We start from the raw sequence: 57,671 nt of genomic DNA, 5'->3' as shown, positions 1-57,671 counted from the left end.
TTGAGCGTGAAGGGGCCCGGGGTTCTCCCCGGGCCCCTTTCTTTCTGCGGCCCTACGGCGTGGTCGTCTGCGTCAGGTCCAGCTCGGTCGCGACGACGATCTGCGCCTCGCCGGTCCACTGGAAGGAGGAGTTCCCGTCGTCGTCGACGAACATCGCCACCACCAGCGACGGCGAGATCATGGCCGGGCGGGAGATCACCCGCACCCGCGCCCGCGCCCGCGAGCGCGGGCAGCGACGGAAACTGCAGAAGAAGAACACCCCGTCCGCCAAACGCCGCCTGAAGAAGAGGCGCCGCAAGGAGGCGTGGCAACCCCAACATCCGCGCACGCGCGTGGGCGTTGTGGCGACGCGGGGTCCCGGCAACGGCCTCCGCCCCACCACCGCAGCGCAAGCGCCGGGATGGGGCTGGACGCAAACGCAGCGTCACCGCCAGTGATGTCCGTTGTGCAAGCACGGCACCCGAGGTCGTGCAGTTGCCTCATCTGGGTCGCACAGGCTCATCCGTCACAATGTGACCGCATTGACCTGCAGTGATCCATTGGATCTACTCCGGTGACACTGTCTGCACAGAAGATGCACACGTTAACGTTGCTATCTCATTAGATGCTTGTTCCTTGACGGGTGAACGAAGGCCGCGTTGGCTTCCTTCACCTGGGTTGCGAATCGCACCCTCGTCCGGAAGGCAAGCGCAGTGAACACCCGTACCCGCCGTACCGCCGTTGCAGCGGCTGCAGGCTCCCTTGTCCTCTCGCTCTCCGCCTGTGGAGCCCTCGGTGTGACGGGAGACAGCGCCGACGCGAGTCCGACCAAGGGGGACGACATCACGGTGGGCCTGCTGCTGCCGGAGAAGGCCAACACCCGCTACGACAAGTTCGACCACCCCATCATCCGGGCCAAGGTCGCGGCGCTCACCGACAACAAGGGTGCGGTCGCCTACGCCAACGCCGACGCGAGCGCCGCTACGCAGAGCACCCAGATGCAGAAGATGATCGACGACCAGGTCGACGTCATCCTGCTGGACGCGGTGGACTCCAAGGCCATCGCGGCCGATGTGGAGAAGGCCAAGGAGGCCGGTATCCCGGTCATCGCCTACGACCGGCTGGCCGAGGGGCCGATCGACGCGTACATCTCCTTCGACAACGAGCTCGTCGGCGAGGTGCAGGGCCGCTCGCTGATGTCCGCGCTCGGCGGCAACATCGACACCTCGACGAAGATCGTCATGATGAACGGCTCGCCCACCGACCCGAACGCCAAGCAGTTCAAGGCGGGCGCCCTCTCCGAGCTCAACGGCCAGGTGACGATCGCCAAGTCCTACGACACCAAGGACTGGAAGCCGGAGAACGCCGAGGCCAACATGGCCGAGGCGATCGAGGAGATCGGCGTCAACAACATCAAGGCCGTCTACTCCGCCAACGACGGCATGGCCGGCGGTGTCATCAAGGCCCTGGAGGCGGCGGGCGTCACCGAGCTGCCGCCGATCACCGGCCAGGACGCCGAACTCGACGCCGTGCAGCGGATCGTCACGGGCGAGCAGTACATGAGCGTGTACAAGTCCTACCCGGAGGAGGCCGAGTCCGCCGCGGAGATGGCCGTGGCCCTGATCCAGGGCAAGGAGATCAAGTTCGACTCCCTCACCGCGGACCGCGTCGACAGCCCCACCACCAAGGACATCCCGGCCCAGCTCGTCCCGGTGGTCGCGCTGACGACGGAGAACATCAAGGACACCGTCCTCAACGACGGCATCTACAAGTTCTCCGAGATCTGCGCCGCCAAGTACGAGTCGGCGTGCGAGGAGATCGGGCTCACCAAGTAGCCCTCGCGAAGACGTAGGTCATGGCCCGGTCCACCGCGGACCGGGCCATTCCGTGTGTCCGGAAACCGAGTTCGGACGCCCGGTGCGCATAAGCGGACACACCGGGGCCGGCCGGGCCGCGAGGGCCGCCGAGGCGTGTTGCGGACCACGTCGCGTCCGCGCATAGTTTGCGCTGCGGAAGACGCTGGAACCGGGGGTGGGATGGGCGATGGCCGGGCACGGGACGGACGAGCATCCACACGGTGCTGACCGACTGTGCGAGGCCGGGGATCGGGTGTATTCCCGGGCCGTACGGCGCGGCCGTGTGCCCCGCGAGGACGCGGAGGCGGTGCCCTGTCTGCTGGAGCTGGCTCTCCTGCACCCGGACCCCGACGACATGACCTGGCTGGTGCCGACGTCCCCGCAGGAGGTCATGACCCGGCTGCTGCGCGGGGTGTACGACGAGGTCAGCGCGAGCCAGCGGCGGATGGGCTCGGCGGTCGCGGCCTTCGAGTGGTACGCGGGCCTTGGCCCGCTGGCGCAGAACGCCTCCGCGGAGGGCACCGCGATCCGGGTCCTGGACGGGCTGTCCCGGATCCAGGCCGCCATGGACGAGGCGACCGACGCCTGCACCACGGAGGTGCTCACGGTGCAGCCGGGCGGTATCCGCCCCGAGCACGAGCTGACGGAGGGCCTGCACCGGGCGATGGCGCTGCGCGCCCGCGGGGTACGGATGCGCGACCTGTACACGCACGTGGCCCGCCACGGGCAGGGGCTGCTCAACTACCTGGAGCTGATGGGCGACGCGGTGCAGGCGCGGACCCTGGAGGAGGTCATCGACCGCCTCATCCTCTTCGACCGCACGGTCGCCTTCATCCCCGCCAACGCGGACCGCACCCTGGCCCTGGAACTGCGTCACCCGGCGCTCGTGCAGTACCTGGTGACGGTCTTCGAGCGGCTGTGGCGCCTCGCGATCCCGCTCACCGCGCCGCTGCCCGAGACCGGCATCGAGGGCATCTCCTACCGTGAGCGGTCCATCGCCGCGCTGCTCGCCGAGGGCCACCAGGACGCGGTGATCGCCGAGCGCCTCGGCATCAGCGTCCGCACCTGCCGCGCCCATATCGCCCGGCTCTCGGAGACACTCGGCGCGGCCAGCCGTACCCAGCTCGGGGTCCGGATCGCCCAGGCCGGCCTGGACGGACCGCCCCGCCCGAACGGCCTCGGCCCGATCAGTCTTCCTGACGTTCCTGGCCGAGGATCCCCGACTGTCCGATGAGGTAGCCGAGCTGGGCCCGGCTCTCACTGCCCAGCGTCGCCGCCAGCTTGGCGATGTGGACGCGGGCGGTACGGACGTTCATGCCGAGCCGGTCCGCGATGACGGTGTCGGTGTGACCCTCGACCAGCAGCCGGGCGATGGCGCGCTGGCGCGGGGTGATGCCGTTCAGCGTCGGCTGCTGGACCGCCTCGGGGTACATCGGGGTAGCCAGGTGCCAGAGCCGGTCGAAGGTGGTGGCGAAGTAGGAGATCAGCGCCGGGTGGCGGATCTCCAGGGCGTGGGTGGCGTCGGCGCTGGCCGGGATGAAGGCGACGGTGCGGTCGACGCAGATCAGCCGGTCGGTGACCTCGTCCAGGGTCCGCGCCTCGACATCGCCGACGAGATCCTCGTAACGCGCCGTGACCTGGGGGGAGTGGCGCAGGGTGTGCGGGTACAGGGTGCGGATGCGGCCGCCGCGGTCGAGCAGGCCCTGGTCGCGGGCCATGGCGGTGAGATGGGTGGCGGGGTTGGTGCGGGAGCCGTAGCTGGTGTGCGGCTGGATGCTGAGCACTTCGCGCTCGGCCTCGGCCATGGCCTCGGTGAGGACGTCGTTGATGCGCCGCTTGCCGCTGATCACCTTGATCAGGGGCTGCTCGGTCTCGGCCGTGCGCCTGCCGCCGATCCGCATCCACGCCTCGAAGGTCTCCGCGAGGGCCAGTTCGCGCCGGCGCTCCTCGGCGACGCGTTCCGCGGAGGAGCGCAGCAGCCGGTGCAGGGCGGTGGCCGGGGCGACGGGCTCCAGGAGGCTGATGTCCTCCACGGTGGGCTGGAGCAGCCCTGAGTCGACCAGGCAAGGGGTCTGGGCGGCCTCCTGAGCGCCTATCGGGCCATGCCGCAGGGCGTACTCGTACAGCCGCGCGCCGGGCGCGCACAGCTCGTCCACGCCGTGTTCGATGTGCGGGGTCCCGCTCACTGCTCTCGGTCCAGGATCCCGGACTGCGCGATGAGGTAGCCCAGTTGGGCCCGGCTGCCGCTGCCGAGGGCGTTGGCCAGCTTGGCTATGTGGGCCCGGCACGTGCGGACGTTCATGCCGAGGCGCCGGGCGATGGCCTCGTCGACATGGCCCTCCACGAGCAGCTTGGCGATGGAGTGCTGGATGTCGGTGATGCCGTGCGGGTCGGTCTCGTAGGGGGCGCCGGCGCTCAGCGGGACCGCGCGGCTCCACATGAACTCGAAGACCTTGATGAGGTAGCCGACCAGTCCGGGGTGGCGCAGCTCCAGGGCGACCTGGCGGTCGTCCCGGATGGGGATGAAGGCGACCGCCTCGTCGCAGATGATGAGCCGCTCCACCAGCTCGTCGATGGTGCGGTACTCCGCCTTGCCGTCGGCGAAGTGGTCCACCCACGCGAGCCGTTCCGGGCTGTAGCGGGCGGTGTGCTGGTAGAGGGTGCGGATCCGCACCCCGCGCTCGATCAGCAGCTTGTCCCGGTCCAGCGCCTGGACGAGCTGCCGCTCGGGGTGGCGGTGGCTCGGCTGGACGGTGAGCATCTCGTTCCGGCACTGGGCGATGGCCAGGTCGAGCGCCCCGTTGATGCGGTCGAGGCCCTCCAATACGGTGATCGAGTGCGAGGACGCCTCGCCCTGGGCGGTGAGGGCCATGAACGGCTCGAAAGCGTTGGCCAGCTCGATCGAGAGCCGGCGGTGCTCGGTGATCTCCCGTTCTATGGGGTTGAGCCGCTGTGCCAGGGCGACCGCGGGCGGAACCGGCCGCAGCCAGCTCGCGTCGTCCGGATCGGGGTGGAGCAGGGCGAACTCCATCAGACAAGGGGCGGATTCCACGTCCGAGCGGGCGATACGTCCCGTGCGGAGTGCGTTCGCGTAAAGACGACCGCCTTCCTCGCACAGCTCCGTCACAGCGTGGGGATGCGTCGCTTTAGTCCGATTCATTGCTAAATCTCCACCCCCCAGGGTCCTGAACATGCAGGAACATGATGCACCGATCGTGTGGCCATGACGTGCCCGAATGAGCCATCGTCTTACTCGACGGGGGAAGAGGGGACCTTCAAGTGAGGACGAAGCCGACTATGCGTAAGAGAATGCTTCGCTCGGTGCTTGTCGCCGCCTTCTCCGCCGTTGTGGCCTTCGGATCGCTGAGTGGCCTCTCGGATACGGAAGGCGACGTCGTAGCGGACAGTGCCTGGTCGACGCCGGTCGCTAGCGCGGCTGGGGGCGATACTCCTGTCAGGCCACTCGACAGTGCGTGGAGTTGACGTGACGACCCCACCCGACGACCGCTCCTTCCGTCGCGAAATGGCCACCGCCTACCGCTCCGGCTGGCACTTCATCGATCTGGTCACCGCCATCCCCCACGCCGGTGACTCGCTCATGGTGACTGTCTTCGGGGAGCCGGTCGTCGTCACCCGGGACGAGGACGAGGATGTGCGGGCCTACCGGTGCCTGCGGCGGCCCCGGGGGGCGCCGCAGCCCGTGCGATGTGCCATTCGATACGGAATGATCTTTGTGAACCTGGACCAGCGGGACCACCAGCAGCTGGTGGATCCGGAGGTCCCGGTACCCCGGACCATCTCAGCCACCCCCCGCAGTGCCTGACGCGATTCCCCCGTCGTAACAGATCGCTCAGGTGCTTCCCCCCCGCAGCGGCGTCACCGTGACCTGAACACGGTGACGCCGCTGCAGTTTTACGGGATATTTCCGGGTATCGGCCGCATCAGGCGCTGGCTGAAAACCATCAGTCAGCCGCGCCCCATGGCCCGCTGCAGTTCGATCTCGATCACCACGCGCGCCGGATTCGGTGACGGGGTCCGCTCGTAGCGCTCGGCATACCGCCGCTCGGCCTCCGCGATCCGCTCCGCCTCGGTGCGCACATACGCCCGCCCCTCCAGCGTCGCCCACCGCCGCCCGTCCACCTGGCACACGGCGACCCGTGCCCCGTCGGGCCCGGCGGCCAGCACATTCGAGACCTTGGTGCTCGCCTTGTTCGCGATCACCCGGGCCAGACCCGCCTCGGGGTCGTAGGTCACCCCGACCGGCACGACATGCGGGCTGCCGTCCGGGCGCGGCGTGGTCAGCGTGCACAGGTGCCGCTCCCGCCAGAAGCTGAGATACGAGTCGTCGGGGGCACCCGGGTCCACGGAGTAGCTCATGGACCGGAACTTAACCGCCGGAGTCTCCCCGCACATACTTGAGTGGAATAGACTCAACTTTGTGTACGCTGATTCAGTCAGTACTGGGAGACGCTGACATCAGGAGGAGAAGGGATACGTGGACGCAGAGCTCACCAACAGGAGCCGGGACGCCATCAACGCGGCCGGCAACCGGGCCGTGACCGAGGGACACCCGGATCTGACGCCCGCCCATCTGCTCCTGGCTCTGCTCCAGGGGCAGGACAACGAGAACGTCACCGACCTGCTGGTCGCCGTGGAAGCCGATCTGGCGGCCGTGCGCGCCGGCGCCGAGAAGGCGCTGGCCTCGCTGCCCAGCGTCACCGGGTCCACCGTGGCGCCGCCGCAGCCCAACCGGGAGCTGCTCGCGGCGATCGCCGAGGCGCAGACGCAGGCCCGGGAGCTCGGGGACGAGTACCTCTCCACCGAGCATCTGCTCATCGGGATCGCGGCGAAGGGCGGCCAGGCCGGCGACGTACTCTCCCAGCAGGGCGCCACCGCGAAGAAGCTGCTGGAGGCGTTCCAGAAGGCAAGGGGAGGACGCCGGGTGACCACAGCGGATCCGGAGGGGCAGTACAAGGCCCTGGAGAAGTTCGGCACCGACTTCACGGCCGCCGCGCGGGAGGGCAAGCTCGACCCGGTCATCGGCCGGGACCAGGAGATCCGCCGGGTCGTCCAGGTGCTGTCGCGCCGTACGAAGAACAACCCCGTCCTCATCGGTGAGCCCGGCGTCGGCAAGACCGCCGTCGTCGAAGGGCTCGCCCAGCGGATCGTGAAGGGGGACGTGCCCGAGTCGCTGAAGGACAAGCGGCTCGTCGCGCTGGACCTCGGCGCGATGGTGGCCGGGGCCAAGTACCGGGGTGAGTTCGAGGAGCGGCTGAAGACCGTGCTCGCGGAGATCAAGGACTCCGACGGGCAGATCATCACGTTCATCGACGAGCTGCACACCGTCGTGGGCGCCGGGGCCGGCGGCGATTCCGCCATGGACGCCGGGAACATGCTCAAGCCCATGCTCGCCCGCGGTGAGCTGCGCATGGTCGGCGCCACCACCCTCGACGAGTACCGCGAGCGGATCGAGAAGGACCCCGCCCTGGAGCGGCGCTTCCAGCAGGTGCTGGTCGCCGAGCCGACGGTCGAGGACACGATCGCGATCCTGCGCGGTCTCAAGGGCCGCTACGAGGCCCACCACAAGGTGCAGATCGCCGACAGCGCACTGGTCGCGGCGGCCACCCTCTCCGACCGGTACATCACCTCCCGCTTCCTCCCGGACAAGGCCATCGACCTGGTCGACGAGGCGGCCTCCCGCCTCCGTATGGAGATCGACTCGTCCCCCGTCGAGATCGACGAACTCCAGCGTGCCGTCGACCGGTTGAAGATGGAGGAGCTGGCGCTGAGCAAGGAGACCGACCCCGCCTCCCGGGAGCGCCTGGAGCGGCTGCGCCGTGACCTCGCCGACAAGGAGGAGGAGCTGCGGGGCCTGACCGCCCGCTGGGAGAAGGAGAAGGAGTCCCTCAACCGGGTCGGTGCGCTGAAGGAGAAGCTCGACGAACTGCGCGGCCAGGCCGAACGGGCCCAGCGCGACGGCGACTTCGACACCGCCTCCAAGCTGCTGTACGGCGAGATCCCGGGCGTGGAGCGGGACTTGGAGGAGGCTTCCGCCGCCGAGGAGGAGGCCGCCAAGGACACCATGGTCAAGGAGGAGGTCGGCGCCGACGACATCGCCGACACCGTGGCCGCCTGGACCGGCATCCCGGCCGGGCGCCTGCTGGAGGGCGAGACCCAGAAACTCCTGCGCATGGAGGAGGAGCTGGGCCGCCGGCTGATCGGCCAGGCGGAGGCGGTCCAGGCGGTCTCGGACGCGGTACGGCGGACCAGGGCCGGGATCGCCGACCCCGACCGCCCGACCGGCTCCTTCCTCTTCCTCGGCCCGACCGGCGTCGGCAAGACCGAGCTCGCCAAGGCCCTCGCCGACTTCCTCTTCGACGACGAGCGGGCCATGGTCCGCATCGACATGTCGGAGTACGGCGAGAAGCACAGCGTGGCCCGGCTGGTCGGCGCGCCTCCCGGTTACGTCGGTTACGAGGAGGGCGGCCAGCTGACGGAGGCGGTGCGCAGGCGGCCGTACTCCGTGGTGCTGCTGGACGAGGTGGAGAAGGCGCACCCGGAGGTCTTCGACATCCTGCTCCAGGTGCTGGACGACGGCAGGCTCACGGACGGGCAGGGCCGTACGGTCGACTTCCGCAACACGATCCTGGTGCTGACGTCGAACCTGGGCAGCCAGTTCCTCGTGGACCCGCTGACCAGTGAGCAGGAGAAGAAGGAGCAGGTCCTGGAGGTGGTCCGGACCGCCTTCAAGCCCGAGTTCCTCAACCGTCTGGACGACCTGGTCGTCTTCTCCGCCCTCACCAAGGTTGAGCTGCGCCGGATCGCCCGCCTCCAGATCGACCGCCTCGCCAAGCGGCTCGCGGAGCGCCGGCTCACCCTGGAGATCACCGACGGGGCCCTGGACTGGCTCGCCGACGAGGGCAATGACCCGGCCTACGGTGCCCGGCCGCTGCGCCGTTTGGTCCAGACGGCCATCGGCGACCGGCTCGCCAAGGAAATCCTGTCCGGCGAGGTCAAGGACGGGGACACCGTTCGGGTGGATGCCTTCGGGGACGGGCTGATCGTAGGACCGGCCACCGGAAAATCGCTCTGAGCGGAAATCCGCCAACCGCAGGTGAACCATGCGGGGCGGGGCTTGCCACCCCCCTCCCCGCATGGGGGAGGATGGCGGGATCCGTACGAAGGGAAATTCACGGTGAGCATCGACCCGTCCTCGATTCCGAACTTCGGGGGCCAGCCCGAGCCGCAGCCCCAAGGACCGGCGGGCCCCGTCGTCCCGGATCAGGATCTTGTGAAGCAGCTCCTCGACCAGATGGAGCTCAAGTACGTCGTCGACGACGAGGGTGACCTCGCGGCGCCGTGGGAGCAGTTCCGTACGTACTTCATGTTCCGTGGTGAGGGTGACCAGCAGGTCTTCTCGGTGCGGACGTTCTACGACCGCCCCCACAAGATCGACGAGAAGCCGCAGCTGCTGGAGTCCATCGACGACTGGAACCGGCGGACCCTGTGGCCCAAGCTCTACACCCACACCCATGACGACGGCACCGTCCGCCTGATCGGCGAGGCGCAGATGCTGATCGGCACCGGTGTCAGCCTGGAGCACTTCGTCTCCTCCACGGTCAGCTGGGTGCGGGCCGCCATCGAGTTCGACAAGTGGCTCGTCGAGCAGCTGGGCCTTGAGCAGGAGATCAACGACGCCGAGAAGCCCGAGGGCGACGAGGAGTAGTCAGGTCGTAGTCAGGCCGTAGACCCACGAGAGCCCGGCCAGGGCACCGACCACCACGGTCGTGTGCCCGGGGCGGGCTCTTGCCGTACGCGCCGAAGGCATCCGCTCCCTCAGCGCTCTTCCGCCGCACGACGGGAGACAGCGGTCGCAGAACCTGTCCGGGCCGATCGCAGCCGTACCGCCGGGCTCGGTGACGCGGCACTGTCCGTCGTATCCTGACCACACACGGGAAGGAGCCGTCCATGAGCGTCGACGCGGTCGTGCACACCGAGTTCCCCAAGGGGTACACGGTCCTGTTCGGGGCCGACGGAAAGGTGATCATGACCCCGCAGAGCGAAGAGCACTCCAGCACCATCAGGTCGATGCAGATCGACTCTGCTCTCGCCCTCGGCCGTCATGCGAAGGTCACCTCCGATGTCTACATCGACTTCCCCGCCGACGAGAACTCCGCCCCCGACCTCGCGATCCTGCGCGAGGACGCACGCAAGGAAGGCAAGCTCTACAGCTTCGAAGACGTCCTGCTGATCTCCGAGGTCGTCTCGACCTCCTCCGCACGCAAGGACTACGACGACTGCACCGCGAAGTACGGCCGCTACGGCATCCCCGTCTACCTGGTCGTGGACCCCTACGCCCAGGAAGTCGTCCTCCACACCCAGCCGACCGCCACCGGTTACATCGCCGCTCACACCCACAAGTACGGCACGGGCAAGCTCCCCATCCCCCTGGCCGACGGCCGTACCTTCACCCTCGACCTCGACGAACTCCCGCGTCCGGAGCCCGAGGCGGACCTCCGCTGACGAGGGGCTCCCCGCCGGCCAGGCTCGTGCCGTCGGCACCGCCGCCACGGGACGTGGTCGTTCCTGGTCGGGGCAGCCGACTGGGGTGGCTCGCCTTTCGTCGATCGGGATCGGCCAGGGGGCGTGCCGTTCTGTCCAGTAAGTCCGTGCGACGCGAAGTCCGGTTCGCCGCAAGGCGGCTCGAAGCCGCGTTCGCTGCGGGCGACAACCACCACGTACTGCCCTGAGGTAGCGGGCCCGCTCGTCCTCGGCCGAGTTGCCGGCCCCGGTTCGACGATAGCCTGGCACGGCAACGACTGCTGCTGACAGGCTGGACGAAATTCATGCGGATGCGGTTCGAACCCGAGGCCGATGAGGAGTTCGAGGCGGCGCGGGGGCTGCTGGTCGACCGCCTGGTTCGGTGGGCCGGGGAGCAGGGGCTGCCGGTGGACGGGTACATGGCCGAGATGGTGCTGGACTACCGGCACCTGGCGACTGCCGACGGCCGACTGGGGCTGTGGGAGTCGCGCCATGTGGAGGAGCTACTGCTCTCCTGGCTTCCCCAGCAGGTCACCGAGCTTCCCGGGGAGGAACGCGCCGACGCCCCGGGCACACTGCGCACGCTACTGCGCTATCTGCACGCCGCGCAGTTGGCGGACCCGCGCGGCCCCTCGCTCCAGGATTCCGTTGCCGCTGTCGACGGGGTCGCGGAACAGCATCTGGCGGCGATGATGGACCGCACTCGCTGGGGATTGGCGAAGTTCTGGGCGATGACGGCCGCGGAGCAGGGCGTGGACGTCCAGGACGGGGCGGCCTTGCAGAGCTTCGCGGAGCGGGCGCAGCGCGGGGAGGTCGCCTACGATCAGCAGGCTCTCGCCGCGATCATGGAACGCCGGCTGACCGGCCGCGCGCTGTCCAGTGGGGCCCGGGCAGAGCCGCAACTGCCCGTGACACTCCCACCGGACGACGAACTGCGCCGACAGGCCGAGGCGTCCACAACCGTGGCGCAGTTGCGCGGACTCGCCGAATGGGCGGGGCAGGGCGGCCGCCCGGTGACGGCGACGGGACGGCTGCGGATGGCGGAGGCTCGTGAGCTGGTGAACGTACTCGATACCGGCGACAAGATCGAGGGGGTGCGCTCTTCGGCCGACCTGCCGCGCCTGGGACTGCTGTTGGAGTGGGCGAAGAAGGCGCGGCTGGTCCGGGTGGTCAAGGGGCGTTTGTACGCGGTGGCCAAGGCCCGGCCGGTGCTGGCCGACCCGCTCCAGCTGTGGCTGCGCGCCTTCGACGCGTGCTTCGAGCTGCGGCAGGCCCTGATCGGGGCACGCAGCGGCTGGCATGTCGAGTCGATGCTCTTCGACGTCTACGAGGACGTCCTGGAGGATGTGCTGAACACGCTCTACAGCCTGCCGTACCCGATGCCCTGGCCGCGGCTGCGCGACACGGTACACCTGGCCTAGCGGACCTCTTTCCAGCTCGACGCCGGGTCGGACCTCCAGCACCGGATGTGGTTCGAGCACGCCGACCGGGACCTGCACGCGGTGCTCGACCTGCTGGACGACCTGGGCGCGATCGAGCGTGACCGTGGGATGGCCGATCCGGTGTTCCTCGACATCGACCTCTCCGATGCCGGTCCCGAGCTGCTCGCGGACATGCCGCCGGAGCTCGCGGAGCTGCTGGGCGTCGCGGGGGCGGCAACGGACCCGGCGGCGCGGGAGCGTGCCGATGCCCGGCGTGAGGAGTTGACCACAGGGCCGGTCGAGCTCATCCGTCTCACCGAGCTCGGTACCCGGGCCGTACGGCGGCGGCTGCTGGCGGCCGGCAGGGGCGCACCGTTGGTCGGCGAACTGGCCCAGGCGCCGGCGGTCGGCCTGCTGGGGGTGCTGGCCGAGGACTACGACCCGGACGCCGCCCGGACGGAGCTGGCCGGCTGGATCACGGCCCGCGGCGAGCGGGAGGCCGCACTGCGGCAACTGACCGACGCCGTAAGGACCATGGCTTTCCGCACGCGTGCACAGGCGATGCTCGATGTGCTGCTGGCGGCGTTGCCGGACGGTGAGGGCGAACGACTGCTGCGTAGGCTGCGTCACGACACCCAGCTGGCGCCCCTTGCGCTGAACGCGCTGGCGCAGCGCGAGCTGCTGTCCCCACAGGACATGACCGATGAAGAGACTCTGCTGGTGCTCGCCGAGAGCCTGCTTCAGCTCGTGGAGCTGGCGGGCGGCGGGGACGGCGCCGAGGGGGTGCTGCGCGCCCAGGGCTCCCAGGCCAGGGACGCGGTTGCCGCAGCGTTGGATTCCGCGCACCCGGACCGGGCCGGACTCGACGAGCTCAGGCAGCTGGCGGCCCGGGCGCTGGGGACCCACGGCGCCCGCCTCGGCCGCGCCCGGAAGGCTCGGCGCTCCTCAGGCAAGGGCGGCCGCAAACGGCGCCGCTGACCGGGCAACACCGCCTGACCCCCCGCCGCCCAGGCGCCGGGTGCGCCGGCACTGGCACGGAGCCGGGCGGAGGGAAACCGATGGGTCCCGGCGCATTACGTCCTCGGTGGCGCGCTACCGTCGGGGTCGTGGTTGAGGGATGGGGCGAGGACGGGCTGCGGGCCGTGCGTGGCGCGCTCCACGCGCAGGACGGAGTGGCGCTGTTTGCGGCGTTGCGTCGTGGACCCGTGCGTGAGGTGCTGCAGCTGGCCGGCGATGGTGTGGCCGGGGCCGCGGCGCAGGGCTTGCCGGGGGCTGCGGAGATGGCGGCCTTCTTTCTCGGCGCGCTCCAGGAGCGTGGCTTCCGGGGCGATGAGGAGCTGGCGGACCGATTGCGCGCGGCCACGGGAGACGCGGCGATCTCCCTCCTGCGCCCGCTCGCGGTCGATCTGGAGATGCTCGCCATGCTGCTGGAGGGCGACCCGGCCGCGTCCGGTGGCCGGATCGATCTGTCCACCGGGGAGTGCTGGCCTGCGTTCACAGCTGAGCTGTCGCCTGGTCCCGAGGGCGAGGAGGACGACGATCCCGAGCGATGGCTGTACGTGCCGGCTCTGGGGTCCAGGGCCGGTTACCGGGACATGGAGCTGTTCATCGAAGAGGTCGAGGACGCCGCCCTTGCCGAGCGGCTGCGGATCGCCGTCGGTGGGCGGGGCGCCTTCCGGCGCTTCAAGGACGTCCTCGCTCGTGACGAGCGCTCCTGGAGCCGGTACCACCGGTTCCGTGATGAGCGACAGCGCGGCCGGGCCCGCGCCTGGCTGGCCGAGGAGGGCTACCGCCCGCCCATCACCTTCTTCGCAGAGCCCGGCTCGGGTTCGCATCCTTCGGGGCCGGTATGACTCTTTGCTGCCCCGGTCCTGCATGATCCGGGGGCGCTGTCACCGGGCCTAGGGGGTGTTTTGAAAGTCCCGCACAGCACCCACGGCGCCCGGCACGCACCCTCGCCGCACCGGCCAAAGACCCAAGTACGTCCAGTACGAGGGCCTTCGTCCGGCACGCCGAGGGCACGCACCGAACACCGCGGGCACCGCACAGGACTTTCAAAACACCCCCTAGACGAGTCTTTCCGAATGCCTGCGGGCACGAAGAGAGGGGTTGCCGCGTACGATGCGGCTTCGGCGGCGCCGCGGGCGGTGTTGCGGCGGCCGAGCTCGTCCATCAGCTCCCGCTCGCCGCGGCCCCGCAGGAGCAGCAGCACGAAGGGGTCGTTGTCCAGGAGCCGGGCGACCTGGTAGCAGAGGGCGGCGGCGTGTTTGCAGGGGTAGCCCCAGTCCGGACAGCTGCACGCGGGGTCGAGGTCCCGGGGGCCGGGAAGCAGCGGGACACCGGCGGCCGTGGCGTCGTCGGCGAGCCCGGCGGGCATCTCGCCGTCCAGCAGCGCGGCGATGTTGGCGGCCCGCTCGGCGATCATGTCGAGCAGCCGGTCCCACTGCCGGTCCGTCAGCTGCTCGACCTGGACCGTGGAGCGGTACGGGGTGCGGCGGCTGCCCTGCACCGGGGCGGCGGCCGAGCCAGGGACGATCGTGACCTGTCCGACCGCGCCGCCGCGAGCGTAGGTCCGGCCACGTTGCAGGCGGGCGGGGTCCAGGGAGGACTCCTCCAGGGCCCGCAGCCATTCGCGGCCCCAACCAGGATTCGGCGAAGGGCGCGCGACTGCCCTTGGCCGGAGGGAGTGCCTCGAAGACGCGGGTGGCCGACTTGCCCGGTCGGCTGCGCCCGGTCATCGTCCGGTCCTTCGCAGCGTGACCAGTTCGGCCAGTTCGCCGTCGCTCAGTTCGCTGAACGCCGCCTCGCCCGAGCCCAGCACCGAGTCGGCCAGTTCCCTCTTCTGACGGAGCATCTCGGCGACCCGGTCCTCGACGGTCCCCTCGGCGATCAGCTTGTGCACCTGGACCGGCTGGGTCTGTCCGATCCGGTAGGCGCGGTCGGTGGCCTGGTCCTCCACGGCCGGGTTCCACCAGCGGTCGTAGTGGATGACGTGTCCTGCCCGGGTCAGGTTCAGACCCGTACCGGCGGCTTTGAGGGACAGCAGGAACACCTTCTTCTCTCCGCTCTGGAAGGCGTCGACCATCTCCTCCCGCCGTTTGACCGTGGTGCCTCCGTGCAGGAACAGGGTGTCCACGCCGCGGTCGGCGAAGTGGCGCTCGATCAGTGCGCCCATGGCCACGTACTGGGTGAAGACCAGGGCCGACCCGTCCTCGGCCAGGACGGTGTCCAGGAGTTCGTCCAGGAGTTCCAGTTTCCCCGAGCGGCCGGGCAGCTTCGAGCCCGCGGGTTCCTTCAGGAACTGCGCGGGGTGGTTGCAGACCTGCTTCAGGCCGGTGAGCAGCTTCATCACCAGGCCGCGCCGGGCGATGCCCTGCCTCTCCTCGATCTCGGCCATGAGCTCGCGTACCAGCGCCTCGTACAGCGAGACCTGCTCCTTCGTCAGCGACACCGGCTGGTCGGTCTCGGTCTTGGGCGGTAGTTCGGGAGCGATGCCGGGATCGGACTTGCCGGCGCAGCAGGAAGGGGCGGATCAGTGCGGACAGCCGCAGGGCGGCCTGTTCGTCGCGGTCGCCCTCGACAGCCGTGGCGTAGCGGTCACGGAAGGAGGTGAGCGTGCCGAGCAGGCCGGGGGTGGTCCAGTCGAGCAACGACCACAGTTCGGACAGGTTGTTCTCGACCGGGGTGCCGGTCAGTGCGACCCGCCCCCGCGAGGGGATCCGGCGGAGCGCCTGGGCGGTGAGCGCGTGCGGGTTCTTGACGTGCTGGGCCTCGTCGGCCACGAGCAGTCCCCAGGGCTGCTCCCCGAGTCGTTCGGCGTCGCGCCGCATGGTGCCGTAGGTGGTCAGGACGAAGCCGCCCCCGCCTGCGCCGTCGAGGCCGGACAGGTCGCGGCCGGGGCCGTGGAAGCGGCGCACCGGGGTGGCCGGTGCGAAGCGCTGGATCTCGCGCTCCCAGTTGCCGAGCAGCGCGGCGGGGCAGACCACCAGGGTGGGGCCGGCGGTGGCTTCCCGCTCCTGGCGACGCAGGTGGAGCGCGATCAGGGTGACGGTCTTGCCCAGGCCCATGTCGTCGGCGAGACAGCCGCCCAGGCCGAGCGAGGTCATCCGGTGCAGCCAGTTCAGGCCGCGCAGCTGGTAGTCGCGCAGGGTCGCGGCAAGGGCTTCCGGCGGCCCCTGGGGTTCGCGCGCGGCGCGCGCCTCGGGGTCGGTGATCCGGGAGCGCAGTTCCTCCAGTACGCCGTCGGCGGTGACCGCGACCTGTTCGCCGTCCACCTCGACGCTGCCGGTCAGCGCGGCGCCCAGGGCGTCGATCGTGGTGAACGCCGCCGTCCTGGACCGCGCGGCCCGTCGCAGTCGGCGGACCAGTTCCGGGTCCACGACCACCCACTGGTCGCGCAGTCGCACGATCGGCCGGTGCGCCTGGACCAGCCGTTCCAGCTCCTCCTCGGTGAGCTCGCGGTCCCCGAGGGCGACCCGCCAGCGGAAGTCCACCAGGCCGCCGGAGGACAGGAAGGACTCGGCCGAGGACTGAGTCCCCCGGCGGCGTACGGGTTCCAGGACGCCGGAGGCGGTCAGCTCGCGAACCAGCTCCTTGGGCCAGTGCACGGCGACCCCGGCGGCGGCAAGGCTTTCCGCCGCGTCGCCCAGCAGCGCCTGGGCCTCCTCGTCGGACAGCTCCAGGCCGGCCGGGGCGGCGGAGTCCAGCAGCCGTCCGGCCGGGGGCCAGGCGCGGGCGGCCCGGCGCAGCGTCAGCAGCGTGTCCACCTGGGCCCGGGGGCCGAACAGTTCGGGTGCGGTGGTCCTCCCGGACCACAGGTCCGCGGCGTCGGCGAGCACCGTGGGATCGGCCAGGCTGCGCAGTTGGACCACGGCCCGGAAGGAGTCCGCGCGGCCCAGTTCCAGGCGCAGCGACACCGCCAGACCCGCGTCGCGACCGGCGGCGACCTCCGCCGCCCAGCCCCGCTGCTCGGGCACGGACTGCGGAGCGCGCGCCGCGAACGCCGGTCCGCCGGTCACCTGGCGCGCGGCGGGAGGGCGGGCGAGGGAGTCGGCCACGGCGTCCAGGAAGGCACGCAGCAGCGGCTCGGCCGCCGGAAGCGTGAGGGGAGCGAGTCCGGGAACCGCGACCGCGCGGGCCTCCGGGGGCATGGCGGCGGCCAGGGAAGCCAGCCGCTCGTGGTCCTCGGCGTCCAGCGGGCCGACCCGCCACGCGTCGAATCCTTCTGGCGACACCCCGGGCAGGATCCGGCCCCGGGCGAGCAGACGCAGGCCGAGCAGGGCCGCCCCGCCCCAGAGCGCGGTACCGGCCGACGCCCGCCCGCTGCCGTCGGCGCCGAGGGCCCGGCAGCGGGTCAGCAGCGGCAGCGCCTGATCCACCGACAGCGGCACGGCGACCACCCGCGCCCGGCGTACGGAGGAACCGTGCGGGCGGACCACGGTGAGTTCGGTGGGTTCCACCCCGAGATCCGGCGGCTCACCACCGGGCGTCCAGAACGCCACCCGTCCCATCCGGGGCGGATCCGCGGGAAGGAACACCGCCTCACCCGAGGCGAGTTCCGGCAGACAGGCCGACAACCGTTCCCGGTCCGCAGCAGCCGGCTCGGGCTCTGCCGACGGATGAACCTTCGCCACTACGCCCACTCCTGGCACAGACTCCTACAACCGTTCGAGAGGGTGCGGGTTGCCCGCGGGCCCTCGGCCGGTCAAGGCTATCCGCGCGGGCGGACAGCGCGTGCCAGAAGTGCCTCGCCCACTCGGCGCAGTGCGGGAAGATGGCATCGGTACCCGCCACGGACGGCTGCGACACCTTTACGGGCGCAGCGCCTTACCGGTGCCGGAATCCGCCTCCGCCTCCGCCTCCGCCTCCGCCTCCGCCTCAAGGGAACCCTTCGTCGTGACCGCCGAGCCCGTGCCGACCTACCAGTTGAAGATCGCCCTGCGAGACACCAGCCCGCCGATCTGGCGCCGGGTCACCCTGCCCGCCGACACCTCGCTCGGCTGCCTGCACGACATCATCCAAGTGTGCTTCGGCTGGCGCGACTCGCACCTGCACTCCTTCACCGAACCCTCCTCCGGCCGCCAGTTCGTCGACTTCGACGCACCGTTGGACCGCGATCCCCTCCGCGACGCCGACGAGGAGTCCGTGACCGTGGCCGAAGTACTGCCCTACGAGGGCGGCGGCCTGGAGTACACCTACGACTTCGGCGACGACTGGCGGCACCGGATCACCCTGGAGAAGACCCTCCCCGCGTCCGCGTCCGACCGACGCGTCCGCTGCACCGGGGGACGCCGCGCCATGCCCTACGCCGAGGACACCGGCGGTGCCTGGGGGCTGCAGGCCGTACTCGACGCCGTCGCGGACCGCGGCGCACCGGCCCCCGAGCCGTGGACCGACCTGGTCGAAACCCTGCGCGAGGAGGCGTTCGACCCCGCCTGGTTCGACCGCGACGCCCTGGACCAGGAACTGGCCGAACTGGTCCCGAGGCCGCCTACGGCGGCCCCGGCCGCAGCCGCCCCCGGCGTGCGGCGCTGCTCCTGCGGCAAGATCCACGACGACGAGTACGACGAGTACGACGAGGCCCTCGCGGCGGAGTCCGTCCCCGTGCGCCCCGTCTTCCTGGCGCCGCGCGCGGAGCTCGCCGAGGCCGCGCGGCAGGTGCCGCTGATCGCCTCCGCGCTCCGCCTGGCCCACTGGTGCGAGGGCGGACGAGCCGTCACGTCCCGGGACGTGCTCAAGCCCGCACTGGGCCGCCAGGCCGTCCAGGAACTGCAGCTGTGGGCCCAGGACGACGAGCTGATCGCACTCCGGCCCGCGGAGCGCGACAAGCGGCTGGCCCGCCTGCGCAGCTCCGGCGACCTGCCCTGCCTGGACGGCCCCTGGCAGCTCGCTCTGTACACGGACCTGGTGGAGATCGGCGCAGGAACCGCCCGTCCGGGTACTGATCTGCCTGCCGCCGCGGGAGACGAGGGAGTGCTGGAGGTCTGGTGCCAGGCACTCGAAGACGAACTCGATGCCCTGAACGACCTCGGGAATCTCGGCCTGCCTCCGGCGCTGCTGGCCGCGCTGGACATGCGGGCCGAGGACGGCGACGGCTTGGCGGCGGTGGTGCTGCGGGCGCTGTACGAGGTTCCCGACGGCGAGTGGCTGGAGACGGCGCTGCTCGTCGGCGCGCTCCGCGAGGGCCTCCCCAAGCAGGAGGCACGGCTGGTGGAGCTGATCCTTCTGCAGATTCTCGGCCAAGCGGCCCCGCTCCTCGCCGAGTACCAGGCGGCGGAGGTCGAGCCCGGCCCGGAGACGAGCGGGGAGCGCGACCACATCCTTCTCGACATCCTCGGCATCGGGGGAAGTACCGAAATCAGCGACGGCGCTCCCCTGCCTGGTACACGGCTCAGGCTCACCCCGCTGGGACGCCACGGGCTGCGCGAGTACCTTCTCGCCGAGGGAGTCCACGCTCCGCTCATCGGCGAACTGGCCGACGCCGACGCCCCGACACTGCTCGACGCCCTGCTCGACTACGACCAGGACGCTGCCCACGCCGAGATCACCGGATGGATCAGGCATCGGGGCCAGGGACCGGCCGCGGTCCAGCTCGTCGACGCCTGCGCAGGGTTGGAGGCCGACGCGGCCCTCCGCCGCCTTGCCGCCGCGCCGGTGCTGGCAGAACTCGACGAACCCAGAGCGCTAGCGGTCCTGCGCAAAGCCGCGGCCTCCCAGGTCCCCGGCTGTGCCGAGACCGCGGCGATCGCGTTGGTCGGCCGTGGTGAGACCCCCGAGGGGGACGGTCGTGAACTCCAGCTCTGGGGGCTCGTGGACCATCTGTGGGGTCCGCTCGGCGTAGCGGGCGAGGCATTTGCCATGTTCCTGGAACAGGAGGAGGACCTGGTTCTGCCACTCCTGGAGCAGGCCGCCGACGAACTGTGGCGCTGCGACCACCCCGCTACCGGGCCCGTCCTGGAAGCGGCAGGACGACACTTGAGGGCCCGGGACAAGACACTGGCCAAGCGCCTGCGCAGGTCCGCGAACAAAGTCGGATCCCAGCACCGACGTTGAAATCGGGCGCATCGAGGGGAAAACCTGACCACCGTGTCCGCGTCCCGGTTGATTCCCTGGCCGCGGCTGCGCGACACGGTACACCTGGCCTATCGGACCTCCTCCCAACTCGACGCCGGGTCGGACCTTCGGCACCGGATGTGGTTCGAGCACGCCGACCGGGACCTGCGCGCGGTGCTCGACCTGCTGGACGACCTGGGCGCGATCGAGCGTGACCGTGGGATGGCCGATCCGGTGTTCCTGGACATCGACCTCTCCGATGCCGGTCCCGAGCTGCTCGCGGACATGCCGCCGGAGCTCGCGGAGCTGCTGGGCGTCGCGGGGGCGGCAACGGACCCGGCGGCGCGGGAGCGTGCCGATGCCCGGCGAGTGGAGCTGACCGCCGGGCCGGTTACCGGGACATGGAGCTGTCCAGGTGTTGAGGCCCGCCCTTCGCGCCGAGGGTGGGGACTCAGCTCCCGTCCGTCCAGTACTTCTGGAGTCTCGCGACCGCTTCGTCCTTGGTCATCCCCGCCACGGTGTCCTCGCCAACGCCCGCACGATGGATGAGCAGATGCACCAGGTCAGCGGGAAGGGCCTCGCTCGGCGGCTCGGGGGCACCTCGGTCAGGCAGCTCGCCCTGCTGTACGCAGGCCCAGAACTCGTCCTCGCTGACGTCCAGTTGGTCCCGCAGGATGTGTCGCCACATCGCGGCGCCGTACGCGGTGCGATCCACCGGGTGCGAGATTCTGGTGCGCAGGATCCGGCCGTCGTGCAGGGTGAGCTCGTAGGTCACGTGGTGGGTACCGGTGCGTCCGCGTGCGTCCCGGACGCGTTCCCATTTCTCGGCACGGCAGAAACGGTCATGGTTCTCACGGTCGGGCTGGGGCCAGGTCACCGTGGAGCACCCACCAGCCAATCGCGCAGCTGTCCGTCGTCGCTGAGAGCGATCAGCTGCACCAGGCCCCAGTTGTCCGCGTGGTTGGGTGCGGTCCGCAGCCTGTCCTGCCAGTCCTCGGCATACTCGCGAAGGACCTGGACCATATCCCCTATGGCTTCGTCGAAGGTAGTCCCGTCGGCGGCCAGCGGCAGGCCGGGCAGAAAGACGGACCAGCCGCCCGCCTCGGCGACCACCTCCGCCTTCGAGGGGCACACCAGCGACAGATACCGGCGCAGCCGCTCCACGTCCACGACTGCCGAGCGCCCGGAGTCACGGCGTACGGTCGCCACCCGTCCCTCGTCGGCCGCGTCGAGGAGGTCCTTCAGGTGTGTGCGCGCCTGGGTGTAGCTCTCGTAGTGGACCGCGGCCATGACCTGCCTCCTTGTTCGTCCTGACCTCTCCAGCGTGCACTCATCAGTCAAGTACGTCAAGTACGTCAAGTACGTGACGTGGGTGCGGTCGCTGGAGGCGGGGTTGCTCCGGAGTCTCCGGTCGTCCGCCTCGTCCCGGCGCAGCGTCCAGCTGACCTCGGACGGCCTCGCGGCGGCGGCGAGATTCACGCGAGAGACCGCCCAAGACCAACCGCACATGGCAATACCAACGGGTAGGTGGCCGGCCCGACGTCATTTAGGGCGCGAGGCGTTGCAGGCGGCTGGTGGCCTCGTCGAGGACGTCGTCCTTCTTGCAGAAGGTGAAGCGGACCAGGCTGCGGCCGGCGTCGGGGTGGTCGTAGAAGACGGAGTTGGGGATGGCGACGACGCCGCAGCGTTCGGGGAGGGCCCGGCAGAAGGCGTAGGCGTCCTTCTCGCCGAGGGGGCTGATGTCGGTGGTGATGAAGTACGTTCCCTGTGGCTGATAGACCTCGAACCCGGCCGTGCGCAGGCCGTCGCCGAGCAGGTCGCGCTTGCGTTGGAGATCGGCGCGGAAGCTGTCGAAGTACGAGTCCGGCAGGCGGAGAGCTTCGGCGATCGCGTACTGGAAGGGGCCCGCGCTGACGTAGGTCAGGAACTGCTTGGCGGAACGGACGGCGGTCACCAGTTCTGCGGTTCCGGTAACCCAGCCGACCTTCCAGCCGGTGAACGAGTAGGTCTTGCCCGCCGAGCCGATGGTGACCGTCCGCTCCCGCATCCCGGGGAAGGTCGCCAGCGGCAGATGCTCGGCGCCGTCGAAGACCAGATGCTCGTACACCTCGTCCGTGACGACCAGCAGATCGCGCTCCACGGCGAGCTCCGCCACCGCGGCCAGCTCCTCGCGGGTGAGGACCGTGCCGGTCGGGTTGTGCGGGGTGTTGATCAGCAGCAGCCGGGTGCGGTCGGTGACCGCGGCGCGCAGCTCGTCGAGGTCCAGCCGGAAGCGGCCCTGGTCCGGCCGCAGGGTGACCGGCACCCGGCGGCCGCCGGCCATCGCGATACAGGCCGCGTAGGAGTCGTAGTACGGCTCCAGCGCCACCACCTCGTCGCCCGGCTCCAGCAGCGCCAGCAGCGAGGCGGCGACGGCCTCCGTCGCGCCCGCCGTCACCAGCACCTCGGTGTCCGGGTCGTACGTCAGCCCGTACAGGCGCCGCTGGTGCGCGGCCACCGCGGTGCGCAGCTCGGGCACGCCGGGGCCCGGCGGGTACTGGTTGCCGCGTCCGTCGCGCAGCGCGCGCACCGCCGCCTCCCGGATCTCCTCGGGTCCGTCCGTGTCCGGGAAACCCTGGCCCAGATTGATGGACCCGGTCCGCAGGGCCAGCGCCGACATCTCGGCGAAGATCGTCGTTCCGAACTCGGCGAGGCTGCGGTTGAGGAGAGGACGCGCGCTTGAGGTCATGCGGGCCATCCTGCGCCGAAGCTCTGGAGTTCCTCAACTCTGCTTTGGGTCGTCAGCGGGGAGGGCATCTCCCGTACACGCAGCTGGCGAGGCGCCCATGGGGGGCCGCTTCGGGGGAGCTGTGTACAGAGACGAAAGGAGGGTGAGGTCATGCCCATGGCACTCGGCATCATCCTGCTGGTTCTTTTCGCGGGCCTGATCACGCTGGCGATCGTGGGGGCCGGTCGCCGCCAGATGACGCAGCAGTCCCGGCGCTCCTACGGCCGCCGCGACAGCAACCACAGCAACGACAGCAGCTCCAGCTGGTGGGCCGGTGGAGGCGACAGCGGCGGCTCGTCCTGCGGAGGCGGATCGTCGTCCTCCTGCGGCGGCGGGGGTGGATGCGGGGGAGGAGGCAGCTGACACGGGGCAGCTGAGCTCCACACCGGGGGAACCGCATCCGGACAGCGGGGCCCGCCCACGGGGGGCGGGCCCCGCTGCCGTGTCCGTGGCACGGGCCCGCGCTCCGGCGTACGCCCCAGCCGACACGGCGCACGCCCTGGTTGAACAGTTGAGCTGTGGAGCCCTCTGAGGGATGGAAACCCTACGAAGTTGGGTAAAAACGCTGTGGCGGCGCCACCGTTCATGATTCCCTCTAATTCACCAACGCGGCCCCATCGGACACCCGGCGGACCCCCCAGACTCGCCGACCGGGCTGACCGGGCCGATCCCCCGGTGTCGACCGGGGTGCGCCGGACCCCCACCTCCCTTTCTTTTGCGTGCTAGCGGAGCCGATCCATGCTCACGACCCTGAACACCTCCTACACCGACACGCGCGCGGCCGACCTCGCCTGGGCCCTGGGGCGTGAGCCGCTCCCCGCACTGGCCACCCTCGACCTCGAACTGTCCGGGGCGACGCTCCAGTTGAGACTGCTCGGCGCGTCCCACCAGGTGCTCCTGGAGGAGGAGCGGGGCAGTTGTTCGGAGACGGTGGCATGCATCCCGGGCAGCAGCACCCCCCTCCCGCTGGGCGTCGCCAAACGGGTCGGGGACTGGGAGTACGAGTTCGCCGCCCGCGTCGAGGTCCTGGCGCCGGGTCAGTTCGCGGGCCGCGCCCAGGAGTTGCTGGCCCTGGTCGCCGACCACCCCAACGGCCTGGCCGGAGTCTTCCCCGGCAGCCCGCACGCCTTCACCGCGATGCTGGCGCAGCGCCAGGAGGGGCAGGTGCACTGGCGGACCTGGCACGCCTACCCGCAGGACGGCCAGTTGGTGGCGACCCGGACCCGGGTCGGGGTCCGGGTTCCGGTGAGCGCGCTGAGCCCGTCGGGCGTATGAGTTCGACAGCCCCGCCCGGCGTTTGAGGCGCCAGTTCCACACGTGTGGGTGACGAAGCGTGACGCGCCCGTGACGTAACGTCGCAACGTGATCGAACCGCACGCGCCCGCCCCGCCCGGCACCCCGCCACCCTGGGGCGGCCCGGCGCGGCTGCCCGTCCGGCCGGACACCGGACGGTTCCTGGTCCTCGCGTGCGTCTTCGTCTGCGCCGCCTGCGGACTCGTGTACGAACTCGAACTGGTCGCCCTCGCCTCCTACTTGATCGGAGACTCGGTCACCCAGGCCTCCGTGGTGCTGTCCGTCATGGTCTTCGCGATGGGCCTCGGCTCGCTCGTCGCCAAACGGCTGCGCTGGCACGCCGCCGCGGGCTTCGGCGCGATCGAGACGGTCCTCGCCCTCGTCGGCGGCTGCAGCGCGCTCGCCCTGTACGCCGTGTTCGCCTGGACCGGCGACTGGGGCGGCCTGTGGGGACACGGCCCCCGGATCCTGCTGGTCACCTTCTCCCTCGCCATCGGCCTGCTGATCGGTGCCGAAGTCCCGCTGCTGATGGAGCTGATCCAGCGCATCCGGCGCCAGGACGCGGGCGGCGCGGTGGCCGACCTGTTCGCCGCGGACTACGTCGGCGCGCTCGTCGGAGGCCTGGCCTTTCCCTTCCTTCTGCTGCCCCTGCTCGGCCAGTTGACCGGCGCGCTGATCACCGGCGCGGTCAACGCCGTGGCCGGCGGCGCCCTTGTCCTCGGTCTGTTCCGCCGCGATCTGACCAGGCGCGGCCGCTGGCTGCTGCTCGCCGCCAACCTCACGGTCCTCGGCATCCTCGCCGCGGCCGCCGTCCACGTCGACGACTTCGAACGCGCCGCCCGGCAGGCGGTGTACGGCGCCGACGTACGCGTGGCGGTCCAGACCGGCGTCCAGGAGGTCGTCCTCACCGGCGGCACCGACGGCCACCCGGTCGACCTCTACCTCGACGGCCGTCTCCGCGTCAGCGGCCGCGACGAATACCGCTACCACGAGGCGCTGGTCCACCCGGCGATGAACGGCCCGCACGAGCGGGTGCTGATCCTCGGCGGCGGCGACGGTCTCGCGGCGCGGGAGGTGCTGCGGTACCCGGGGGTGCGTCGAGTGGACATCGTGGAACTGGACGCGGAGGTGGTCCGCCTGGCCCGCGAGGACCCGGCACTGACCCGCCTCAACGGCAGGGTGTACGACGACCCGCGCGTCCGTGTCACGACGGCGGACGCCTTCCGCCATCTGCGTACAGCGCCGCCCGGCCGCTACGACGTCATCGTCTCCGACCTCCCGGACCCGGGCATCACGGCGAGCACCAAGCTGTACGCGCAGGAGTTCTACGGCCTGGTCCGCCGGACGCTGACGGACGACGGGCGCCTGGTGGTGCACGCGGGCCCGGTGGCGTCCCGCCCCCGCGCCTTCTGGACGGTCGAGTCGACGCTGCGTGCGGCGGGCCTGGGGACCGCGCCGTACCGCGTGGCGGGCAGGGCCCCGGGCTTCGCGGCGGGCCCGGACCGCTCGTCGGGCCGGGCCGACGCACCGCACGACTGGGGGTTCATCCTGGCGGGCCGCGGCTTCGCACCGCCGCTGGGCCTGTCCGCCGAGGGCCCGCGACTGCGCACACTGACCCGCGCGCGGCTGACGGAGGACGCGAGGGCGGCGGAGGAACTGCGGATACGGGGGCTGCCCCCGTCCACCCTGGTGCATCCGCGGTACTGACGAGCCCACTCCGGTCCGGTGAGCGCGGATACACGGACGTGCCGGGAGATTACGCCGACGGGGGGTGCGAGGGCGCATCTCCTGGGTAGGCTCCGCTGACATGGAGCTTGACGTGTTCGTTCCGGTCGCCACGGCTCGCTTGAGGGAGGCGCTGTCCGACCCCGCGCGGGTAGCCCGGGCACTTCCCGGGCTCCAGCAGGACGCGGGGGCCGATACGCCGATGAGCGGCCGTCTGAAGCTACGGGTGGGCGGCCACACGATCACCTACCGCGGCGCCCTGCACCTCACACCGCGCGAGGACGGCACGTACGCGGTGGAGGGCGAGGCGACGGAGGCCAGGGGAACGGGCTCGGTCAAGCTCTCCCTGACCCTGCGCGTGGCCGAGTCGGACGAGGGCTCGACCCTGACCTTCGACACCACGGCAAAGGCCGACGGCCGCATCACCCAACTCCCCCCGGAACAGGTCAACTCGGCGGTCGCACGACTGCTGAACCGTTTCGCGGAGAACTTGGGGGCGACGGAGGCGGAGCCGGAAGCTGCCCTGCCTGAGCCGGAAGCGGCACCTCCAGAGCAGGAAACCGTGCTTCCTGAGCCGGAGGAGGCCCAGGCGCCCGAAGCCCCGCAGGGCTCCGCACCCGAGGCCGCCCACGCCCGCCGCACCATGATCGGCCGCAGCGCCGAAGAGGTCGACCACGCCCCACCCCGCGGCCGCTACGCCCCTGTCCCCGCCCCCCAGCCCAGCACCCCCTCATCGACCCTCCGCTGGGCCGCCCCCGCAGCCGCCCTCGCCGTCGCCTCCGCGATCGTCGTCAGCCGGGTCCTGAGAAAGCGCCGGTAAGGGCAAGGCCCTCTTGATCGCCCCAGTAGGGTCGTCCCGTGAGTAACGAAGACATCACGCTGACCGCGGGCGACGCGGAGGTGACCGTACAACCGGGCAACGGCGGCCGTATCGGAGGACTCCGCGTCGGCGGAACCCAACTCCTCCGCCAGGGCGACCGCTTCGGCTGCTTCCCGATGGTCCCGTGGTGCGGCCGCATCAGGGACGGCCGCTTCCGGGACGGCGCCACCGTCGTCCAGATGCCCCTGAACTCCCCGCCCCACGCCATCCACGGCACCGCACGCGACGGCGCCTGGCGTACCGCCCGCGTCACGGCGGACGAGGCGGTGATCACGTACGACCTCGTGGACCCCTGGCCGCACACCGGACGCGTCACCCAGGTCGTCGGCCTCACCGAGAACTCGTTGACGCTGACGATGTCCGTGGAGACGTACGAGGACTCCTTCCCGGCCCAGATCGGCTGGCACCCGTGGTTCAACCGCATCCTCGGCGGCGCGGATGTGACCCTCGACTTCACCCCCGCCTGGCGGGAGGAACGCGGCCCCGACCATCTGCCCACGGGCCATCGGACCGACCCCGAGCCGGGCCCGTGGGACGACTGCTTCGGCATGCCCGACGGCGTGGACGTCACCCTCACCTGGCCGGGTCGGCTCGCCCTCAAGGTCACCAGCCCCGAGGAGTGGGTCGTGGTCTACGACGAGCAGGACGCCGCCGTGTGCGTGGAGCCGCAGACCGGGCCGCCCAACGGGCTCAACACCCACCCCCGCCTGGTCACCCCGCTGGAGCCGCTGGAGGCCACGACCACTTGGAGCTGGACCCGGCTCTAAGCTGTTCGGCATGACGGACGTACGTGGCGCGCTGCTGCAGCAGATCAAGGACAAGGCCGTGGTGCACGGCAAGGTGACCCTCTCCTCGGGTCTGGAGGCCGACTACTACGTCGACCTGCGTCGCATCACCCTCGACGGCGAGGCCGCCCCCCTGGTCGGCCAGGTGCTCCTCGACCTCACCGCCGACCTGGACTTCGACGCGGTCGGCGGGCTCACCATGGGCGCCGACCCGGTCGCCGCGGCGATGCTGCACGCCGCCGCGGCCCGGGGCCGGAAGCTGGACGCCTTCGTCGTCCGCAAGGCCGCCAAGGCACACGGGCTCCAGCGCCGGGTCGAGGGTCCGGACATCGAGGGCCGCCGGGTGCTCGTCGTCGAGGACACCTCCACCACCGGCGGTTCCCCGCTGACCGCCGTGGAGGCCGTGCGCGAGGCCGGCGCCGAGGTGGTGGCCGTCGCGACGATCGTCGACCGGGCGACCGGCGCCGCCGAGAAGATCGAGGCCGGCGCGGGAGTCCCCTACCGCTTCGCCTACTCCAAGGACGAGCTCGGACTGGACTGAAGTCCGGGCTGAGACAGCTCTCGGAGCATCCCGGTTCGTCTGGAAAGATGGGCCCGACGACGATGATGTCGCCTCCCAGGTCTAGGTCAGGGCCGTAAGTACGCAGAACGCAACCCGCACATCACAAGGAGCGGACAGATGCCCATCGCAACCCCCGAGGTCTACAACGAGATGCTCGACCGGGCGAAGGCAGGCAAGTTCGCCTACCCGGCCATCAACGTGACCTCCTCCCAGACCCTGCACGCTGCACTGCGCGGCTTCGCGGAGGCCGAGAGCGACGGCATCGTCCAGATCTCCACCGGTGGTGCGGAGTTCCTCGGCGGCCAGCACAGCAAGGACATGGTCACCGGCGCCGTCGCCCTGGCCGAGTTCGCGCACATCGTCGCCGCCAAGTACGACGTCAACATCGCGCTGCACACCGACCACTGCCCCAAGGACAAGCTGGACAGCTACGTCCGCCCGCTGATCGCGGTCTCCGAGGAGCGCGTCAAGGCCGGCGGCAACCCGCTGTTCCAGTCGCACATGTGGGACGGCTCCGCCGAGACCCTGGCGGACAACCTGGCCATCGCCCAGGAGCTGCTGCCCCGCGCCGCCGCCGCGAAGATCATCCTTGAGGTCGAGATCACCCCGACCGGCGGCGAGGAGGACGGCGTCAGCCACGAGATCAACGACGAGCTGTACACCACCGTCGACGACGCCCTGCGCACCGCCGAGGCCCTCGGCCTGGGCGAGAAGGGCCGCTACCTGCTGGCCGCCTCCTTCGGCAATGTGCACGGCGTCTACAAGCCGGGCAACGTCGTGCTCCGCCCCGAGCTGCTGAAGGACCTCCAGCAGGGCGTCGGCGAGAAGTACGGCAGGACGAGCCCGTTCGACTTCGTCTTCCACGGCGGCTCCGGCTCCACCGCGGAGGAGATCGCCACCGCGCTGGAGAACGGCGTCGTGAAGATGAACCTCGACACCGACACCCAGTACGCCTTCACGCGTCCGGTCGCGGCCCACATGTTCCAGAACTACGACGGCGTCCTGAAGGTCGACGGCGAGGTCGGCAACAAGAAGGCCTACGACCCGCGCACCTGGGGCAAGCTGGCCGAGGCGAGCATGGCCGCGCGTGTCGTCGAGGCCTGCGGCAACCTGCGCTCGACGGGCACCAGGATCAAGTAGTTCCCTCAGTGCACTCCTGAGCCCGGCGCCTGTCTACGGCGCCGGGCTCGCTGTATACCTGGGGGCATGCCCGACGTCCGGATCGCCTCTCCGCAGGGCAAGTGGATCCTGCTCACCACCGTCCTCGGCTCCAGCATGGCCCTGCTGGACTCGACCGTCGTCAATGTCGCCCTCCCCCGGATCGGCGAGGACCTGGACGCGAACCTCTCCGCCCTCCAGTGGACGATCAACGCATACATGCTCGCCCTCGCCGGTCTGATCCTCCTCGGCGGCTCCCTGGGCGACCGCTACGGCCGCCGCAGGATCTTCGTCATCGGCGTCATCTGGTTCGCCGTGGCCTCCTTGCTGTGCGGCCTCGCCCCGAACGCCGAGATCCTGATCGCCGCGCGCGCCCTCCAGGGCATCGGCGGAGCGCTGCTCACGCCCGGCTCCCTCGCCCTCATCCAGGCCTCCTTCCACCCCGACGACCGCGGCCGGGCGGTGGGCCTGTGGTCCGGCTTCGGCGGGATCGGGGCGGCCGTGGGACCGTTCCTCGGCGGCTGGCTGGTGGACGGGCCCGGCTGGCGGTGGGTGTTCCTGCTGAACGTGCCGCTGGCGCTGCTGTGCGTCCCCGTCGCCCTGCGCCATGTCCCCGAGTCCGGCGACGGCACCAAGCACGGCCGCTTCGACGTACTCGGCGCGGCGCTCGGGGCGCTGGCGCTCGGGCTGGTGACGTACGCGCTGATCGAGTCGGACTGGATCTCGGCGGCCCTGGGCGTCGCCCTCGGGATCGCCTTCGTGTACGTCGAGAAGCGGCGCCCCGACCCGATGATGCCGCTGGACATCTTCCAGTCCCGTCAGTTCACCGCCGTCAATCTGGTCACCGTGTGCGTGTACGCGGCCCTCGGCGGGTTCTTCTTCCTCGCCGCGCTCCAGCTCCAGGTCGTCTCCGGCTACTCGGCCCTCGCCGCGGGCACCGCACTGCTGCCGCCGACCGTCCTGATGCTGCTGCTCTCCGCCCGTTCCGGTGAGCTGGCCGACAAGATCGGCCCGCGCATCCCGCTCACCGTGGGGCCGCTGGTGAGCGCGGCCGGGTTGCTGCTGATGCTGCGCGTCGGCCCGGACGCCTCGTACGTGGCCGACGTCCTGCCCGCGGTCCTCGTCTTCGGGGTCGGCCTGGTCACCCTGGTCGCTCCGCTGACGGCCACCGTCCTGGCCTCCGTGAATGTCGCGCGGGCGGGTCTGGCCAGCGGCATCAACAACGCGGCGGCCCGCGCCGCGGGTCTTGTCGCCGTGGCCGCTCTGCCTCTGCTGACCGGGATGGGGGAGGACGCCTACCGCTCGCCGGACGCCTTCGACGAATCCTTCGGCGAGGCCATGATCTGGTGCGCGGCCGTACTCGTGGCGGGCTCCGCCCTGGCCTTCGCGACCGTACGACGGCTGCCGCCGGACTGCCGGCGGCCCGAATGCCTCACCCATGGTTCGATCACGGCGCCGCCCCTGGAAGGGGAACGGGCCAAGGGGCGCATCGGACAGCGGATGCACCAGACTGGAACCCATGACGATGCACGAGAACCTCCTCGGGGGCCCGCCCCCGACCCACCTCCCCGACGACCCGGAGCCCCGTGAGCTCCTCGCGTCCGGCACGGCCCCGGCCGATGTCGCGGCGAAGTACCCGACGTCCTCCCTGGCCTGGGCACAGCTGGCCGACGACGCGTTCGAGCGGGGCAGCGTCGTGGAGTCGTACGCCTATGCCCGTACGGGCTACCACCGCGGCCTGGACGCCCTGCGCCGCAACGGCTGGAAGGGCCACGGCGCGGTCCAGGAGAATGGTGCTACATGTGATCGTTCAATTTCTGCATTCCGTGCCGCCGTCGCTGCCTGAGTGACGGCGGCACAGACGTCTCAACTGCGGTGACTACCGCTTCAGTTCGGTGTACGCCTCGGCGCTGCTGTCCTTGAGGAACTGCCAGCAACGCTCCGTCTCGTCCTTCTCGTTGATCTCGCCCGCGGCACGAGCGAGGGCGGCGAGGCAGCGCAGGAACCCGCGATTGGCCCGGTGGTCCCAAGGGATGGGGCCATGCCCCTTCCATCCAGCCCGGCGCAGCGAGTCCAGACCGCGGTGATAGCCGGTGCGCGCGTAGGCGTACGACTCGACAACTCGCCCCGCCTCGAAGGCGTCGTCGGCGAGCATCGCCCAGGCGAGCGAGAACGTGGGGTGCTTCGCCGCGACCTCGGCCGGCGCCTGGGACTCCTCGCCCAGGAGGCGGTACGCCTCTTCGTTCTCCGGCAGGTAGGTCGGGTCCGGGCCGCCGAGCAGGTTCTTGTGCGTCGTCATGCAATCAGTCTGCCACTTGGGGACGGACGTTCGGGACGCCTTCGCGGCATATCGGCCGTGGATCGGGTGGATATGAGAATGGCGCTTGATGTACCTGATCGTGATATGCGACGATCCGGCGCATGGCAGCACGACGGGGGTCCTCCGGGGCCATTCAGGTGGGCATCTACACCCGGATCAGCAAGGACGACGAGGCCGAGGGGCTTGGCGTCGCGCGGCAGGAGGAGGACTGCCGACTGCACTGTGCTGCCAGGGGGTGGGAGGTCGCCAAGGTCTACGAGGACAACGACCTCTCCGCGTACAAGCGCAAGACGGTACGTCCTGAGTTCCGGCAGATGCTGGAGGACTTGAAGGCCGGGCGGATCGATGGGGTCGTTGCCTGGGACATCGACCGCTTCACGCGTCAGCCGCGTGAACTGGAGGCGTGGATCGACGAGTACGAGGACGCCGAGCGTCGGAAGCGTCACCTCGTCTTCGACTCCGTGTCGGCCTCGGACATCGACCTGTCCACGGAGAACGGCCGGTTCATCGCGCGGATCAAGGTCACCATCGCCAACAAGTCCTCGGCGGACACGTCGAAGCGGACGAAGCGCAAGCACCTGGAACTGGCGGCGAAGGGCAAACTCCCTGGTGGTCGGGCGCCCTACGGATGGAACCGCGAGGATCGCAGGACGCTGGTGCCGGAAGAGGCCGAGAACCTCCGCACGGCGGTGAAGGATTTTCTCGGTGGCGTCCGCTGGGCCTCGATCGCGCGTGACTGGCGGGACAAGGGGGTCAGGTCGCACAGCGGCGGCGTCTTCGACGACTCCAAGATCAAGCGGATGCTGATGAACCCGCGGATCTGCGGCTACCGGATGCACCAGGGCGAGCTGTTCCTGGACGAGAGCGGTGCTCCCGTCGTCGGTGATTGGGAGCCGATCATCACTCCCGACGACTGGTACCTGCTGACAGAGAAGGTCAAGCGGGAGTCGGAGGGACGTGTCCCACGGGACAACGCCACCAAGTACCTGCTCTCCGGCATCGCCCGGTGCGGGCGGTGCGGTACGAAGATGCGGGCCTTCCCGTCGTACCGGAAGTCGAAGGCGTCATCGCAGTTCAAGTACGCGTGCCCCGGCAAGAACGACGGTGGTTGCGGGGGAGTGGCCCGGGCCGGAGAACCGGTCGACCGTCTCATCAGGAACGCCGTGTTCCTCAGCTCGGACAAGGCGCTGGCGAGCGTCCGCGAGCGCGCGCCGGAATGGACCAAGGAGGAGCAACTAGCCTCCCTGGAACGGGATATGGCCGAGTTCAAGCAGGCGTGGCAGGAGAAGCGCATGTCGGCCTCCCGCTACATCGCGCTCACCGAGGACCTGGAGAAGCAGATCGCGGAGCTGCACCGGGAGCGAGCTCTGCATCGTGCCGAGGCCGCGACCTTCGCGGCGGGGCCCATCGACATACGGGGGCGGTGGGAGAACCTGGCGATCGAGCAGCAGCGCGCCGCCGTCCTCAAGGTCTTCCGTGCGGTCATCATCAAGCCTGCGTCCAATGGGCCGATCTTCGATCCGGCGGACATCGAGCCGGTGCTCAGGTGACAGATGGAAGCCGGGTCCCCCTTGTCTGTTGGGGACCCGGCTTCGCTGGTTCACGACCGGTCTATGCCGAAGATGCGGAGCAGGTCGTCGACCCACTCATCGTCGCGGTCGGGGAGTTGCGCCTCTACGCGGCGCAGCCACTCGTCCTCAGTCAAAGAGCCGAACCTCCCGCACCGCGCCACCGTGACCGCCGGGTGGGCGGGAACACGGCGGTGGGACACGGGGAGGGAGGGCGGCGTTCGGGCGCGGGGTCAATGCGGAGGCAGAGGGTATTGCGGGTTGGCGCAAGGGGTGGGTCCTCTTCTGGCGGGCATGGGTGCGGCAACACCGGTCCGCCGGTCGATTGCTGGGGGATGGGGTGATGTGCCCGTGCTGGGGGTTTGCGGCCCAGGACGGGAGTGGGCTGAGAGGGGAGGCTATGGCTCGTCGTCGCCGCGCTGGGCGGGCGGCGGCCCGTACGTCTCCAGCAGGTGCTTGGTGGACGCCTCGGCCATGGCGTTGGAGACCATCACGTCCGCTTCCTCGCGGATGTCGGGGTGCTCGGCGAGGTAGGTGTCCAGGGCGTCGCGTGCCTGGGTGTAGGCGGCGTTGGCGCGTTGGGTCTCACGGAACGCGTCCACGACGGCGTCGATGAGTTCCATGGCGCGGGCCTGGGCGGCGAGCTGCGGGGGGCCGACGAGGTTGCGCAGGTCGATGCCGAGGACCTCGGCGAAGCCGATGGCCTCGTCGAGGTTGATGCGGCGCTTGCCGTTCTCGATGCGCCAGACCGCCGACGGGTTCATCTCGAAACCGGCCTCGTTCAGGCGGTCGGACAGGGCGTTGGTGCTCCAGCCGCGCGCCTCGCGCTCGAGCTTGATGCGCACGGCGACGTTCGCCTCGCCGCTGAGCAGTACGCCCTGCGGGGGGTCTTCGTCGGTCACGGCCACCTCCTTCCGTTCGTAGCAATGCACTGCCATGCGCAGTGACCCCTAAACAGTAACATGCCTCCTGCGAGATGCAGAGCACTTCTGCGATTGGCAATTCATGTGGCATAGTGGTAGCCCCACCCCCATGAACCCGAAGGAGTCCCCGCGGCTCACCCGACGTAGCGCCGCATGCAAAAAGCCCCCGGCTGTCACCGGGGGCCAAGCGCAAACCTCTCAACCGCCATCCCTAGCGATCGACCCGCGTGGCCGGGATTGCCGTCCCGTATGGCCCGCGAGCAGAGGAGCTGATGCCCAGTATGACCGACACCCAACCGAATACGCCATCCCACTTCGAGTACGGCCAAGCGCCGAATCATGATGGGCAGGCTGAGCCTCCCTTCAACGTGGAGGCCGAGCGCGCGGTGCTCGGAGCCTGTATGCACGACAGCGACGTCATCGATGCGGTCCGGCCGATCCTGGGCGAGGACGGCTTCTACCGGCCCGCGCACGAGACGGTCTGGCGTGCGCTGCTCGCTCTGCACCGCGAGGGCAGGCCGACCGATCCGATCGTCCTGACCGAGCTGCTCCAGGAGCAGGGCGATCTGCTGCGTGTTGGCGGTCCCAGCTATCTGCACCAGCTCGCCGGCGCCCTCTACGGGACCGGTAGCGCGGAGCACCACGCGGAGATCATCCGCAAGAAGGCCGACCTCCGCCGTCTGCATGCCTCCGCTGTGCGGGCCGTTCAGCGCGCCCAGGAGCCGGGCGCCGGTCCCGACGAGATCCGTAGCGAGATCGAGGCGGAGGTGCGCGTCGAGCGTGAGCGGGCGCTCGCCTCGGGACAGGGGCGCCTGTCCCGCTTCGCCACCGACGGATGGACCTTCGTCAGCGAGACCGGCGCGAGCGCCGAACCCCTGTGGGGAACGTGCGACAAGACGGTCTGGGCACCGGGTGAGAGCCTGATGATCGTCGGCGCTCCCGGGGTCGGTAAGACCACCCTGGCCCATCAGGTGGTCTTCGCCCGCCTCGGTCTGTCGGAGACGGTCCTGGAGATGCCGGTTGCCCCGAGCAGGCGGGTGCTCTACCTGGCCATGGACCGTCCGAAGCAGATTGCCAAGGCCATGGCCCGTCGGGTCTTCGAGACTGACGAGAAGATCCTGCGCGACGGGCTCGTCGTCTGGCAGGGCCCGCTGCCCGCCAGCCTGGACAAGGAGCCCGACCTCCTCGCCGATCTCGCCGCCGCCCACCGGGCCGACACCATCGTGATCGACAGCCTCAAGGACGCCGTCAGCACGAATGGTCGACGACAGCCTCGCGGTCTCCTTAACCCGCCCGCGTCCTGATCACCCGTATCCAGCACACCAGCCGCAACCCCGTACCCAACCGCCGCGCCGAAGCCGCCCGCAGCCGCACGACTATGACGGCCTCGCTCCGCGCGCACCAAGCTCGAACCCCGCAGCCCGCAACGGCACCCACAACACCCGCACCCACCCCCGAGAGCGGCCGAAAGCCGCGATGACCACCGATCAACAGCCACAGCCACAGAGCGACGGCAGCAAGATCACGATCTACGGCTGGAGCGCTGGGCTCGACGGCTCAAAGTGACGGTGGTTCAACTTCCGTGATGCAACTGCAAGTTGTGCGTTGCAAATGTATTGCAACCTCAAGTTGGGAAGGGTTGACGGGCAAGGGTGTCCCTCGGGAGCGGCGTCTGACTAGGGGCTTTGTTTCCGTCTTAGGTCTATTTATCCTCATTGACCGCTTCGATGCCCTCCTTGATCACATTCTCGTACCGTTCCCGATTGCAAGTTACTTGTGTGCTCTCTTTGCGTGTTGGGTGAGCCGTCTGTGCCGGAAGTGACCATTACGCGCAGAGTGCAAGAGAAATCGGGAGATGTAGTGAGAAGCAAGAAGGGGAGACGGGCAGTCCCGTCTCTCAGGGGGGCTACTGCGGCGCCCATAGGCATGAGACGAATAGCTCTCGGCCTGGTGACCACCTTGGCGGCCCAGTCAGCGCTGGTCTCGGTCGGATCGGGTGCGGCCTTCGCCCTGCCGACCGGTGAGGCGTCCAGTGGGGTTGTTGCGGCCTCGTCCGACACCAAGGAGGCCGCGTCCACGGCTGATTCGGTGGATGCCGCCCTCCTCATGGCCCGTCTCCAGGACCGCAAGATCGAGGTGACGTCCGAGCGCACGGCGACGTCCACGACCTGGGCGCTGCCGTCCGGAGAACTGCAGACCGCGGCGTATGCCGGGCCGGTCAGGCAGAAGCTCGACGGCAAGTGGCGCGACATCGACACCGCGCTGTCCGACACCGGTTCGTCGCTCGAGCCGAAGGTCGCGGCAGCGGACATCAAGGTGTCGGACGGCGGCGACAAGTCCCTGGCGTCAGTGGCCAAGGGGGAGAAGTCCTTCGAGATGGGCTGGAGCGACACGCTGCCCAAGCCGGAGGTGAAGGACGACACCGCGTCCTACGACCTGGGCGACGGCCAGACTCTGACCGTGACGGCGCTCTCGCAGGGCTTCTCGCAGAACGTGGTGCTGGACAAGGCACCGGACGGAGAACTCTCGTACCGGATCCCGGTCAAGCTGGACGGTCTGAAGATCTCCGAGGCCGACTCCGGACACCTGCTGCTGAAGGACGCGGGCGGCAATCTGGTCGCCGAGGCGCCCGCGCCGATGATGTGGGACTCCTCCAAGGACGGCAAGTCCGGCGAGTCCAGGTACCAGGCGAAGGTCGCCACCAAGGTCGAGACCGCGGACGACGGCTCCCAGAGCCTCGTCCTGACCCCGGACGCGGACTACTTCAAGCAGAACCTCACGTATCCGGTCACGGTCGACCCGACGTCCACCCTCGCGGTGACCACGGACACGTGGGTGGCCACCAACTACACCGACTCGCAGGTCTCCTCGACCGAGCTGAAGTCGGGCACCTACGACGCGGGCACCACCAAGGCCCGCTCATACCTGAAGTTCGACGTGTCGGCCTTCAAGGGCAAGCACATCACCGACACCAACCTGGCACTGTACTCGTACTACTCCTCGACCTGCGCCACCTCCGGCGCGGGCACGCAGGTGCGCCGGATCACCTCGTCATGGGCGTCCTCGGACATCACCTGGGCCGACCAGCCCACGACCACCACGACGGGTGCGGTCACCAGCACGGCGGCCAAGGGCTACAACGACGACTGCCCGGCCGGCACGATGAACTTCGACATCGACGCCATCGTCCAGGCATGGTCGGACGGGTCCGCCAACTACGGCCTGCGCCTCGCGTCGCCGGACGAGACCGACTCGCTCACCTGGCGGCGCTTCCGTTCGGCGAACTACGTCTCCGGGGACGGCTCGCAGGAGCCGCACCTGACGGTGACGTACAACTCGTACTCGACGACGAGTGCTCTCGCGATCTCGCCGAGTTCGGTGAACGCCTACAACGGCAAGCGGTACATCACCACGTACACGCCAACCCTCTCCGCGAAGGTCACGGACGCCGACGGATCCACTGTCAAGGCGCAGTTCGAGATCACCAACGACCCGGCGTACAGCAGCGAGGCCGCGTACTCGTACACGGTGACCAGCGCCGACGTCGCCTCCGGCGGCACAGCGACCATGGCCGTGCCCAGCTCCGGCGCCCTGCCCGCGCAGCACATGCGGATGCGCGTGCGCGGCTACGACGGCACCGACTACGGCTCCTGGTCGTCGTACATCTACTTCGTGCCGAACGTCGCGAAGCCCAACTCCCCGACCATCTCCTGCGCCGCCTACCCGGCGGGGGTCTGGACGGCCAAGGCTGCCGGCGGTGTGCCGTGCACGCTCGGCACCTCCTCGACCGATGGCGCCGGCTACCAGTGGAGCCTGGACTCCACGGTGCTCGCCCAGCGGGCCCTGGACACCACGAACGGCACCGGCGGCGACACCCAGACGATCACCGTCGCCCCCGGGAACGGCCCGCATGTCCTGCGCGCCCGCACCATCGATTCCGGCGGCAACCTGTCGACCGCCACGACGGCGTACTCCTTCGGTGTCGGAAGCGGTTCGCTCGGTGTGACCGCGCCCCGCGACGGCGCATGGACCACCGCCGATGTCGACCTCACCGCCACCGGCGACGCCGCTTTCACCGGCGCGACCTGGGAGTACCGTCGAGGTACCGGAGACACCTGGCACACCGTCCCGGTGGGCGATGTCTCCAAGGGCTCGGCCTCCGTGAGCGCCTGGCCTGTCGCCGTCACTGGCGGCACGGCCACCCCCTTGGTGTGGCACATGGACGACACGCTGGACGACGACGGCACCGTCCAGCTGCGCGCCACCTTCACCGACGGCGCTTCCTCCGCGTCCAGCATCCCGGTGTCGGTCACCCTGGACCGGGCCGCCGGATCGGCGCCGCAGCAGAACGTCGGCCCCGGCAGCGTCAACCTGCTGACCGGCGACTTCTCCGTGACGGCCGACGACGCCTCGGTGTTCGACGCGTCGGTCTCCCGTACCTTCTCCTCGCGGGCGGTCGACGCCGAGAGCGCGGGACAGGCACCGGTCTTCGGCCCCGGCTGGGTGTCGTCCGTGACGGCCACCACCGGTGTCGGTTACACCAGCCTGCGCAAGACCTCGGCCACCTCGGTGTCCCTGATGAACGCCGACGGCAGCTCGATCGCCTTCACCCGCGCCGGCACCACGACCTCGTGGACCCCGGAGCCCGGCGCCGGCCAGCTGACCCTGACGGGCGCCCTGGACCAGGACACCTTCACACTGAAGGACTCCGTCACCGGCGTCGTCTCCACGTTCGGCCGGATCACCGACGCCACCGCATGGACGCTGCGCACCAGCCAGCAGGTCACCGAGGACTCCACCACCAGCGTGGTCGTGGAACCCGTGACCGTCGGCGGCCGCACGCTCAGCCGGCCCAAGTACCTGATCTCGCCCAACAAGGCCGTCGACAAGGACAACACCGTCTGCGCCGGCAAGCCGAGCACGGCGGGCTGCCGCGTTCTGGAATTCGTCTACGCCGATTCCACCACCGCCGCGAGCGGCGCCTTCGGCAACGTCAAGGACCAGGTCAAGCAGGTGAAGGTGTGGGCCACCGACCCGGGTGCGGGCGCGGCCACCGCCACCGTCGTCGCCCAGTACGCCTATGACACGGACGGTCTGCTGCGCGAAGCGTGGGACCCGCGGGTGCCCACCGCACAGAAGGAGACGTACTCCTACGACGCCGCCAAGCGCGTCGTCACCTACACCCCCGCGGGTCAACTGCCCTGGACGCTCACCTACAGCACCGGCACCGACGCGAGCGGTCCGGCCGGCCGGCTGCTGAAGGCGTCCCGGCCCACGCTGGCACCCGGCACGAGCGGCACCACCAACGGCACGGCCACGACCTCGGTCGTCTACGAGGTCCCGGTCTCCGGCAGCACCGCGCCCTACCCGATGGACGCCTCCTCGGTGGCCGCCTGGGGCCAGACCGACCTGCCTACCCGGGCCACCGCCGTCTTCCCCGTCGACCAGGTCCCCGCGGCCAACACCGGTGCGGGCCTGAAGGCGGGTGACTACCGGCGGGCCACCATCACCTACCTCGACGACGACATGAACACCGTGAACGTAGCCGAGCCGGGCGGTCACATCTCCACCAGCGAGTACGACACAGAAGGCAACCTGGTCCGAGACCTGACCGCCGCCAATCGCGAACTCGCCCTGGGGAAGACCGCCACGTCCGACGCTCTGCTGGAGGCGGAACTCGACAAGGCCCGTGCCGACACCAACACCCCGGCGGAAGGCACCGCCGAAGCGGCCCTGATGCTCTCCAGCACCAGCGTCTTCACCGCCGGCACCACCGGCACCTCACTGGAGCGGGAGATCAGCGGCCCCCTGCACACCGTCACACTGCGCACCAAGGCCACCGCCCCCGCGGGCGGTACCGACCTGCCGGCCGGTACTCAGGTCCTGGCTCGTGAGCACACGGTGCGTGCCTACGACGAGAACCGTCCCGCCGGTGCCGCCGTCGCCGACCAGGTCACCACCGAGACCACCGGGGCCCTGATCGACGGCTACCCGGCGGACGCCGACGCCGAGACCGTGCGCACGGTGTACGACTGGACCACCGGCCTCGCCGTCAAGGAGGTCCAGGACCCGCAGGGCAAGGCGATCACCACGACCGCGGCCTACGACGCCGCGGGCCGTCAGGTGAGCACCACCCTGCCGGGCGCCACCACGACCGGCGCGGGCACCACGACGGCCGCCTACTGGGCGACCAACGGCGAGTGCGCCGGACACCCGGAGTGGGCCGGCCTGGTCTGCACGATCACCCCCGGCGGTGCCATCACCGGCGGCGGGGACAATCCCGCGCAGCTGGTGACCAAGTCCTTCACCTACGGGCGCTGGGGACAGGCCGACACCGTCAAGGAGACCGCGAACGGCGTCACCCGCACCACCACGTCCTCCTACGACGAGGCGGGCCGCCCCCTCGGCACCACCGTGACCGGCGGCACCGGCACCGACATGCCCGCCACCACCATCACGTACGGCACCTCCGGGCTGGAGACCAAGGTCACCGCGGGCGGGCGGACGATCACCTCGACCATCGACCGCCTCGGCCGCGAGATCTCCTACGACGACGGCACCGGCAACACCACCCGGACCACCTACGACGCCCTCAACCGGGCCCTGACCATCACCGACTCCGTCCCGTCCACCACGACGTACGTCTACGACACCGCGGCCGACCCGCGGGGCCTGCCGACCTCGGTCACCGACTCGGTCGCGGGCACGTTCACCGGTACGTACGACGGTGACGGGCAACTCGTGAAGGAGACACTGCCCGGCGGCAACACCCTCACCGTCGACTACGACGCGAGCGGCCGTGAGACCGGCCGCGAGTACGCCGACGAGAACGGCACGTTGATCCTCGCCGACCATGGCGACTACACGATCGCCGGCCGGCTCGCCGCTCACGCCCAGACCGACGGCGGCACGATCGTCAGCGGCTACGACTACGACAGCGCCGGCCACCTGACGTCCGCACAGGACGACACCGGCTCGGCCTGCACCACACGCGCCTACGCTTTCGGGGACGACCGGAGCAACCGCACCGGCCTGACCACCTCCACCCTGGCCGAGGCGTGCGGTTCGACCACCGCGCCATCGACCGACAGCACGTCGTACGCCTACGACAGCGCCGACCGCCTGGTCTCCGCCACCCGGGGCACGACCACCACGAAGGCGGTGTATGACGCCTTCGGCCGCCGCACCACCGGGGTGGACGGCACGATGGTCGCCTACTACACGGGCGACACCGTCCGGCAGGTCACCAAGGACTCCGCGCGCACCACGTGGGGCCTGGATGTGGCAGGCCGCCAGGCGAGCGTCACGGCCGAGACGAAGGCCGCGGACGGCACCTGGAGCACGACGTCGACCACCACCCAGCACTATCGCTCCGGCGCGGACACCCCCGCTTGGGGCAGCACCCTGGCGGGCAGCGCCACCACGGTCGGCCGCAACGTCGGCGACCTGACCGGCGGGCTGAGCGCCGTCACGAGCGCGAGCGGTGACGCCGTGCTCCAGCTGTCCAACCTCCACGGCGACATCAGCGTCCGGTTGCCGCTGGCCTCGGGCGCTCAGCCGCAGGTGCAGCGCTACGACGAGTACGGCGCCCCCGACGCCACCACGGCCACGGGCCGCTACGGCTGGCTGGGCACCGCGGCGCGCGCCGCGGACGCTCCCGGCGGTCTGCTGATGATGGGCGCCCGCGGCTACGACCCGGCCACCGGCACCTTCCTCCAGACGGACCCGGTGGCCGGCGGCGGCGACAACGCCTACGGCTACTGCTCCGGCGACCCGGTCAACTGCACCGACACGTCCGGAACGTTCGACTACTGGCTGAAGTACAACGTCGGGAACCCGCACATGTCGGCGAACCGATACTTCAAGAAGTTCCGGGACAACTTCAACTGGGTCTTCCCGATCGGCGGGCACGCGAAGAAGCTCAGCCACGTCGGCCAGAAGATGGACCTCTGGGTGAAGATCGCCGGAGTCAAGATCGCTTTCCCGGTCAAGGTGAAGAGCATCACCTCCAACGGCTGGAAGTTCGACACCCGTTGGGGTCACCCGGACTACCCCGGCTTCATCTCCTTCTACTTCACCCATCTGAAGAGCGGGCAGATGAGGATCACCATCCACGGCAACGTGCCGCCCGGAGCGGACGCCTGGTTCATCGGCAAGAGCAACTACGTGAAGAAGGCGAAGAGCACCTGGGCCAAACTCGTCAGTAACCTCAAGGATCTGACCCACTACATCAACACCATGGGCGCGTGATGGGCCCGGGAAAGAGCACCGTGAACCTTCCGTCTCGTAGAGCGGGCGTGACGCTGGCCCTGGCCTACCTGGTGGTGGTGTTCGGCCTCGACTACCTGAGCGTCGAGCAAGGTATGGATGCCGCTGCCGTGGTCCTTTCCGTCATCACCTTCCCCTCGGGTGTCGTGACGACGGTCCTGTTTCTCTTCGCCGCGGTGGTTTTCGGCTTCGACGACTACAGCCCCGGCGCGGACGGCTACGCACCGTCGGTGCAGGCGATCGCGGGCATTGTCCAGGTCGTTCTGATCTGGCTGGTCCTCAGAGTGCTCAGGAAGCGTCGAGAGAACACACACCTCTAGGAATATCCGCTTACGAGGCGGCAGGCCCGGGTCGATGGACCCGGGCCTGCCTGCGTCTCGACCACATGCTGGATTCGCACGGCCCAACTCAGGACCTCGACCAGATGCTCGGCCAGCAGGCCGACGTGGGGATCCGGCTGAACAAGGATGGTCGCCTGGCCGCGCGCGCTGCGTTCTGCGGCCCATTTGTGGTCGAGGTCGGTGAAGTCGTCGTCGATCCAGGCGACTGGGGTGTCGCCGAGCCAGGTGTCGACGTGGTCGCGTTTCCAGAGGTAGCCGTCAGGGTGGCTGGTGGTGATCCGGGGACGCGGGAGGTCGACGTACGGCAGGGGCGGGAGGCCGAGGAGCGGGCCGATCAGGGTGGTGGCGTCCTGGCGCCAGCTGGTGCACCAGACGGGGGTGACCAGGCCGGTTCGGATCACGTGCATGAGCAGGGGGCCATGTGCGGGGTTGAGCCAGATGGTGACCGGGTCGTCGGCGTTGCGGCCGGTGGGAACGACGTCGTGGCGGCGGTGGGTGGCCGGGGTGGTCCCATCGGCGTCCGGGAAGGGTATGAGGACGCCGTCGACGTCGAGGAGCAGGTAGGGCGGGCGCATCGGTTCTCCCAGGGAAGCCGGGGCTGGGGGTCAGAGCTTGCGTGCGGTGATCAGCAGGGTGGTGGGTCAGCAGGCACCGTGGCGGGCGTCGTGGAACTCCTGGGCGGAGGTGAGCCAGAGGCCGGAGTGGTCGAGGTGTTTCTCCCAGCGGTCGGCGTCGAAGTCCCAGCGGGCGATGGGCAGTCGGGTGAGGTCGGGGAGGGTGACGTAGTCGCGGCGGGGCCGGTCGTCGGTGGTGGGGCGCAGGCCGCCGCGCTGGGGGTGGGGGACGGAGAAGGCGAGGGTCCGCCCGGGTTTGAGGTGCTGGGCGATGGCGGGCAGTAGGAGCTCGGGGGCTACCAGTCCGATGGCGCCGAAGACGGAATAGATGGCGTCGAACTGCTCGGCGGAGGCTTGCAGGTAATGCAGGGCGTGGCCGGCGACGAAGGTCAGGTTGTTCAGTCGGCCGTAGTGGGAGCGGGCTCGGCGGACCTGGAGGCCGACAAGGTCGACGGCGGTGACCTGGGCGCCGTAGCGGGTGGCGAGGTGGGCGGCGTTGTGGCCGGGGCCGCAGCCGAGTTCCAGCAGCCGCTTGTGGCGTAGGTCCGGTCCGAGGATCTCGGCTCCGGGGCCGCTGGCGGGTCGGGTGGTCCATTCCATTCGCGCGGGTACGGACAGCGGCTCGGCGGGGGCAGCCGTGGTGCGTTGGAGGGCGTGGGCGTACCAGGGGGAAGACTGGGCGAGCACCTAGATCTCCAGGAGGTGGAGGACGTCGGTGAGGTGGCGGCGGACGGGCTTGATGTAGGCGGGGTCGGTGGCCGGGTCGTTGATCCAGCGGATGGACTGCTCCATGAACCACTCGACGGCCCACATGCGCTGCCAGCCCAGCGCCCACTTCTCGGCAGGCAGCCCGCCGCGCTCGGTGAGGGCGTCGGGGGTGCCGCCCTCGGTGACGTAGGTCTCCAGGAAGATGCGCAGGCGGACGGGGTCGGGTTCGTCGAGGGTGCCGTGCCAGCTGGCGAGGTCGAGCAGGCCGGGGCCGGTGAAGGCGCGGGCGAAGTCGAGCAGGCGCCAGCCGTGTCGGCCGATGTGGAGGCTGGTGGGGTGGAACTCGGAGTGCACCCAGCCGAACGGGGCCACGGCCGTGCCGGCTGAGCGTTCCTCGGCAGCCTGAGCGATCCGGTCGAGCGCGTCCTCGACGTCGTCCGCGTCCTGCCACCGTTCCGCCTTGCGGAGTCGGGCGAGGTGGTCCAGGGCCCGGCTTGGCAGGGTGCGCAGCCGCTCCTGATCGACGACGGGCAGGGCGGCAGCGGTTCGGGTGCGGTGCAGGACCACGGCTGCGGCTGCGCCGTCGAGGTCGTCACCTTCGCGGATGGGGGCGCCGAGGTCTTCCAGCAGCATCCCGAGCCAGCCGTCCAGGACGGCGGACGAGTGAACGATGGGTACGGGGACACCGAGGGTGTGGGCCAGCCGGAGTGCCTGATCCTCGCTGTCGAACGGCTTCTTGGCGTACTTGAAGACGGCCGTGGTGCCGTCGGTGAAGGTAAGGCGTTCGACGCCGGACATGGACCACACGCGCACCTCCTCGCGAAGGGCGGTGGTCCGGCCGGTCAGGGTGAGCAGGTGGTCGAGGAGTTCGGTGCTGGGGTTCGCGGTCATGTCGGGGCTCCCGTGGGGTGGCGGCGTCCGGGGCGGGCGAGAGGTGCCGGCCCGCCCCGGAGCCAGGGCGGTGGTGCTACGCGGCAGGGCTCACGCGGTGGGCGTAGACCTGCTCGATCCACCCGGCCTTGAAGGCGGCGAGGTCGTCGCGGAAGGTGGCCATCGAGGCACCGTAGGGCGCCACGACCCCGCCTGACTGGTCCGGCACGGACTGGCAGCCGTGCACGAGCCGGCCGCCGAGGGCGGCGTGGGCCTTGATGGACTCGATGCGGCGGTTCTCGTTGAACCAGCCGCCGTGGTAGACCTCGTCGAGAGTCCCGCCCATCTCGTCGTCCAGGTCGAAGACGACGGAGGTGGCGGCGGGGAAGAACCAGCACGGGCCGACGTTGGAGATGTGTCCGTCCAGCTCGACTTTGTTGAGCGCCATCAGCGTGGCTGCCTCGCGCAGCATCCGCAGGTGGTCGGCGGTGATCTGCGGCAGGCCGAGGCCGGCCAGGTGCTCGTCGCGGAACAGGTAGGCGTACACCTTGTAGGCGGTGGCGAGCACGCGGGCGGCGTCCGAGGTGGACTCGGCGTGGGTCTTGATGAACTCCAGCGTGAGCTGCTCGACCGCGCTTTCTGTGGTCTCCTCCACATGCAGGAGCCGGGACTTGACCAGCTCCCAGTCGGCGACGAGCCATGTGTTGGACTCGAAGCGGAAGAAGTACTCGGCCGGGTCGATGGTGATGCGCCGGCCGTCGACTTGGATGCCGGGCAGGCGGCTCCAGCGCTCGTCGAACGCCTCGGGCAGTACGGCCGTGATGGCCGTGGTGTCGATGGTGGTCACCGTGTCTCCGTCTCTGATTGGCCGGGCGGGCACAGGAATGCCCGAACCCGGTGTAGGCGTACGGAACTTCGGGGGCCGCCCGGCCGAAGGGGGAGCCTGGTCACGGTGTCGGACCGGGGCCGGGCGGCTGATGATTAGTGAACCCTCTGTCACGCACAGTGGGTACGGTGAGAGGCAGTTGAAGCGGTATACGCGGTTTACAGCTCCAGAGCGGAGGCGATGGTGGCAGTGCCGAGAGTGCCCAATTCCCGTCTGCGTGACGTCATCGAGGCGATCGGCTGCACCTTCGAGGCTCTGGCGAAGGACATCCGGCGTATCGCGGCCGAGAACGGGGAGATCCTCCAGACCAACAAGTCGGCCGTCTCCCACTGGGCGAACGGCACGCGCCAGCCGACCGGTCGGACCGGGCAATACCTCGCAGAGGCTCTGTCACGGCGGGCAGGCCGCAGCGTTACCCAAACTGAGATCGGGCTTCGGGCACCGGATGCTGAGGGGTCGGACGAGGGGGATCCCGTCCTGGCCGCAACCGACCTGGGCCGTGCCGACGTCGAGCGCCGCCGCTTCCTCGCGGTGGCCGCTTTCACCACCGCCGGCGTCGCCATGCCGCTGGCCCACGACCACGAGGCCACCGCCCGCATGCTCCGCGCCCGCACCGGCACCTCCGTGGTCGGGGCGGAGGACGTGGACGTCGTACGTCAGATCACCGCGGCCTTCAGCGCGGCAGACGAACGCCTCGGCGGCGGGCACGGCCTGACCACCGTTACCGCCTATCTCGCCGATACTGCCGCCCCCATGCTCCGCGGACGTTTCCCGCACGAAGCCTTACGCCAGGCGGCCTTTGGCGCCGTGGCCGAACTCGCCTACCTGGCAGGCTGGAAGCACCACGACCTCGGCCAGGAAGGCGCCGCCCAGCGCTACTACCAGGTCGGCTACCAGCTTGCCTGCGAAGCCGACCCACACGGCCACGCAGCTTGGATGATGCGAGCCCTCGCCCACCAGGCGCTGAGCCTCAAGCAGCCCCACCACTGCGTCGATCTCGTCGAAGGCGCCCTTACTCGCGGTCTGGGGCACGTCGACGGCCAGACCGAGGCGCTGCTTCACATCACCCATGCCCGCGCCTACGCCGCCACCGGCGAGAAGCCCGCTGCCGCCCGTGCCCTGCTTGCCGCTGAAGACGCCCTGCTCCGCGACGATGGTCTCCAGCCCAGCTACTCCCGCGTCAGCGGCCCCGCCGCCGGCACCGTGGCCAGCCACACCGCCCGCACGCTCACCGACCTCGCCGATCACATCGGCACCGAGCAGCAGCACCGCGACGCCCTGGTGCGCTGGGACCCGGAGAAGTACAAGCGCGTCCACGCCCTCACCTACGCCGACCTGGGCGACAGCCTCGCCGCCCAGGCCCGAGCCGACGAGGCCGTGGCCGCCTGGTCCCAAGCCCTGACGCTCATAGAGGGCATGACCTCCGACCGCACCCGCAAGGCGATCACCTCGCTCCGCTCCACCCTCTCCATCTACCAGTGCCGCAAGGTGCCTGGAGCCGCCGAACTCGCCCGCCGCGCACGCGAAGTGCTGGCCTAAGCTGACACCAACCGGCCGACGAAGGGACACAAGCCGTGGCTCAGCGGACCACTGACGACCAGCCCAAAGCCCTGCCGCCCGCCCTCGAATCCATGACCCTGCTGGTCGCCGCCGTCATCGTCCACGACCAGGCCACCAACCGCGTCGTCCTCCTCCAGCGCAGCCAGAACGCCAAGTTCGCCCAGGGCATGTGGGACCTCCCCGTCGGCAAGAGCGAGCCCGGCGAGCCCATCACCGAGACCGCCGTGCGTGAGCTGTACGAGGAGACCGGCATGACGGTGAAGCCGGAGGCTCTGAAGGTCGCCCACATCATCCACGGCGCCTGGGGCGTTGAAGCCCCCAACGGCTTCCTCACCGTCGTCTTCGCTGCCCACGAATGGACCGGCGAACCCGAAAACCGCGAACCACGCAAACACGCCCAGGTCCGCTGGGTCGCCGCCGACGACATTCCCGTGGAGTTCGTCGACACTACTGCCAGCGCCCTCCACCGCTACCTCACCGGCGGACTCCAGGTGTCCCTCGACAGGTGGCACTGACACCCCAGCAAGTTTCGTCAGGCCCGGTGTCAGTGGCGCCCTCTACGCTCATCCCTCCGGACGAGCGAGGGGCCTCATGAGTACGGCGAGCAGATTCGACACCTTCCTGAAGAACATCACGGTGACGAGTGATCAGTGTGCATCTGCGCTGACGAGCGCGAACGCCATCGCCCGTAAGCTGCACGGGCACTACAGCAACCAACCGTATTCGGATGGCTGCCGGATGATCGTCGGCTCGTACGGGAAGGGCACGGCGGTGAACCCGCCGCGGGATGTCGACGTGCTGTTCTTCATGCCCGTCAACGAATACCACCGCTTCAACGGGCACAGGTACAACGGGCAGTCGGCCCTCCTGCAGGAACTCAAGGGCCTGTTCCAAGAGCGTTACCCGCGGACCAAGGAAATCGGTGGCGACGGCGAGGTCGTGGTCGTCGACTTCTCCACGGGCCACACCGTGGAGGTCCTGCCCGCCTGGCACCGGAAGGGCGGCGGGCTGCTCGTGCCCAACACCCATGATGGCGGCAGTTGGCAGCATGTCGACCACGAGGCCGAGATTGCCTACGTGGCCGATTCGGACGCCCACACCAACGGCAATACCCGAAACCTCATCAGGATGATGAAGGCATGGCAGAAGCACTGCTCGGTTCCCATCAAGTCCCTGGTCCTGGAGCTGCGGAGCGTGACGTTTCTGTCGACGTGGGACCGCTCCAGGGATCAGCGGCGATGAGCCGGCGCTGGCGAACGCCGTCGCGAGGGCGTACCCGCGGCAGGTCGATCGCATCCAGCGTGAGACCCGCGCTCCAGACAGGGTTTCTGCGGCCGCAACGCTGCTCGAACAACTGATCCACCCCGGATTCGATCCAGCCCGGGGCGCGGAGGCTACTCGTCGGTACGTGCGCCGGAAGGCGAGCATCGCGGTCATGCAGCGCCGGAAGGGTGAGGCACCGGAACGGTACCCGTGGACGCAGATCGGAATCAGCGAACGTCGCTACTACAAACTCCTGCCGCTGTTCGCTCAGAAGGTCAATGGCCGCTACGACTACGACTACGACGACGTGGTGGCGCGGATGAAAGCCCACCTGGACCACGTAGACAAAGCGCGAACCGTACGAGCGGCCGCCCTTGAAGTCCTCCAGCTACACGGCTTCGGCGAAGAGGCCGCACGCAAATGGCTACAGCGGCATCCCCCCGAGGAGGCTGTCAACGCATGGCCGCGCGGCCGACGCCCATAGTGCCATGGGTCGTCCGGCGTGGCGGGACCGCGTTGGGTTGAACCGAACCCCCATTCGGGATGAAGAGATCATGAGTTCAGCTCCCGTCGCTCTGGGGGGGGAGCCTGGAAATCTCCTCGACCCGCTGGCGCCCTCGAATCGCCTCTGTCATGGACAGCGGTGCTTGGCGCGGCGGGTTCGTAAATCTCCCCCGTCGGAGGCTTGTCCCCCGCCCACTCCGTGGAGCAGATCCTGGCAAGATCCACCACCCAGTCCAGATCCCGCTCCGGCAGCTGGGCCGCGAGGCTGTCCAGCCACTCCTTCTCGGTCACACCGTGCCCCCTCACACTCTCTGGTTACATCTTTCACCATTCTCCTGGGAGCACGAGCAGAACTGTGGCTTCCTGCGCGCCCTGCACGCCCTCGCCCGCGCCGCCGGGTCGATCGGCGAGCAGGAGGAGTACGAGCGCTGCTCGCAGTTCCTGAAGGACTCCTCGCCCACGGCGGCCCAGACGCTGGGCTAGGCGAGCCCTGAGTGCGGGTCCGGCTGTGATCCGGTCGGGCCTTGCACTTTTCGGGGGACACCCCTGAGGATTCGGGTGGGGACCGGGGCCCCCGTGTCGGTAACGGCAGGGGCGGACCGCTACCCGGAGTACACAACAGGAGACAGCGATGTCCCACGAGGCTCACGAAACCCAGGAGCCCGAGACCCCGCATCTCGACTTCGCCGGCACGACGCCGTACGAGGACTACGTCAAGGCGGATGTCCTCACCCACCTCCAGCACACCCTCTCCGACGATCCCGGAGAGATGGTCTTCCTGGTCACCACCCAGGTGATGGAGCTGTGGTTCACCGTCGTCGTCCATGAGTGGGAGACCGCCGCGCACGCGCTGCGCGAGGACCGGGTGCCGGTCGCGATCGACGCGCTGAAGCGTTCGGTCCGGGAGCTGGAGGCGCTGAACGCCTCCTGGAAGCCGCTCGGCCAGCTCACCCCGGCCCAGTTCAACTCGTACCGCTCCGCCCTCGGCGAGGGCTCCGGCTTCCAGTCGGCGATGTACCGCCGCATGGAGTTCCTGCTCGGCGAGAAGTCCGCGTCCATGCTCGTCCCGCACCGCGGCGCGCCCCGCGTCCACGCGGAACTGGAGAAGGCGCTGCACGAGCCGAGCCTCTACGACGAGGTGCTGCGGCTGCTGGCGCGGCGCGGGCACGCGATCCCCGCGGAGGTGTTGCAGCGGGACGTCTCGCAGCGCTACGAGCCCTCCGACGAGGTCGAGGCCGCCTGGACAGCCGTCTACTCCGGCGACCCCGGCGACGAGGTCGCCCGTCTTGGCGAGGCGCTGACGGATGTCGGGGAGCTGGTGTGGCGCTGGCGCAACGACCATCTGGTCGCCACCCGGCGCGCGATGGGCTCGAAGGCCGGCACGGGCGGTTCGGCCGGGGTGGCCTGGCTGGAGAAGCGCGCCCGCAAGAACGTCTTCCCGGAGCTGTGGACGGCGAGGTCCCATGTCTGAGCTCAGGGCCAAGGCTCAGAAGCTGGATGGTGCGGACGAACTCGCCGCCAAGCGCGCCGAGTTCGTGCTCGACGACGTCGTCTACCTGGACGGGAACTCGCTGGGCGCGCTGCCGGCGAACGTGCCGGACCGGGTCTCGGACGCCGTCCTGCGGCAGTGGGGTTCGCTGCGCATCCGGTCCTGGGAGGAGAGCGGCTGGTGGACCGCGCCCGAGCGGATCGGCGACCGGATCGCTCCGCTGGTCGGCGCGGCGGCGGGCCAGATCGTCGTGGGCGACTCGACAAGTGTCAATGTTTTCAAGGCGCTTGTGGCCGCGGTGCGGATGGCGGGCGAGGGGCGCGACGAGATCGTCGTGGACGCGACGACCTTCCCCACGGACGGCTATATCGCCCAGTCGGCGGCCCGGATGACGGGCTGCACGCTGCGTCCGGTGCGGCCGTCGGAGGTCCCGGGTGTCCTGGGTCCCCGGACCGCGGCCGTCCTGCTGAACCACGTCGACTACCGCACGGGCCGCCTGCACGACCTGCCGTCGCTGACGTCGGCGGTGCATGCGGCGGGCGCTCTCGTGGTCTGGGACCTGTGCCACAGCGCGGGCGCGCTGCCGGTGGGCCTGGACGAGCACGGGGTCGACCTGGCGGTCGGCTGCACCTACAAGTACCTGAACGGCGGCCCGGGTTCACCGGCGTACCTGTACGTCCGCTCGGACCTGCAGCCCCGCTTCGACTCACCGCTGCCGGGCTGGAACTCCCACGCGGAGCCCTTCGGCATGCGCAGCGACTACGAACCCGCTTCGGGCGCCCCGCGCGGCCGGGTGGGCACCCCGGACATCCTCTCCATGCTCGCGCTGGAGGCGGCGCTGGATGTCTGGGACGACGTGTCGGTCGAGTCCGTACGGGCGAAGTCCCTTGCCCTGACGGACTTCTTCCTGGAGTGCGTGCGGGAGTACGTCCCCGAGGGCAGCGTCGAGTCCCTGACCCCGGCCGCCCACGAGGAACGCGGCAGCCAGGTCGCCCTGCGCTGCGCGGACGCGGGCACGGTGATGAAGCGCCTGATCGAACGGGGAGTGGTGGGCGACTTCAGGTCCCCGGACGTCCTGCGCTTCGGCTTCACGCCGCTGTATGTGGGGTTCGCGGATGTGGAGAAGGCGGCGCGGGTGCTGGGCGGACTGCTCGCCTGACCCCGGGGTGGGGTGGGGCGGCGCCCACCCGCCAACAGAACCGTTTACCCCTCACCGAGCGTGACATCCCCGTGTCCGCGCACGTCACGGGCCTGATACCGTCCCCGCCAACGGCCGAATGATTCACCTGGTCCGCCCATTCGATTTCGCCGCTGAGAGGTTGGAGCATGCCGGACGACGCCGCCGCAGCCCGGACCGCCGCCGAAGAGCAGTCGGCCTTCTCGCACCCGCCCGTCGATCCCGACGCCACGGCCGCGTACGGCGACCACCCCGACCAGGTGATCGACTTCTACGCCCCGCGCACCGAGACCGCCCTCGCCCCCCTCGTGGTCGTGCTGCACGGCGGCGCCTGGCGCGCACCGTACGACCGCCGCCACATCACCCCGTTCTGCGGCTTCCTGGCCCGCCGGGGGTTCGCCGTGGCCAATGTGGAGTACCGGCGCGGTGAGGGCACCACGGCCGGCCGCTGGCCCGGCACCTTCGACGACGTGGCCGCGGCGATGGACGCCCTCCCCGCCCTGGCCCGGGAGTCCCTCCCGCGGGCCGACCTCCGCCGCACGGTCGTCACCGGCCACTCCGCCGGCGGCCAGCTCGCCCTGTGGGCGGCGGCACGGCACCTCCTCCCCGCCGACGCCCCCTGGCGCACCGACGGCCCGCCCTTCCTCCGCGGAGTCGTGGCCCTCGCCCCCATCGCCGACCTCACGGTCGCCGACAAGCTGGACGTCTGCGGCGGGGCGGCCCGCCAACTCCTGGGCGGGGAAGAGAAGTTCACGGAGCGGCGGCCGTACGCCGATCCCGCGCTGCTGCTTCCCACGGGCATCGCCACCACCCTCGTCCAGGGCCGCACGGACGTGGACGTCCCGCAGATGGTCGCCGAGTCGTACGCGGACGCGGCGGCCAAGGCGGGCGAGGTGGTGGGGCTGACGCTGCTGGAGGACGTGGGCCACTTCCCGCTGATCGATCCGGCGGCGGACGCGTGCGCGGTGGTGGCGGAGGAGATCGCCCAGCTCGCCTGGTGACGGCGGGGGCGGCCGTAGTACTTGAGACGGACCCCGAAGGACCCTTCTCGCAGGTGACGACGGCGAGGTGGGCCTCCGCCTACCGTGCTGTACGTGACCGAGACGACCAGCAAAGCCCACAGCCCGGAGTTCCGGCTGGCCGCGGACGCCCTGCGCGGGCTGCGGCAGGATCTGTTCCACAACGCCTTCGACTACCGGCCGCTGCCCCGGATGCGCGTCGACGGCCCGCTCACACGTCGGCTCCCCGGCCGGCTGCGGGACCACGCGGCGTGGACACCGCACGCCCTGATCGCCGTGGCAGCCCTGTTCACGCTGGTCGCCGCCGGCGCCGACACCGGCGGCGGTGCCCTGCCGATCGGCCTGATCTGCGCGGCTCCCGTGCTGCTGACCATGGTGCGGCCGGTCGGGGCGTTCTGGGTGTCCATGGCCATCACCCCGGTCGTCGCGGTGCTGAGCGACGGCTGGGCGGAGTGGCCGTGGATGGCCGGGTCCGTCGTCAGTCATCTGACGGTGCTGATGGTCGTGGCGGTGCGCACCAGGCCGCGTACGGCGGCCTGGATGTGGCTGCTGACGGGGGCGTACGGTCTGGTGGCGGAAGCCGCTTTCGGGCCGACCTACTACTACGACGGCAGCAACACCGGCCCCATGATGGTCGTCTCGGCGTTCGCGCTGCTGGTCGTGTCGGTCTGGCACATCCGCCGGGAGGCCGCGCAGGAGGTCACCGCGCAGCAGACGGAGACCGCGCAGGAGCGTTCCAGGCGCACGCTGCTGGAGGAGCGCACCACGATCGCCCGCGAGCTGCACGACGTGGTCGCCCACCACATGTCGGTCGTCGCCATCCAGGCGGAGGCCGCGCCCTACCGCGTCGAGAACCCGCCGCCGGAGCTGGAGCGCGCCTTCGCCACGATCCGCGAGAACGCGGTGGCGGCTCTGACCGAACTCCGCCGCGTCCTGGGCGTCGTACGCGCCGAGGACTACGAGGCCCCCGACGCCCCGCAGCCGACCCTCGCCGACCTGGACGCGCTGCTCGCCAATGTGCGGGACGCGGGTCTGAGCGTGCAGAAGACAGTGACCGGCGCGGTCCGTGAACTGCCGCAGGGCGTCGAGCTGTCGGCGTACCGAATAGTCCAGGAGGCCCTGAGCAACACGCTGCGGCACGCGCCCGGCGCGAGCGCGAAGGTCGAGATCGGTTACGTCCTCGGCGGCCTGGGCCTGCGCGTGGTGAACACCCCGCCCCCGGCGCCCGCCCTGGTCAAACCGTCCCCCGGCGCCGGACACGGCGTCACGGGCATGCGGGAGCGGGTGAGCATGCTGAACGGCGAGATGACGGCCGGCCCCACGGACGAAGGCGGTTACGAGGTGGCGGTGTTCCTCCCGGTACAGCTCGTGGGAGACGAGGCATGACGATCCGCGTCCTGATCGCCGACGATCAGATGATGGTCCGGGAGGGCTTCTCCGTCCTGCTGAACGCGATGCCGGACATCGAGGTCGTCGGCGAGGCGGTGAACGGCCGGGAGGCCGTGGCGAAGGTCGGCGAACTCGCCCCCGACGTCGTCCTGATGGACATCCGTATGCCCGAACTGAACGGCATCGAGGCGACCAGGGAGATCGTGGCGGCGGACGGCACGGCGAAGGTGCTGGTGCTGACGACGTTCGACCTGGACGAGTACGTGTACCAGGCACTGCGGGCGGGAGCCTCGGGCTTCCTGCTGAAGGACGCGTCTGCGCGCCAACTGGCCGACGGGGTACGGGTGGTGGCCTCCGGCGAAGCCCTGCTCGCGCCCTCGGTCACCCGCCGCCTGATCACGGAGTTCTCGAAACTGTCCGAGGCGCCGAGGGCGTTCGCCGGGGCACAGGCGGCCTACGGCGAGCTGACGGAACGCGAGACGGAGGTCCTGGTCCTGATCGCCCAGGGCCTGTCCAACGCGGAGATCGCCGAGCGCCTGGTCGTGGCCGAGTCGACGATCAAGACCCATGTGAGCCGGATCCTGGTGAAGCTGGGCCTGCGGGACCGCACCCAGGCGGCGGTGTTCGCGTACGAGGCGCGCCTCGTGACGCCCGGCTAGCCCCGCCCCTACCGTGAGGGTATGGAACAGCGCATCACCTTGATCACGCTGGGTGTCTCCGATCTCGCCCGTTCCAAGGCCTTCTACGAGGCCCTGGGCTGGCGGGGGCAGGAGGTCGAGGAGACCGTCTTCTTCCAGGCGGGCGGTCTGGGTCTGGTCCTGTGGGGCCGGGAGAAGCTGGCCCGGGACTGCGGCCTGGAGCCCGGCCCGGCGGGCGGCTTCGGCGGGATCGCCCTCGCCCACAACGTCCGGTCCGAGGCGGAGGTCGACGCACTGCTGGCGGCGGTGGAGCGGGTCGGCGGGACCGTCACCAAGCCCGCCGCCGTCAACGCGATCGGCTTCTACTCCAGCGCCTTCGTCGATCCCGACGGCCACGCCTGGGAGGTCGCCCACAACCCCGCCTTCCCGCTCGCCGAAGACGGCACGGTCACCCTCCCCGACTTCGGCCCTGGTCAGTAGGGGGTTGGCCGGGCTAGCGTCCGTTCATGGGAGCCTTCGATCCGTGGGACCCGGCGTTTCTCGCCGACCCGTACCCCGCTTACGCCGAGCTGCGCGCCAAGGGGCGTGTGCAGTACTTCGAGCCCACGAACCAGTGGCTGGTTCCGCATCACGCCGATGTGTCGGCGCTGCTGCGCGACCGGCGGCTCGGGCGGACGTATCAGCACCGGTTCACGCATGAGGACTTCGGGCGGACCGCTCCGCCCGCCGAGCACGAGCCGTTCCACACGCTCAACGACCACGGGATGCTCGATCTGGAGCCGCCGGACCACACCCGGATCCGGCGCCTGGTGTCGAAGGCGTTCACGCCGAGGACGGTGGAGCAGCTCAAGCCGTACGTCTCCCAGCTCGCCGGTGAGCTGGTGGACCGGCTGGTCGAGGCGGGTGGCGGGGACCTGCTCGCCGATGTCGCCGAGCCGCTGCCGGTCGCGGTGATCGCGGAGATGCTGGGCATCCCGGAGGCGGACCGGGCTCCGCTGCGGCCCTGGTCGGCCGACATCTGCGGGATGTACGAGCTGAACCCGTCCGAGGACACGGCCGCCAAGGCGGTGCGGGCCTCCGTCGAGTTCTCCGAGTATCTGCGGGAGCTCATCGCCGCGCGGCGCAAGGAGCCCGGCGACGACCTGATCTCCGGGCTCATCGCCGCCCACGACGAGGGCGACCGGCTCACCGAGCAGGAGATGATCTCGACGGCCGTGCTGCTGCTGAACGCCGGGCACGAGGCGACGGTCAACTCCACCGTCAACGGCTGGTACGCCCTGTTCCGCAACCCCGACCAGCTCGAAGCCCTGCGCGCCGACCACTCCCTGGTCCCGTCCGCCGTAGAGGAGCTGATGCGCTACGACACGCCGCTCCAGCTCTTCGAGCGCTGGGTTCTGGACGAGATCGAGATCGACGGCACGGTGATCCCGCGCGGCGCGGAGATCGCGATGCTCTTCGGCTCCGCGAACCACGACCCGGAGGTGTTCACCGACCCCGGGGACCTGGACCTGACCCGCAAGGAGAACCCGCACATCTCCTTCAGCGCCGGGATCCACTACTGCATCGGGGCTCCGCTGGCCCGGATCGAGCTGGCGGCGTCGATGACGGCGTTGCTGGAGCGGGCGCCGACGCTGAGTCTGGCGGCGGAGCCGGAGCGGAAGCCGAACTTCGTGATCCGTGGGTTGGAGGGGCTGAGCGTCGAGGTGGGGCGATCACCAACCCGTTCGGCTGATCGTCGGGCCATTCCGAGCGAGGGTCGCGAGTGACTCGTCACGCTGGTGCCTGCCTGCGAAGGGAGGCACCATGACGGTTATGGCAGAGCGCGCGTTGCAGTCGCCCCAGATGTCGGTGGAAGAGTTCGAGAGGATCGCCGCGTTCGCGGCCAAGGAGACCGACGACGCCGTCACGTTGGAGTTCGTCAACGGACGGACCGGGGTCAAGAAGGTGGCGGACGGGGACCACAACACCATCGTGATGTGGCTGGCGCGGCGATGCATGCAGATGAGGCCCGATCTGGATCTGTACCAGACTCAGGGCCTGAAGGTGGAGCAGTACCGGGAGGGCCGCGCTCGGCCCGACGCGGCGCTCGTGCCGGAGGAACACTTCGCTGGGCATGGTGAGTGGGCGGACCCGAGTGGCGTGCTTCTGGTGCTGGAGGTCACGTCCTTCGACTCCGATACCGACCAGCGTGACCGTCAGGAGAAGCCCATCGCATACGGGGCGGCGGGCATCCCGTTTTATCTGCTGATCGACCGTGGCAACCGCACAATCACCCTCTACAGCGATCCGGACCCTAAAGTCGGCTACCACAACCGCCGTCGCGAGGCTTTCGGCGCGAAGCTCTCCCTGCCTGAACCCCTCGGCATCGAACTCGACACCGAGAAGCTCAAGCAGTACGTCGACTGACCCTCCCCCTCACCCCCGCCCCCGCACCCGCTCCACCCCCGCCCACACACCGAGCCCCACGACGGCTCCGCCCAGCACCGCCAGCGGTAGTTCGGCGTAGAGCACGCTCCAGTCGGGGGCCTGTTCGAAGCGCCAGAAGCGTCCCCGGAAGTCGACCGACCACACCGCGAGTCCGGCGCCCGCCCCCAGAGCCGTGGTCAGACAGCCGCCGGCGGCCTGCGTGCGTTGTCCCATGCTCGGGACAGACGTGCAGAGGCCGCCCACTGGTTCCGTCAGGTCGTCATGTCCCGCCGCCGCAGGCCCGCCAGGCCCAACGCGACCAGGGCCGCCGCCAGCACCAGCAGGATCAGCACCGGGCCCCACTCCATCTCCCCGCCCGGCAGCTTCGGGAGGTGGCCGAAGGGGGAGAGGTCCAGGACCGTCCGCGGGACGTCCAGTGCCGGGCCCACCCAGCCGATCAGCAGGACCGCTCCGGCCACCGCCCAGGCCGCCGTCGCCGCCCGTGGCGGCAGGCCGTACAACGCACCAGCCAGGCCGCCGATGACCCAGATCGCCGGGAGTCGCCGTGGCCTGCCGATCCGGTGGGCTGACGCGGCCGGAATGCCCTGCCTCGGTGCCCAGCCGCCGGTGACGCCTGCCCTGGTGACCCAGCGGTGGTGGTGCCGGGCCTGGTGGCTCAGCGGTGGTGGTGCCGGGCCTGGTGGCTCAG

Annotated in this window: 49 protein-coding genes and 4 pseudogenes; 36 read left to right on the top strand and 17 right to left on the bottom strand. The window is 70.1% G+C overall.

The genetic code is table 11. From position 1 onward, the window contains the following. Positions 1-52 precede the first annotated feature (52 nt). Entirely contained in the window at positions 53-271 is a 219-nt protein-coding gene (locus tag RMT89_RS46085) for a hypothetical protein (RefSeq protein WP_399498492.1), read from the bottom strand. Between the two features lie 421 nt (positions 272-692). On the opposite strand from RMT89_RS46085, the gene RMT89_RS28120 reads away from it, so the two are divergent. Together RMT89_RS28120 and RMT89_RS28115 are read left to right on the top strand one after the other, a co-directional pair. Continuing rightward, the gene (locus RMT89_RS28120; protein WP_315886580.1) at positions 693-1,814 is read left to right on the top strand and encodes a substrate-binding domain-containing protein; all 1,122 of its coding nucleotides are present in this window, start codon (positions 693-695) and stop codon (positions 1,812-1,814) included. A 208-nt stretch (positions 1,815-2,022) separates the two neighbouring features. Then, positions 2,023-3,069 (top strand): LuxR C-terminal-related transcriptional regulator, encoded by a 1,047-nt coding sequence (locus tag RMT89_RS28115; RefSeq protein WP_315886579.1) that lies wholly within the window; start codon positions 2,023-2,025, stop codon positions 3,067-3,069. Here RMT89_RS28115 and RMT89_RS28110 read toward each other — a convergent pair. Next, on the bottom strand, positions 3,023-4,021 hold the full coding sequence (locus RMT89_RS28110) for a helix-turn-helix transcriptional regulator (RefSeq protein WP_315886578.1): 999 nt from the start codon (positions 4,019-4,021) through the stop codon (positions 3,023-3,025). The two genes, RMT89_RS28115 and RMT89_RS28110, sit on opposite strands and share 47 nt — an antisense overlap. Further along, entirely contained in the window at positions 4,018-5,028 is a 1,011-nt protein-coding gene (locus tag RMT89_RS28105; protein ID WP_315886577.1) for a helix-turn-helix transcriptional regulator, read from the bottom strand. Before RMT89_RS28105 ends, RMT89_RS28110 begins: the two co-directional genes overlap by 4 nt. Positions 5,029-5,319: 291 nt before the next feature. On the opposite strand from RMT89_RS28105, the gene RMT89_RS28100 reads away from it, so the two are divergent. Continuing rightward, positions 5,320-5,658, top strand: coding sequence for a hypothetical protein (locus RMT89_RS28100; RefSeq protein ID WP_315886576.1), 339 nt, complete (start codon positions 5,320-5,322; stop codon positions 5,656-5,658). Positions 5,659-5,801: 143 nt separating this feature from the next. Here the strand turns inward: RMT89_RS28100 and RMT89_RS28095 are convergent, their stop codons facing one another. Further along, positions 5,802-6,212, bottom strand: a complete 411-nt coding sequence (locus RMT89_RS28095; RefSeq protein WP_315886575.1) for a pyridoxamine 5'-phosphate oxidase family protein — start codon at positions 6,210-6,212, stop codon at positions 5,802-5,804. Positions 6,213-6,330: 118 nt separating this feature from the next. Here RMT89_RS28095 and clpB point away from each other — a divergent pair, with 118 nt between their 5' ends. From clpB to RMT89_RS28065, 6 genes are all read left to right on the top strand, one after another. After that, positions 6,331-8,928 carry an ATP-dependent chaperone ClpB gene (gene clpB, locus RMT89_RS28090; RefSeq protein WP_315886574.1) on the top strand — a complete coding sequence of 866 codons (2,598 nt, stop codon included), beginning with the start codon at positions 6,331-6,333 and terminating at the stop codon, positions 8,926-8,928. 102 nt (positions 8,929-9,030) lie between these two features. Further along, positions 9,031-9,561 (top strand): YbjN domain-containing protein, encoded by a 531-nt coding sequence (locus RMT89_RS28085; protein WP_015658966.1) that lies wholly within the window; start codon positions 9,031-9,033, stop codon positions 9,559-9,561. 242 nt (positions 9,562-9,803) lie between these two features. After that, positions 9,804-10,358, top strand: coding sequence for a Uma2 family endonuclease (locus tag RMT89_RS28080; protein WP_315886573.1), 555 nt, complete (start codon positions 9,804-9,806; stop codon positions 10,356-10,358). A gap of 329 nt (positions 10,359-10,687) precedes the next feature. After that, complete coding sequence (locus tag RMT89_RS28075) at positions 10,688-11,797, top strand: hypothetical protein (RefSeq protein WP_315886572.1); 1,110 nt, start codon at positions 10,688-10,690, stop codon at positions 11,795-11,797. Between the two features lie 45 nt (positions 11,798-11,842). Continuing rightward, entirely contained in the window at positions 11,843-12,775 is a 933-nt protein-coding gene (locus RMT89_RS28070; RefSeq protein ID WP_315886571.1) for a hypothetical protein, read from the top strand. A gap of 128 nt (positions 12,776-12,903) precedes the next feature. Further along, positions 12,904-13,650 carry a UPF0158 family protein gene (locus RMT89_RS28065; RefSeq protein ID WP_315886570.1) on the top strand — a complete coding sequence of 249 codons (747 nt, stop codon included), beginning with the start codon at positions 12,904-12,906 and terminating at the stop codon, positions 13,648-13,650. Here RMT89_RS28065 and RMT89_RS46080 read toward each other — a convergent pair. Next, entirely contained in the window at positions 13,584-14,306 is a 723-nt protein-coding gene (locus RMT89_RS46080; RefSeq protein ID WP_399498491.1) for an SWIM zinc finger family protein, read from the bottom strand. The genes RMT89_RS28065 and RMT89_RS46080 overlap by 67 nt on opposite strands. Before the next feature lie 225 nt (positions 14,307-14,531). Then, positions 14,532-17,307 (bottom strand): annotated as a pseudogene (locus tag RMT89_RS28055) (DEAD/DEAH box helicase). A gap of 385 nt (positions 17,308-17,692) precedes the next feature. On the opposite strand from RMT89_RS28055, the gene RMT89_RS28050 reads away from it, so the two are divergent. Further along, positions 17,693-19,849 (top strand): plasmid pRiA4b ORF-3 family protein, encoded by a 2,157-nt coding sequence (locus RMT89_RS28050; RefSeq protein WP_315886569.1) that lies wholly within the window; start codon positions 17,693-17,695, stop codon positions 19,847-19,849. A gap of 451 nt (positions 19,850-20,300) precedes the next feature. Here the strand turns inward: RMT89_RS28050 and RMT89_RS28045 are convergent, their stop codons facing one another. The 3 genes from RMT89_RS28045 to RMT89_RS28035 all read right to left on the bottom strand — a co-directional run bounded on the left by RMT89_RS28045 (position 20,301) and on the right by RMT89_RS28035 (position 22,586). Further along, on the bottom strand, positions 20,301-20,726 hold the full coding sequence (locus RMT89_RS28045) for a cytotoxic translational repressor of toxin-antitoxin stability system (RefSeq protein WP_315886568.1): 426 nt from the start codon (positions 20,724-20,726) through the stop codon (positions 20,301-20,303). Further along, positions 20,723-21,328 (bottom strand): hypothetical protein, encoded by a 606-nt coding sequence (locus RMT89_RS28040; protein ID WP_315886567.1) that lies wholly within the window; start codon positions 21,326-21,328, stop codon positions 20,723-20,725. The genes RMT89_RS28045 and RMT89_RS28040 overlap by 4 nt, the downstream gene beginning before the upstream one ends. Before the next feature lie 67 nt (positions 21,329-21,395). Further along, on the bottom strand, positions 21,396-22,586 hold the full coding sequence (locus RMT89_RS28035; protein WP_315886566.1) for a pyridoxal phosphate-dependent aminotransferase: 1,191 nt from the start codon (positions 22,584-22,586) through the stop codon (positions 21,396-21,398). Positions 22,587-22,727: 141 nt separating this feature from the next. On the opposite strand from RMT89_RS28035, the gene RMT89_RS28030 reads away from it, so the two are divergent. From RMT89_RS28030 to RMT89_RS27990, 9 genes and pseudogenes are all read left to right on the top strand, one after another. Further along, entirely contained in the window at positions 22,728-22,979 is a 252-nt protein-coding gene (locus RMT89_RS28030) for a hypothetical protein (RefSeq protein ID WP_315886565.1), read from the top strand. Positions 22,980-23,354: 375 nt separating this feature from the next. Continuing rightward, positions 23,355-23,891, top strand: a complete 537-nt coding sequence (locus RMT89_RS28025) for a DUF2617 family protein (protein WP_315886564.1) — start codon at positions 23,355-23,357, stop codon at positions 23,889-23,891. Positions 23,892-23,978: 87 nt separating this feature from the next. Further along, positions 23,979-25,616 carry a polyamine aminopropyltransferase gene (locus RMT89_RS28020; RefSeq protein ID WP_315886563.1) on the top strand — a complete coding sequence of 546 codons (1,638 nt, stop codon included), beginning with the start codon at positions 23,979-23,981 and terminating at the stop codon, positions 25,614-25,616. A gap of 100 nt (positions 25,617-25,716) precedes the next feature. Further along, positions 25,717-26,454 carry an SRPBCC domain-containing protein gene (locus RMT89_RS28015; RefSeq protein WP_315886562.1) on the top strand — a complete coding sequence of 246 codons (738 nt, stop codon included), beginning with the start codon at positions 25,717-25,719 and terminating at the stop codon, positions 26,452-26,454. A 38-nt stretch (positions 26,455-26,492) separates the two neighbouring features. Beyond that, complete coding sequence (locus RMT89_RS28010; RefSeq protein WP_315886561.1) at positions 26,493-27,281, top strand: aldose 1-epimerase; 789 nt, start codon at positions 26,493-26,495, stop codon at positions 27,279-27,281. Positions 27,282-27,291: 10 nt separating this feature from the next. After that, positions 27,292-27,840, top strand: coding sequence for an orotate phosphoribosyltransferase (pyrE, locus tag RMT89_RS28005; RefSeq protein ID WP_315886560.1), 549 nt, complete (start codon positions 27,292-27,294; stop codon positions 27,838-27,840). 138 nt (positions 27,841-27,978) lie between these two features. After that, a complete protein-coding gene (fbaA, locus tag RMT89_RS28000) occupies positions 27,979-29,001 on the top strand; it encodes a class II fructose-bisphosphate aldolase (protein ID WP_315886559.1) in 1,023 nt (340 codons plus the stop codon). A 66-nt stretch (positions 29,002-29,067) separates the two neighbouring features. Next, entirely contained in the window at positions 29,068-30,609 is a 1,542-nt protein-coding gene (locus tag RMT89_RS27995) for an MFS transporter (RefSeq protein ID WP_315886558.1), read from the top strand. Then, positions 30,539-30,802 (top strand): annotated as a pseudogene (locus RMT89_RS27990) (DUF3151 domain-containing protein); the annotation flags it as partial. The gene RMT89_RS27995 and the pseudogene RMT89_RS27990, both read left to right, overlap by 71 nt. 96 nt (positions 30,803-30,898) lie before the next feature. On the opposite strand, the gene RMT89_RS27985 reads toward RMT89_RS27990, so the two are convergent. Next, a complete protein-coding gene (locus RMT89_RS27985) occupies positions 30,899-31,318 on the bottom strand; it encodes a DUF3151 domain-containing protein (protein WP_315886557.1) in 420 nt (139 codons plus the stop codon). 122 nt (positions 31,319-31,440) lie between these two features. Here RMT89_RS27985 and RMT89_RS27980 point away from each other — a divergent pair, with 122 nt between their 5' ends. After that, entirely contained in the window at positions 31,441-32,889 is a 1,449-nt protein-coding gene (locus RMT89_RS27980; RefSeq protein WP_315886556.1) for a recombinase family protein, read from the top strand. Positions 32,890-33,305: 416 nt separating this feature from the next. Here the strand turns inward: RMT89_RS27980 and RMT89_RS27975 are convergent, their stop codons facing one another. Beyond that, a complete protein-coding gene (locus RMT89_RS27975) occupies positions 33,306-33,845 on the bottom strand; it encodes a helix-turn-helix transcriptional regulator (protein ID WP_315886555.1) in 540 nt (179 codons plus the stop codon). Between the two features lie 257 nt (positions 33,846-34,102). Between RMT89_RS27975 and RMT89_RS27970 the strand changes: the two are divergent. From RMT89_RS27970 to RMT89_RS27955, 3 genes and pseudogenes are all read left to right on the top strand, one after another. Further along, a pseudogene (locus tag RMT89_RS27970) lies at positions 34,103-35,129 on the top strand (DnaB-like helicase N-terminal domain-containing protein); the annotation flags it as partial. A 627-nt stretch (positions 35,130-35,756) separates the two neighbouring features. After that, positions 35,757-42,080, top strand: coding sequence for a DNRLRE domain-containing protein (locus tag RMT89_RS27960; protein ID WP_315886554.1), 6,324 nt, complete (start codon positions 35,757-35,759; stop codon positions 42,078-42,080). A gap of 47 nt (positions 42,081-42,127) precedes the next feature. After that, entirely contained in the window at positions 42,128-42,418 is a 291-nt protein-coding gene (locus tag RMT89_RS27955) for a hypothetical protein (RefSeq protein ID WP_315886553.1), read from the top strand. On the opposite strand, the gene RMT89_RS27950 is transcribed toward RMT89_RS27955, so the two are convergent. From RMT89_RS27950 to RMT89_RS27935, 4 genes are all read right to left on the bottom strand, one after another. Beyond that, a complete protein-coding gene (locus RMT89_RS27950) occupies positions 42,415-43,014 on the bottom strand; it encodes an HAD domain-containing protein (RefSeq protein ID WP_315886552.1) in 600 nt (199 codons plus the stop codon). The two genes, RMT89_RS27955 and RMT89_RS27950, sit on opposite strands and share 4 nt — an antisense overlap. Before the next feature lie 66 nt (positions 43,015-43,080). Then, the gene (locus RMT89_RS27945) at positions 43,081-43,740 is read right to left on the bottom strand and encodes a class I SAM-dependent methyltransferase (RefSeq protein WP_315886551.1); all 660 of its coding nucleotides are present in this window, start codon (positions 43,738-43,740) and stop codon (positions 43,081-43,083) included. Next, positions 43,741-44,652 carry an aminoglycoside phosphotransferase family protein gene (locus RMT89_RS27940; RefSeq protein WP_315886550.1) on the bottom strand — a complete coding sequence of 304 codons (912 nt, stop codon included), beginning with the start codon at positions 44,650-44,652 and terminating at the stop codon, positions 43,741-43,743. A gap of 76 nt (positions 44,653-44,728) precedes the next feature. Beyond that, positions 44,729-45,478 (bottom strand): hypothetical protein, encoded by a 750-nt coding sequence (locus tag RMT89_RS27935; RefSeq protein ID WP_315886549.1) that lies wholly within the window; start codon positions 45,476-45,478, stop codon positions 44,729-44,731. Positions 45,479-45,700: 222 nt separating this feature from the next. Here RMT89_RS27935 and RMT89_RS27930 point away from each other — a divergent pair, with 222 nt between their 5' ends. The 13 genes from RMT89_RS27930 to RMT89_RS27870 all read left to right on the top strand — a co-directional run bounded on the left by RMT89_RS27930 (position 45,701) and on the right by RMT89_RS27870 (position 56,962). Beyond that, positions 45,701-47,056 carry a tetratricopeptide repeat protein gene (locus RMT89_RS27930; protein ID WP_315886593.1) on the top strand — a complete coding sequence of 452 codons (1,356 nt, stop codon included), beginning with the start codon at positions 45,701-45,703 and terminating at the stop codon, positions 47,054-47,056. Positions 47,057-47,091: 35 nt separating this feature from the next. Further along, on the top strand, positions 47,092-47,592 hold the full coding sequence (locus RMT89_RS27925; protein ID WP_315886548.1) for an NUDIX domain-containing protein: 501 nt from the start codon (positions 47,092-47,094) through the stop codon (positions 47,590-47,592). A gap of 76 nt (positions 47,593-47,668) precedes the next feature. Beyond that, positions 47,669-48,319 carry an SMODS domain-containing nucleotidyltransferase gene (locus RMT89_RS27920; RefSeq protein ID WP_315886547.1) on the top strand — a complete coding sequence of 217 codons (651 nt, stop codon included), beginning with the start codon at positions 47,669-47,671 and terminating at the stop codon, positions 48,317-48,319. A 193-nt stretch (positions 48,320-48,512) separates the two neighbouring features. Beyond that, positions 48,513-48,824 (top strand): hypothetical protein, encoded by a 312-nt coding sequence (locus tag RMT89_RS27915; protein ID WP_315886546.1) that lies wholly within the window; start codon positions 48,513-48,515, stop codon positions 48,822-48,824. A gap of 149 nt (positions 48,825-48,973) precedes the next feature. Next, entirely contained in the window at positions 48,974-49,327 is a 354-nt protein-coding gene (locus RMT89_RS27910) for a DUF3151 family protein (RefSeq protein WP_315886545.1), read from the top strand. 148 nt (positions 49,328-49,475) lie between these two features. After that, positions 49,476-50,315, top strand: a complete 840-nt coding sequence (locus tag RMT89_RS27905) for a tryptophan 2,3-dioxygenase family protein (protein WP_315886544.1) — start codon at positions 49,476-49,478, stop codon at positions 50,313-50,315. Beyond that, complete coding sequence (gene kynU, locus RMT89_RS27900; RefSeq protein WP_315886543.1) at positions 50,308-51,492, top strand: kynureninase; 1,185 nt, start codon at positions 50,308-50,310, stop codon at positions 51,490-51,492. The genes RMT89_RS27905 and kynU overlap by 8 nt, the downstream gene beginning before the upstream one ends. A gap of 167 nt (positions 51,493-51,659) precedes the next feature. Beyond that, a complete protein-coding gene (locus RMT89_RS27895) occupies positions 51,660-52,511 on the top strand; it encodes an alpha/beta hydrolase (protein ID WP_315886542.1) in 852 nt (283 codons plus the stop codon). A gap of 84 nt (positions 52,512-52,595) precedes the next feature. Next, positions 52,596-53,915, top strand: coding sequence for a histidine kinase (locus RMT89_RS27890; RefSeq protein WP_315886541.1), 1,320 nt, complete (start codon positions 52,596-52,598; stop codon positions 53,913-53,915). Further along, positions 53,912-54,577, top strand: a complete 666-nt coding sequence (locus RMT89_RS27885; protein WP_315886540.1) for a response regulator transcription factor — start codon at positions 53,912-53,914, stop codon at positions 54,575-54,577. Before RMT89_RS27890 ends, RMT89_RS27885 begins: the two co-directional genes overlap by 4 nt. A gap of 21 nt (positions 54,578-54,598) precedes the next feature. Continuing rightward, on the top strand, positions 54,599-55,036 hold the full coding sequence (locus RMT89_RS27880; RefSeq protein ID WP_315886539.1) for a VOC family protein: 438 nt from the start codon (positions 54,599-54,601) through the stop codon (positions 55,034-55,036). A gap of 26 nt (positions 55,037-55,062) precedes the next feature. Continuing rightward, on the top strand, positions 55,063-56,322 hold the full coding sequence (locus RMT89_RS27875; RefSeq protein WP_315886538.1) for a cytochrome P450: 1,260 nt from the start codon (positions 55,063-55,065) through the stop codon (positions 56,320-56,322). Between the two features lie 37 nt (positions 56,323-56,359). Further along, on the top strand, positions 56,360-56,962 hold the full coding sequence (locus RMT89_RS27870) for a Uma2 family endonuclease (protein ID WP_315886537.1): 603 nt from the start codon (positions 56,360-56,362) through the stop codon (positions 56,960-56,962). Positions 56,963-56,971: 9 nt separating this feature from the next. On the opposite strand, the gene RMT89_RS27865 is transcribed toward RMT89_RS27870, so the two are convergent. Beyond that, positions 56,972-57,196 carry a hypothetical protein gene (locus RMT89_RS27865; RefSeq protein WP_315886536.1) on the bottom strand — a complete coding sequence of 75 codons (225 nt, stop codon included), beginning with the start codon at positions 57,194-57,196 and terminating at the stop codon, positions 56,972-56,974. Between the two features lie 38 nt (positions 57,197-57,234). Next, positions 57,235-57,671, bottom strand: a pseudogene (locus RMT89_RS27860) (hypothetical protein); the annotation flags it as partial.

Source organism: Streptomyces sp. P17, assembly GCF_032436805.1.
In the GTDB taxonomy this organism is placed as follows: Bacteria; Actinomycetota; Actinomycetes; order Streptomycetales; family Streptomycetaceae; genus Streptomyces.
The sequence above is the reverse complement of the archived record's forward strand: the minus strand, read 5'-3'. Positions and strand labels throughout refer to the sequence as shown.

Bases quoted from the DNA above. Each gene is read 5' to 3' on its own strand.
- RMT89_RS27875 (WP_315886538.1), top strand. From the start codon at position 55,063: ATGGGAGCCTTCGATCCGTGGGACCCGGCGTTTCTCGCCGACCCGTAC.
- RMT89_RS28075 (WP_315886572.1), top strand. From the start codon at position 10,688: ATGCGGTTCGAACCCGAGGCCGATGAGGAGTTCGAGGCGGCGCGGGGG.
- fbaA (WP_315886559.1), top strand. From the start codon at position 27,979: ATGCCCATCGCAACCCCCGAGGTCTACAACGAGATGCTCGACCGGGCG.
- RMT89_RS28025 (WP_315886564.1), top strand. From the start codon at position 23,355: ATGCTCACGACCCTGAACACCTCCTACACCGACACGCGCGCGGCCGAC.
- RMT89_RS27865 (WP_315886536.1), bottom strand. From the start codon at position 57,196: ATGGGACAACGCACGCAGGCCGCCGGCGGCTGTCTGACCACGGCTCTG.
- RMT89_RS27995 (WP_315886558.1), top strand. From the start codon at position 29,068: ATGCCCGACGTCCGGATCGCCTCTCCGCAGGGCAAGTGGATCCTGCTC.
- RMT89_RS27880 (WP_315886539.1), top strand. From the start codon at position 54,599: ATGGAACAGCGCATCACCTTGATCACGCTGGGTGTCTCCGATCTCGCC.
- RMT89_RS27960 (WP_315886554.1), top strand. From the start codon at position 35,757: ATGAGACGAATAGCTCTCGGCCTGGTGACCACCTTGGCGGCCCAGTCA.
- RMT89_RS27895 (WP_315886542.1), top strand. From the start codon at position 51,660: ATGCCGGACGACGCCGCCGCAGCCCGGACCGCCGCCGAAGAGCAGTCG.
- RMT89_RS27920 (WP_315886547.1), top strand. From the start codon at position 47,669: ATGAGTACGGCGAGCAGATTCGACACCTTCCTGAAGAACATCACGGTG.
- RMT89_RS28030 (WP_315886565.1), top strand. From the start codon at position 22,728: ATGCCCATGGCACTCGGCATCATCCTGCTGGTTCTTTTCGCGGGCCTG.
- RMT89_RS28035 (WP_315886566.1), bottom strand. From the start codon at position 22,586: ATGGCCCGCATGACCTCAAGCGCGCGTCCTCTCCTCAACCGCAGCCTC.
- RMT89_RS28105 (WP_315886577.1), bottom strand. From the start codon at position 5,028: ATGTTCAGGACCCTGGGGGGTGGAGATTTAGCAATGAATCGGACTAAA.
- RMT89_RS27870 (WP_315886537.1), top strand. From the start codon at position 56,360: ATGACGGTTATGGCAGAGCGCGCGTTGCAGTCGCCCCAGATGTCGGTG.
- RMT89_RS27975 (WP_315886555.1), bottom strand. From the start codon at position 33,845: ATGGCAGTGCATTGCTACGAACGGAAGGAGGTGGCCGTGACCGACGAA.
- RMT89_RS28115 (WP_315886579.1), top strand. From the start codon at position 2,023: ATGGCCGGGCACGGGACGGACGAGCATCCACACGGTGCTGACCGACTG.
- pyrE (WP_315886560.1), top strand. From the start codon at position 27,292: ATGACGGACGTACGTGGCGCGCTGCTGCAGCAGATCAAGGACAAGGCC.
- RMT89_RS27910 (WP_315886545.1), top strand. From the start codon at position 48,974: ATGGACAGCGGTGCTTGGCGCGGCGGGTTCGTAAATCTCCCCCGTCGG.
- RMT89_RS28095 (WP_315886575.1), bottom strand. From the start codon at position 6,212: ATGAGCTACTCCGTGGACCCGGGTGCCCCCGACGACTCGTATCTCAGC.
- RMT89_RS27980 (WP_315886556.1), top strand. From the start codon at position 31,441: ATGGCAGCACGACGGGGGTCCTCCGGGGCCATTCAGGTGGGCATCTAC.
- RMT89_RS27885 (WP_315886540.1), top strand. From the start codon at position 53,912: ATGACGATCCGCGTCCTGATCGCCGACGATCAGATGATGGTCCGGGAG.
- RMT89_RS28080 (WP_315886573.1), top strand. From the start codon at position 9,804: ATGAGCGTCGACGCGGTCGTGCACACCGAGTTCCCCAAGGGGTACACG.
- RMT89_RS27940 (WP_315886550.1), bottom strand. From the start codon at position 44,652: ATGACCGCGAACCCCAGCACCGAACTCCTCGACCACCTGCTCACCCTG.
- RMT89_RS27905 (WP_315886544.1), top strand. From the start codon at position 49,476: ATGTCCCACGAGGCTCACGAAACCCAGGAGCCCGAGACCCCGCATCTC.
- kynU (WP_315886543.1), top strand. From the start codon at position 50,308: ATGTCTGAGCTCAGGGCCAAGGCTCAGAAGCTGGATGGTGCGGACGAA.
- RMT89_RS27915 (WP_315886546.1), top strand. From the start codon at position 48,513: ATGCAGCGCCGGAAGGGTGAGGCACCGGAACGGTACCCGTGGACGCAG.
- RMT89_RS27950 (WP_315886552.1), bottom strand. From the start codon at position 43,014: ATGCGCCCGCCCTACCTGCTCCTCGACGTCGACGGCGTCCTCATACCC.
- RMT89_RS27985 (WP_315886557.1), bottom strand. From the start codon at position 31,318: ATGACGACGCACAAGAACCTGCTCGGCGGCCCGGACCCGACCTACCTG.
- RMT89_RS28015 (WP_315886562.1), top strand. From the start codon at position 25,717: ATGGAGCTTGACGTGTTCGTTCCGGTCGCCACGGCTCGCTTGAGGGAG.
- RMT89_RS28070 (WP_315886571.1), top strand. From the start codon at position 11,843: ATGTGGTTCGAGCACGCCGACCGGGACCTGCACGCGGTGCTCGACCTG.